This is a genomic window from Campylobacter curvus, from assembly GCF_013372125.1.
Classification (GTDB): Bacteria; Campylobacterota; Campylobacteria; order Campylobacterales; family Campylobacteraceae; genus Campylobacter_A; species Campylobacter_A curvus.
Genome location: NZ_CP053826.1, coordinates 1,379,639 through 1,436,084, shown reverse-complemented (window position 1 = coordinate 1,436,084; position 56,446 = coordinate 1,379,639). Strand labels below are relative to the sequence as shown.

Annotated in this window: 57 protein-coding genes, 6 tRNA genes and 1 pseudogene (2 of these 64 cut by a window edge); 49 read left to right on the top strand and 15 right to left on the bottom strand. The window is 43.5% G+C overall.

The window, feature by feature from the left end; all coding sequences use genetic code 11:
* The 3 genes in view from CCVT_RS07045 to CCVT_RS07035 are tightly spaced (each overlapping or abutting the next) and all read left to right on the top strand, a layout consistent with a single transcriptional unit that may run on beyond the window.
* Window positions 1–462 carry the 3' portion of a 4Fe-4S binding protein gene (locus CCVT_RS07045; RefSeq protein ID WP_018136180.1) on the top strand. 12 nt of this gene lie to the left of the window's left edge, so only the last 462 of its 474 coding nucleotides appear in the window; its start codon lies off the left edge, out of view; it ends in the stop codon at window positions 460–462.
* Window positions 459–1,394, top strand: a complete 936-nt coding sequence (locus tag CCVT_RS07040; RefSeq protein WP_018136181.1) for a WD40 repeat domain-containing protein — start codon at window positions 459–461, stop codon at window positions 1,392–1,394. The genes CCVT_RS07045 and CCVT_RS07040 overlap by 4 nt, the downstream gene beginning before the upstream one ends.
* The gene (locus tag CCVT_RS07035) at window positions 1,391–1,738 is read left to right on the top strand and encodes a chaperone NapD (RefSeq protein WP_018136182.1); all 348 of its coding nucleotides are present in this window, start codon (window positions 1,391–1,393) and stop codon (window positions 1,736–1,738) included. Before CCVT_RS07040 ends, CCVT_RS07035 begins: the two co-directional genes overlap by 4 nt.
* A 67-nt stretch (window positions 1,739–1,805) precedes the next feature.
* Here CCVT_RS07035 and CCVT_RS07030 read toward each other — a convergent pair whose 3' ends face one another.
* The 5 genes from CCVT_RS07030 to CCVT_RS07010 form a co-directional block, all read right to left on the bottom strand.
* Window positions 1,806–2,435, bottom strand: coding sequence for an NAD(P)H-dependent oxidoreductase (locus CCVT_RS07030; RefSeq protein WP_018136183.1), 630 nt, complete (start codon window positions 2,433–2,435; stop codon window positions 1,806–1,808).
* A gap of 292 nt (window positions 2,436–2,727) precedes the next feature.
* The gene (locus CCVT_RS07025; protein WP_018136185.1) at window positions 2,728–3,120 is read right to left on the bottom strand and encodes a rhodanese-like domain-containing protein; all 393 of its coding nucleotides are present in this window, start codon (window positions 3,118–3,120) and stop codon (window positions 2,728–2,730) included.
* A 38-nt stretch (window positions 3,121–3,158) separates the two neighbouring features.
* Window positions 3,159–3,701 carry an SCO family protein gene (locus CCVT_RS07020; protein WP_018136186.1) on the bottom strand — a complete coding sequence of 181 codons (543 nt, stop codon included), beginning with the start codon at window positions 3,699–3,701 and terminating at the stop codon, window positions 3,159–3,161.
* Window positions 3,702–3,711: 10 nt separating this feature from the next.
* A complete protein-coding gene (locus CCVT_RS07015; protein ID WP_018136187.1) occupies window positions 3,712–4,179 on the bottom strand; it encodes a hypothetical protein in 468 nt (155 codons plus the stop codon).
* A complete protein-coding gene (locus CCVT_RS07010) occupies window positions 4,179–4,610 on the bottom strand; it encodes a copper chaperone PCu(A)C (protein WP_018136188.1) in 432 nt (143 codons plus the stop codon). The genes CCVT_RS07015 and CCVT_RS07010 overlap by 1 nt, the downstream gene beginning before the upstream one ends.
* A 135-nt stretch (window positions 4,611–4,745) precedes the next feature.
* Here CCVT_RS07010 and pgp2 point away from each other — a divergent pair, with 135 nt between their 5' ends.
* From pgp2 to CCVT_RS06985, 5 genes are all read left to right on the top strand, one after another.
* Window positions 4,746–5,711, top strand: a complete 966-nt coding sequence (gene pgp2 / locus CCVT_RS07005; RefSeq protein WP_169765154.1) for a cell shape-determining L,D-carboxypeptidase Pgp2 — start codon at window positions 4,746–4,748, stop codon at window positions 5,709–5,711.
* A gap of 2 nt (window positions 5,712–5,713) precedes the next feature.
* Window positions 5,714–5,953 (top strand): CmeU family protein, encoded by a 240-nt coding sequence (gene cmeU / locus CCVT_RS07000; RefSeq protein ID WP_018136190.1) that lies wholly within the window; start codon window positions 5,714–5,716, stop codon window positions 5,951–5,953.
* Complete coding sequence (locus CCVT_RS06995; protein ID WP_018136191.1) at window positions 5,946–6,959, top strand: alanine racemase; 1,014 nt, start codon at window positions 5,946–5,948, stop codon at window positions 6,957–6,959. Before cmeU ends, CCVT_RS06995 begins: the two co-directional genes overlap by 8 nt.
* Window positions 6,960–7,020: 61 nt before the next feature.
* Window positions 7,021–7,452, top strand: a complete 432-nt coding sequence (locus CCVT_RS06990; RefSeq protein WP_018136192.1) for a hypothetical protein — start codon at window positions 7,021–7,023, stop codon at window positions 7,450–7,452.
* A gap of 8 nt (window positions 7,453–7,460) precedes the next feature.
* A complete protein-coding gene (locus CCVT_RS06985) occupies window positions 7,461–7,844 on the top strand; it encodes a hypothetical protein (RefSeq protein WP_009650571.1) in 384 nt (127 codons plus the stop codon).
* A gap of 298 nt (window positions 7,845–8,142) precedes the next feature.
* On the opposite strand, the pseudogene htpX reads toward CCVT_RS06985, so the two are convergent.
* The 5 genes and pseudogenes from htpX to ribA form a co-directional block, all read right to left on the bottom strand.
* A pseudogene (htpX, locus tag CCVT_RS06980) lies at window positions 8,143–9,008 on the bottom strand (zinc metalloprotease HtpX).
* Window positions 8,995–9,369 carry a hypothetical protein gene (locus CCVT_RS06975; protein WP_018136193.1) on the bottom strand — a complete coding sequence of 125 codons (375 nt, stop codon included), beginning with the start codon at window positions 9,367–9,369 and terminating at the stop codon, window positions 8,995–8,997. The pseudogene htpX and the gene CCVT_RS06975 overlap by 14 nt, the downstream one beginning before the upstream one ends.
* Window positions 9,360–9,560: a PP0621 family protein gene (locus CCVT_RS06970; RefSeq protein WP_018136194.1), complete on the bottom strand. Its 201-nt coding sequence runs from the start codon at window positions 9,558–9,560 to the stop codon at window positions 9,360–9,362. The genes CCVT_RS06975 and CCVT_RS06970 overlap by 10 nt, the downstream gene beginning before the upstream one ends.
* A complete protein-coding gene (gene rsmG, locus CCVT_RS06965; protein WP_018136195.1) occupies window positions 9,553–10,113 on the bottom strand; it encodes a 16S rRNA (guanine(527)-N(7))-methyltransferase RsmG in 561 nt (186 codons plus the stop codon). Before rsmG ends, CCVT_RS06970 begins: the two co-directional genes overlap by 8 nt.
* Entirely contained in the window at window positions 10,106–10,675 is a 570-nt protein-coding gene (gene ribA / locus CCVT_RS06960) for a GTP cyclohydrolase II (RefSeq protein WP_009650507.1), read from the bottom strand. Before ribA ends, rsmG begins: the two co-directional genes overlap by 8 nt.
* Before the next feature lie 61 nt (window positions 10,676–10,736).
* On the opposite strand from ribA, the gene hemB reads away from it, so the two are divergent.
* From hemB to CCVT_RS06900, 12 genes are all read left to right on the top strand, one after another.
* Complete coding sequence (gene hemB, locus CCVT_RS06955) at window positions 10,737–11,714, top strand: porphobilinogen synthase (RefSeq protein WP_018136196.1); 978 nt, start codon at window positions 10,737–10,739, stop codon at window positions 11,712–11,714.
* 25 nt (window positions 11,715–11,739) lie between these two features.
* Entirely contained in the window at window positions 11,740–12,654 is a 915-nt protein-coding gene (gene argF / locus CCVT_RS06950; protein WP_018136197.1) for an ornithine carbamoyltransferase, read from the top strand.
* A 19-nt stretch (window positions 12,655–12,673) separates the two neighbouring features.
* Complete coding sequence (locus CCVT_RS06945; RefSeq protein ID WP_026175428.1) at window positions 12,674–13,165, top strand: DUF2603 domain-containing protein; 492 nt, start codon at window positions 12,674–12,676, stop codon at window positions 13,163–13,165.
* Entirely contained in the window at window positions 13,158–14,519 is a 1,362-nt protein-coding gene (hemN, locus tag CCVT_RS06940) for an oxygen-independent coproporphyrinogen III oxidase (RefSeq protein ID WP_018136199.1), read from the top strand. Before CCVT_RS06945 ends, hemN begins: the two co-directional genes overlap by 8 nt.
* A gap of 107 nt (window positions 14,520–14,626) precedes the next feature.
* Entirely contained in the window at window positions 14,627–16,327 is a 1,701-nt protein-coding gene (locus CCVT_RS06935) for a TolC family protein (RefSeq protein WP_018136200.1), read from the top strand.
* A gap of 8 nt (window positions 16,328–16,335) precedes the next feature.
* Entirely contained in the window at window positions 16,336–17,001 is a 666-nt protein-coding gene (locus CCVT_RS06930) for a transglutaminase-like cysteine peptidase (protein WP_018136201.1), read from the top strand.
* On the top strand, window positions 16,998–18,947 hold the full coding sequence (locus CCVT_RS06925) for a bifunctional diguanylate cyclase/phosphodiesterase (protein WP_018136202.1): 1,950 nt from the start codon (window positions 16,998–17,000) through the stop codon (window positions 18,945–18,947). The genes CCVT_RS06930 and CCVT_RS06925 overlap by 4 nt, the downstream gene beginning before the upstream one ends.
* Before the next feature lie 3 nt (window positions 18,948–18,950).
* Complete coding sequence (locus CCVT_RS06920) at window positions 18,951–21,089, top strand: type I secretion system permease/ATPase (protein ID WP_018136203.1); 2,139 nt, start codon at window positions 18,951–18,953, stop codon at window positions 21,087–21,089.
* A 2-nt stretch (window positions 21,090–21,091) separates the two neighbouring features.
* Window positions 21,092–22,552, top strand: a complete 1,461-nt coding sequence (locus CCVT_RS06915; RefSeq protein ID WP_018136204.1) for an HlyD family type I secretion periplasmic adaptor subunit — start codon at window positions 21,092–21,094, stop codon at window positions 22,550–22,552.
* Window positions 22,552–23,067 carry a DUF5416 family protein gene (locus tag CCVT_RS06910; RefSeq protein WP_018136205.1) on the top strand — a complete coding sequence of 172 codons (516 nt, stop codon included), beginning with the start codon at window positions 22,552–22,554 and terminating at the stop codon, window positions 23,065–23,067. Before CCVT_RS06915 ends, CCVT_RS06910 begins: the two co-directional genes overlap by 1 nt.
* A gap of 15 nt (window positions 23,068–23,082) precedes the next feature.
* On the top strand, window positions 23,083–23,706 hold the full coding sequence (locus CCVT_RS06905) for a response regulator transcription factor (protein ID WP_018136206.1): 624 nt from the start codon (window positions 23,083–23,085) through the stop codon (window positions 23,704–23,706).
* On the top strand, window positions 23,699–24,355 hold the full coding sequence (locus CCVT_RS06900; RefSeq protein WP_018136207.1) for a transglutaminase-like cysteine peptidase: 657 nt from the start codon (window positions 23,699–23,701) through the stop codon (window positions 24,353–24,355). The genes CCVT_RS06905 and CCVT_RS06900 overlap by 8 nt, the downstream gene beginning before the upstream one ends.
* Here the strand turns inward: CCVT_RS06900 and CCVT_RS06895 are convergent.
* Window positions 24,323–24,571, bottom strand: coding sequence for a hypothetical protein (locus CCVT_RS06895; RefSeq protein WP_018136208.1), 249 nt, complete (start codon window positions 24,569–24,571; stop codon window positions 24,323–24,325). The genes CCVT_RS06900 and CCVT_RS06895 overlap by 33 nt on opposite strands.
* 156 nt (window positions 24,572–24,727) lie before the next feature.
* On the opposite strand from CCVT_RS06895, the gene CCVT_RS06890 reads away from it, so the two are divergent.
* From CCVT_RS06890 to CCVT_RS06750, 29 genes are all read left to right on the top strand, one after another.
* A tRNA-Thr gene (locus tag CCVT_RS06890) sits at window positions 24,728–24,803 on the top strand.
* Window positions 24,804–24,856: 53 nt separating this feature from the next.
* Window positions 24,857–24,941: transfer RNA gene (locus CCVT_RS06885), tRNA-Tyr, on the top strand.
* 7 nt (window positions 24,942–24,948) lie between these two features.
* Window positions 24,949–25,025: transfer RNA gene (locus CCVT_RS06880), tRNA-Gly, on the top strand.
* 127 nt (window positions 25,026–25,152) lie between these two features.
* Window positions 25,153–25,227, top strand: a tRNA-Thr gene (locus CCVT_RS06875).
* 73 nt (window positions 25,228–25,300) lie between these two features.
* A complete protein-coding gene (tuf, locus tag CCVT_RS06870; protein ID WP_009650564.1) occupies window positions 25,301–26,500 on the top strand; it encodes an elongation factor Tu in 1,200 nt (399 codons plus the stop codon).
* 51 nt (window positions 26,501–26,551) lie between these two features.
* The gene (gene rpmG / locus CCVT_RS06865; RefSeq protein WP_018136209.1) at window positions 26,552–26,710 is read left to right on the top strand and encodes a 50S ribosomal protein L33; all 159 of its coding nucleotides are present in this window, start codon (window positions 26,552–26,554) and stop codon (window positions 26,708–26,710) included.
* A 15-nt stretch (window positions 26,711–26,725) separates the two neighbouring features.
* Window positions 26,726–26,801, top strand: a tRNA-Trp gene (locus CCVT_RS06860).
* Window positions 26,768–26,995 carry a preprotein translocase subunit SecE gene (gene secE, locus CCVT_RS10130; protein ID WP_147522786.1) on the top strand — a complete coding sequence of 76 codons (228 nt, stop codon included), beginning with the start codon at window positions 26,768–26,770 and terminating at the stop codon, window positions 26,993–26,995. The genes CCVT_RS06860 and secE overlap by 34 nt, the downstream gene beginning before the upstream one ends.
* Before the next feature lie 11 nt (window positions 26,996–27,006).
* Window positions 27,007–27,537 (top strand): transcription termination/antitermination protein NusG, encoded by a 531-nt coding sequence (gene nusG, locus CCVT_RS06850; RefSeq protein WP_009650518.1) that lies wholly within the window; start codon window positions 27,007–27,009, stop codon window positions 27,535–27,537.
* Between the two features lie 11 nt (window positions 27,538–27,548).
* A complete protein-coding gene (gene rplK, locus CCVT_RS06845; protein ID WP_009650483.1) occupies window positions 27,549–27,974 on the top strand; it encodes a 50S ribosomal protein L11 in 426 nt (141 codons plus the stop codon).
* A 61-nt stretch (window positions 27,975–28,035) separates the two neighbouring features.
* On the top strand, window positions 28,036–28,737 hold the full coding sequence (gene rplA, locus CCVT_RS06840; RefSeq protein ID WP_009650539.1) for a 50S ribosomal protein L1: 702 nt from the start codon (window positions 28,036–28,038) through the stop codon (window positions 28,735–28,737).
* A 104-nt stretch (window positions 28,738–28,841) separates the two neighbouring features.
* Window positions 28,842–29,327 carry a 50S ribosomal protein L10 gene (rplJ, locus tag CCVT_RS06835; protein WP_018136210.1) on the top strand — a complete coding sequence of 162 codons (486 nt, stop codon included), beginning with the start codon at window positions 28,842–28,844 and terminating at the stop codon, window positions 29,325–29,327.
* 20 nt (window positions 29,328–29,347) lie between these two features.
* Window positions 29,348–29,725, top strand: a complete 378-nt coding sequence (gene rplL / locus CCVT_RS06830; RefSeq protein WP_018136211.1) for a 50S ribosomal protein L7/L12 — start codon at window positions 29,348–29,350, stop codon at window positions 29,723–29,725.
* Window positions 29,726–29,845: 120 nt separating this feature from the next.
* Window positions 29,846–33,991 (top strand): DNA-directed RNA polymerase subunit beta, encoded by a 4,146-nt coding sequence (gene rpoB, locus CCVT_RS06825; RefSeq protein ID WP_011992907.1) that lies wholly within the window; start codon window positions 29,846–29,848, stop codon window positions 33,989–33,991.
* The gene (rpoC, locus tag CCVT_RS06820; protein WP_026175429.1) at window positions 33,984–38,492 is read left to right on the top strand and encodes a DNA-directed RNA polymerase subunit beta'; all 4,509 of its coding nucleotides are present in this window, start codon (window positions 33,984–33,986) and stop codon (window positions 38,490–38,492) included. The genes rpoB and rpoC overlap by 8 nt, the downstream gene beginning before the upstream one ends.
* A gap of 84 nt (window positions 38,493–38,576) precedes the next feature.
* A complete protein-coding gene (locus CCVT_RS06815) occupies window positions 38,577–38,960 on the top strand; it encodes a DoxX family protein (protein WP_018136213.1) in 384 nt (127 codons plus the stop codon).
* Window positions 38,961–39,084: 124 nt separating this feature from the next.
* Entirely contained in the window at window positions 39,085–40,497 is a 1,413-nt protein-coding gene (nhaC, locus tag CCVT_RS06810) for a Na+/H+ antiporter NhaC (protein WP_018136214.1), read from the top strand.
* The gene (gene iadA / locus CCVT_RS06805) at window positions 40,497–41,630 is read left to right on the top strand and encodes a beta-aspartyl-peptidase (RefSeq protein WP_018136215.1); all 1,134 of its coding nucleotides are present in this window, start codon (window positions 40,497–40,499) and stop codon (window positions 41,628–41,630) included. Before nhaC ends, iadA begins: the two co-directional genes overlap by 1 nt.
* A 153-nt stretch (window positions 41,631–41,783) precedes the next feature.
* Window positions 41,784–42,182, top strand: a complete 399-nt coding sequence (gene rpsL, locus CCVT_RS06800) for a 30S ribosomal protein S12 (RefSeq protein ID WP_011992521.1) — start codon at window positions 41,784–41,786, stop codon at window positions 42,180–42,182.
* 75 nt (window positions 42,183–42,257) lie between these two features.
* Window positions 42,258–42,728 carry a 30S ribosomal protein S7 gene (gene rpsG, locus CCVT_RS06795; protein ID WP_009650489.1) on the top strand — a complete coding sequence of 157 codons (471 nt, stop codon included), beginning with the start codon at window positions 42,258–42,260 and terminating at the stop codon, window positions 42,726–42,728.
* A gap of 12 nt (window positions 42,729–42,740) precedes the next feature.
* Entirely contained in the window at window positions 42,741–44,819 is a 2,079-nt protein-coding gene (fusA, locus tag CCVT_RS06790) for an elongation factor G (protein ID WP_011992520.1), read from the top strand.
* Between the two features lie 59 nt (window positions 44,820–44,878).
* Window positions 44,879–44,955 (top strand) — tRNA-Arg (locus CCVT_RS06785).
* Between the two features lie 502 nt (window positions 44,956–45,457).
* Entirely contained in the window at window positions 45,458–45,892 is a 435-nt protein-coding gene (locus CCVT_RS06780; RefSeq protein WP_018136217.1) for a Dps family protein, read from the top strand.
* Between the two features lie 83 nt (window positions 45,893–45,975).
* The gene (locus tag CCVT_RS06775) at window positions 45,976–46,569 is read left to right on the top strand and encodes a hypothetical protein (protein WP_018136218.1); all 594 of its coding nucleotides are present in this window, start codon (window positions 45,976–45,978) and stop codon (window positions 46,567–46,569) included.
* Between the two features lie 144 nt (window positions 46,570–46,713).
* Window positions 46,714–47,148 (top strand): hypothetical protein, encoded by a 435-nt coding sequence (locus CCVT_RS06770; RefSeq protein ID WP_018136219.1) that lies wholly within the window; start codon window positions 46,714–46,716, stop codon window positions 47,146–47,148.
* A gap of 293 nt (window positions 47,149–47,441) precedes the next feature.
* Window positions 47,442–48,701 (top strand): major outer membrane protein, encoded by a 1,260-nt coding sequence (locus CCVT_RS06765; protein WP_018136220.1) that lies wholly within the window; start codon window positions 47,442–47,444, stop codon window positions 48,699–48,701.
* A 97-nt stretch (window positions 48,702–48,798) separates the two neighbouring features.
* Window positions 48,799–49,356 carry a c-type cytochrome gene (locus CCVT_RS06760; protein ID WP_018136221.1) on the top strand — a complete coding sequence of 186 codons (558 nt, stop codon included), beginning with the start codon at window positions 48,799–48,801 and terminating at the stop codon, window positions 49,354–49,356.
* 32 nt (window positions 49,357–49,388) lie between these two features.
* On the top strand, window positions 49,389–52,472 hold the full coding sequence (ccsA, locus tag CCVT_RS06755) for a cytochrome c biogenesis protein CcsA (protein WP_018136222.1): 3,084 nt from the start codon (window positions 49,389–49,391) through the stop codon (window positions 52,470–52,472).
* 6 nt (window positions 52,473–52,478) lie between these two features.
* The gene (locus CCVT_RS06750; RefSeq protein WP_018136223.1) at window positions 52,479–52,928 is read left to right on the top strand and encodes a hypothetical protein; all 450 of its coding nucleotides are present in this window, start codon (window positions 52,479–52,481) and stop codon (window positions 52,926–52,928) included.
* 253 nt (window positions 52,929–53,181) lie between these two features.
* On the opposite strand, the gene CCVT_RS06745 is transcribed toward CCVT_RS06750, so the two are convergent.
* The 4 genes in view from CCVT_RS06745 to CCVT_RS06730 are tightly spaced (at most 8 nt apart) and all read right to left on the bottom strand, a layout consistent with a single transcriptional unit that may run on beyond the window.
* Window positions 53,182–53,649: a phosphatidylglycerophosphatase A family protein gene (locus CCVT_RS06745; RefSeq protein WP_018136224.1), complete on the bottom strand. Its 468-nt coding sequence runs from the start codon at window positions 53,647–53,649 to the stop codon at window positions 53,182–53,184.
* Between the two features lie 8 nt (window positions 53,650–53,657).
* Window positions 53,658–54,839: a sulfate adenylyltransferase gene (locus tag CCVT_RS06740; protein ID WP_018136225.1), complete on the bottom strand. Its 1,182-nt coding sequence runs from the start codon at window positions 54,837–54,839 to the stop codon at window positions 53,658–53,660.
* Window positions 54,817–55,707, bottom strand: a complete 891-nt coding sequence (locus tag CCVT_RS06735) for a response regulator (RefSeq protein WP_018136226.1) — start codon at window positions 55,705–55,707, stop codon at window positions 54,817–54,819. The genes CCVT_RS06740 and CCVT_RS06735 overlap by 23 nt, the downstream gene beginning before the upstream one ends.
* A protein-coding gene (locus tag CCVT_RS06730) for a bifunctional 2-C-methyl-D-erythritol 4-phosphate cytidylyltransferase/2-C-methyl-D-erythritol 2,4-cyclodiphosphate synthase (protein WP_018136227.1) crosses the window boundary here: on the bottom strand, window positions 55,707–56,446 show its 3' portion. It continues 376 nt past the right edge of the window; only the last 740 of its 1,116 coding nucleotides appear in the window; its start codon lies off the right edge, out of view; it ends in the stop codon at window positions 55,707–55,709. Before CCVT_RS06730 ends, CCVT_RS06735 begins: the two co-directional genes overlap by 1 nt.

The window sequence follows — 56,446 nt, the reverse complement described above, 5'->3', positions numbered from 1 at the left end:
AGACGCGAGCTGTTCAATAAAATTTTGGGTGCGGGCAAAACCGCTCCCAAAGCGATCACTCCTCCGTATTTTAGCGGAGAATTTGACTGTACGCTTTGCAATGCGCCTTGCGTGGGCGCGTGCGAACGCGAGCTTCTTAGCTTTGAGGACGACAAGGTGGTCTTTAAAGTTAAAAAGCTTGGCTGCAATTTTTGCGAGGCGTGCGCTATCGCTTGCGAGCAGGCAGGTCGTAAGAGTCTTGGGCTAAATTTCGCAAAATCCGTAAACGCCAAGGTGAGCATAGAGGTAAATTCCTGCCTCGCGTGGAACGGCACGATCTGCTACAACTGCCAAGACGCGTGTAAATTTAAAGCGATCGATTTTTTAGGCGTATTTCGCCCGATGATAAACGAGCGCTGCACGGGATGTGGCGAGTGCCTTGACGTTTGTTTTAAAAATTCACTGAAAATGGAGGCGCTGTGAGGGCGATATTTTTGATTTTGTGGCTGCTAAATTTTGCCTTTGCTCAGGTCATAAGCGAGCCTTTTAAGGTAGTGAGCGCTAGCGCAAACGTACTTGGCACGACGCTGATCGGCGACAAGCTTTATATCGCTACTGACGGCGGCACGGTCGAGATTTATAGCATAAATGACGGGAATTTTAGCGAGATCATAAAATTTGACGATATCAAAAGCTACGTGAGCGGCCACGAGAGGCCTAAAATTTTAAGCGTCGATGAGATGAACGGCAAAATTTTGATGCTTAGCGAGGCCGATTTTGGCGCTAGGACGCTTTATCTAAAAGACGAGGGCGGACTAAGGCCATATAAACTAAAAAACCAAGCCATTAAAAAGGCTCTGTTTTTAGATGAAAATGTCGTAGTTTTAGGCTCTATCAGTAATGAAATTTATTTCATGCGGCTAAATGACGGTGAAATTTTTGAGAGCTTTAAAATTTCGACCGCGATGCTTTCAGATATGGAGCTTAGCGAGGATAGAAGCACGCTCGCCATCGGATGCGAGAGCGGCAAGGTCTATTTTTATGACATCGCAGCCAAAAAAATGAAACAAATGCTTGACATCCACACCGATAATATTTACGACATATCCTATAAAAACGGCGCGCTGATAACGGGTGGCACGGACAGGATAGTGGGCGTCTTTAGCGGCGGGATGCTAAAAAAGATAGACGCGGGATTTTTAGTGTATGGCGTAGGACTTAGCAAAGACGGCAAAATAGGCGCTTATATGAGCGACGAGATGAGCGATGTAAGCCTCGTAGATATGGCGACTCTTAAGAATTTAGCTATGCTAAAAACGGGACAAAGTACGATAAACAGCATCGTTTTTATCGGTGATGATGAGATCGTCACGAGCGCGTATGAGAAAAATTTGCTATTTTGGAGGATAAAATGAATATCTCAAGCCTTATAATATATCTGAAAGATAGCTCGAAAAATGCCGCTGTGCAGCAAAATTTGGGCGAATTTAAAGAGTGCGAGATAGCCGCTGCTCAAGATGACAAAATAGTCGTGGTCGTAAGCGCAAAAGATATCGACGACGAGATACGAATCTTTAAAAATATCGAGGCGATAGAGGGCGTAGTCGGCGTAGTGATGGTGTATAGCTATCAAGAGGACGCTTACGATAACAAGCAAAAGCTGCAAATGCAGGGCAGGATAAGCGAAATTTTGACAAACGACGATATAAAAGCCGAGGATATAACATACGGCGGCAGCGTGAAGCATAAGGTCAAATAGAGATCTTTAAAACGGAGATTTTAGTCGTTTATGGTAAAAACGCCTTGAAATTTCAAGGCGTTTTAATTTAGTAGATCCACTTCACAATATCATTTAGGTCGCGGCGGTATTTTTGCGGTTGTGGGTTGATACGGTAGCCAAAAGGTATCATTATCGCGGCGCGTTGCTTTTTAGTGTCAAGCCCCAAAAGCTTATCCAGCGCCTCCTCGTCAAAGCCCTCCATCGGGCAGCTATCGATGCCTAGGCTAGCCGCTGCGGTCATCATATTTGCCGCCGCGATGTAGCACTGCTTGGCTGACCACTCATACGTGAGCTCGTCGTCGTTTTTAAAGCGTCCTGTCAAAAAGTCGTGATAAAATTTCGTCCTATCGCCCACTATATCCGGTGCTTTGTTAGTGCGCTTGGCGATGATGTCGCTGATGTATTTGCTACCGGGCTTGACCTCGGCGATCTTTGCTGCGATCACGACCAGGTGCGAGCATGAGGTCACTTGCACTTGATTCCACGAAATTTCGCGGATCTTTTGGCGTAGCTCTTTGTTTTGCACGATGATGAAGTCCCACTGCTCAAGCCCGGTCGAGCTTGGGCTTAATCTGCCCGCCTCCAAGATAAAATCAAATTCGCCCGCGCTTATTTTTTTATTTTCGTCAAAAATTTTGCACGCATGGCGAAATTTCATCGCTTCTAAAAAATTCATTGTCTCTCCTTTATAAAATTTTTAGGATCTGTTAAAATATTTCATTGACTTTTAGCTTTCAAAGCGAAGTCAAACCTTGTGAAGCGACGCTATCGCCGCCGATTTTTACTTCGTGCTACGCACTCGTAACGAGACTTCGCTACGAGGACAGGGAAGCGGTAGCTGAGCGCGTAAATCGTGCTACATGTTCGGCGCTTTGCGGAGCGAACAGGGTTTGCGAAGCAAGTGTCAATTTTATAACAGAGCCAATTTTTTTTAAAATGATACAGCTTTTAGCGTAAATAAAACCCGTTTATTTACCGCTGTAAGGCTCGGTCTTGTAGCCTTTTGAGATGAGCCCGCTCATGCCGCCGTCCAGGTTTGTTATATTGGCATCCGCGCTATCTGCGAGGTTTGCTGCAGCTAGGCTTCTGCGTCCGCTCCTGCAGATAAAAGCTACCGGTTTACTAAGATCAACGCCCGAGTCTTTTAGCTTGGCTAGAAATTTGCCTTTGTCATTAACTAGCGTAACTAGCTTCGCGCCTTTGATGACGCCGGTTTCTTGCCATTCGCTAGGAGTCCTCACGTCGACGATCTGTTCGAATTTCTCTACATTTTGAGGAGAGGCCTCGAGAGTTTCTATTTTGGCAAATGCTGCGCTTACGCAAAGCACGAGGCATAGCGTAAATTTTGAAATTTTGTTCATGATTATCCTTTTTTGATCTCGCGACGCTTAAAGTAGGCTCAAGGTCGCTCTTTGATCATATTTTGTAGGTTTTCTTTGATGTTGTCTTTTGTCAGATTTGAAATCTCGCTGAAAAATTTCCCCTCTTTATCGAGCAGATAGATCGACGAGCTATGTGCGATAGAGTAGTCTAGCGCGGAGTCTTTGAGCTGGACTTTTTTAAATTTCACCCCATAATGTTTCGTGACTTGGGCTAAATTTTTCATCTTGAGGCCGATCGAGTTTTTGTAAAAATTTTGCGCCATCAAGGTCAAATTTTCCGGAGTGTCGCGCTCTGGATCGAGAGTGACGAAGATAAGCTCGAAGTCATCGCGTTTTAGCGCTTCTAGCTGCTCGCCCAAAAGCGAGAGCGTCGTCGGACAAACGTCAGGACAAAAGAGAAAGCCAAAATATATGGCTTTGTATTTGCCGTCAAAATTTTTAAGAGTCACCTGACCGTTTGCGGAGTCGGCGGTGAAGTCGTATTTGTTTGGCTTAATGAGCAAAAACAAAGCCCCACCGCAAATGAGCAAAAATACCAAAAATCCAAACACCCTTTTCATCCGCTGCCTCCTAAATTTTAAGGTCAAAGTCTATGTGAAGCCCTATCTTAGAGCCTTTATCCGTCACGTCAAATCTATAACGCATGATATCGACCACGCAGGCACTAAGCACGACCTGAGCGACTAGATCGTCGCCTTTTTGCTCTAGCTTCGCGCGTATGACGCCCATGTCCATGTTTAATCCGTAAATTTCAAGACCGGGCTCTTTAAGGGCTAGCTTTGCGCCGCCAGTGATCTTTAAAGTGACCGGCCTCATCGCGTAGATCGGCTTTGGATTGAGCTCGAATTTCAGCTGCTCGCCGTTAAAATCCACAGGGCACGCGGCTTTGTTCATATCGCACGCCAAAGGCTCTAGCGTAGTGCTGAAATTTGCAAATTCAGGCGGATCGTCGCTGCTTGTCATAAAAAATTTATAACAAACCCAAAATAGCCCCGCCGCTATGAATAAAAACGAAAAAAGGACTAGGAACTTTTTCATTATTTGAAATTTTTAGTCACATTGATGCTGTCAAATTTCATCGTCTCACCGTTGCTAAATTTTAGCTCAAGATCGACTTTGTCGCCGTCTTTTAGAGGTTTATTAAGATCGATGAGCATGACATGAAGGCCGCCTGGAGCCAGCATCACTTCGCCATTTTTAGGCACGTCGATATCTTTTACCTGCACCATCGCCATCATACCATCTGCCATTTTATGAGTGTGCATCTCGGTGCTTTTGCAGACGCTTGATTTGACGCTAACTAGCTTTACATCGGCATTTGAGCTATTTTTGATATTCATAAAGATAGCGCTGTTGTTAGTGCCCGGTTTAGTGTCCCTGGCTCTGATGTTGTCGATGCTGATGTCGCCCGCAAATAGGCTCATACCGCCAAAAGCCGCGAAAATAGCCGCTAAAACAAATTTTTTCATATTTTTTCCTTTAAAGAGATTTGATAATAATTTTTAAATTATACAATCTAATGACCTAAATTTATGTTTAAAGGCGTGAAAAATATAAATTTTAAGCTATAATTACGGATTAAATTTCACAATTCGGGGTTTTGATTGAAAAAAATAATTTTCCCTTTTTTCATACTGGCGGCGAGCCTTAGCGCTCAAAATTACGAGGATATCTATCTTAAAAGCGGTGCTGGCGCCGTCATAAAGGCGATAGAGAAAAATGTTTTAAGTAAAGAATACTGGGCTAAAAGACTTGATGGCAAAGACGTAAAATACGGCTACTACGACAACGAGGTGCTGCTTGCGGTAGTCGATAAAACGGGCAAAAAGCTGGAAGTGCTTTCTTATGATAACGGCAAACTGGAACGCGTTTTTGATACCGGCGTGATAGTGGGCAAAAGCGGAGACAAGCTCTTAGAGGGCGATCTAAAAACGCCTGTGGGAGTCTATCAGCTTACGCGCAGATTTACGCCAAGCGACCCGTATCTAGGGCCTCTTGCCTTTTCGCTTTCGTACCCTAATTTACTCGATAAACTCGCCAAAAGAAACGGCGGAGGCATCTGGATACACGGCTATCCGCTTGACGGACAAAGGACGGACGAGCTAAAAACCAAGGGCTGCGTCGCGATGGAAAATGACATTTTGATGAAATTTGACAAGGTTATCGACCACAAAAAGACGCTGGCACTCATATACGAGGACGTGAGGCCTCAGACCAATGCAAGTGAAATAGCCGCGATCATATCGGGACTTTTTACATGGAAAAAGACATGGATCGAAAACGATATAGACAGCTATTTGAAATTTTACGATAAAGATTTCGCGCGCTACGACGGTATGAGCTTAGAAAATTTCAAAAGTATGAAAAAATCGATATTTGCACGAAAAGAGAGCAAGAGCATAGCGTTTTCGAATTTTCTCATCACGCCTTATCCGAATCTCAAAAAAGATAAGCTTTTTCGCGTGAGCTTTTTTGAGGATTATGCGAGCGCTACGCATAAATTTGCGGGACAAAAGACACTTTATGTCAAGCTTTACGGCAATGATATGAAAATTTTTATCGAGGAGTGAAAATGCAAGATAAAAATGTAGTAAAACAAAAAATAGAGGCGATTTTAAAGGCAAGGGGCGAATTTTTCGCCGAGCTGGACAGGCAAGTGCCAAAGAAAAACGGCACTGATGTTTTTGACTTTGACGCCGTGAAAAAAGCGGATCTAAAAGAGATCTACGCGAGATTTTACGCTTATGATTACAGCCTAAGAAAGCTCTTGCCCGATGTTTATGACGCATTTGATGTGAATTTTAATGTCTGAGATACGTTTAAATAAAAAAGCCTATATCCACAACCTAACGCAAATTTCAAACAAAGCCGGCGGCAAAGAGCGCGTCATGCTCGTGCTAAAAGACAACGCCTACGGACACGGCGCAAAGCTGATAGCCGCTGCGGCGAGCGAATTCGGAATAAAATTTTGTGCTGTAAAAAGCCAGAGCGAAGCTCTTGAAATACAGCGAAATTTCGAGAAAATTTTGATCCTTTCGCATATCGCAAACGGCGATGAAGATCAAAATTTTATATACGCCATAAACGATATGAAGGCGCTTAGCCGCATAAAGCATGGCACGCGCATACATCTAGTCATAGATACGAATATGCACAGAAACGGGCTAAAATTTAGCGAGCTTGAAGCGGCGTTCGGGCTCATACAAGAGAGGGATTTGGCGCTTGAGGGCGCATATACGCATTTTCGCGCGAGCGATGAGATGAACGCTGATTATTTCGTGCAAAAGCAAAATTTCAAAGAGGCAAAGGCCGAAATTTTAAGGCTTTGCGAGAAATTCTCCATGCCTCATCCGATCTTTCACTCGCACAACTCCGCCGCGCTCGAGAGATTTAGCGAATTTGACGACGATATGGTCAGAGTCGGCATAGCTCAGCACGGATACGCGCAGTTTAATGAGAGTCTAAATTTAAAACCGGTGCTTAGCCTCTGGGCGCAAAAGGTGAGTGAACGCGTGCTAAAAGCGGGTCAATGCGTAGGCTACGGGGCTAAATTTTGCGCCGATAAAGATATAAATATCGCTACTTACGATCTAGGATACGGTGACGGGCTGCTTAGATACGCTGGAGATGGCGAGCTGCCGCTTGCAAACGGCAAGGCGATGCTTGGCAAGATGTCGATGGACAGCTTTAGCTGTGAGGACGCGGGCGAGTGGGTCTGCGTGTTTGACGATGCTAACGTTTGGGCGCGATATTTTGATACGATAAACTACGACATTTTGGTAAAACTCTCACCAAACATCAAACGAAAATTCGTCTAAATGCGATCTTTACTAAATTTTTAAAATTTACGGCTAGAATAACATCATTTAAAGGAAATCGATGAGAAAGATCATTCTGGCATTTTTGGCGTGCTTCGCCTTTGGCATAGACGAGAACGAGATAAAATTTTACGAGCAGATACTAGCAAGCCTAAAAACCGAGCAAATACCGCCCTTTATCGCGCAGTTAGCAAAGGAAAACCTGCCTCATAGAGTTGATGAGATGGTGACTTTGCAGTCGCTTAGCTACAAGGGGCTTGATATTGAGGCAAATTTCGCGCTAAACGATACCGAAAATAGAAAAATTTCGCGATATAGCGCAAACGAGATCAGATCCTTGAAAAAAGAATTTTACGAAAATGGCAAGGCCGCTTTATGTGCTACGGCGATATCTCACGCGGTGCTAAATCGCGGCATAACGCTAAAGGGTCGATACGCGCTTGATGGTAGGCATTTTTTTGATATCAAAATGGACAAAAGAAGTTGCGAATAGCCATTTTCTTGCTAATTTTGTGTGAAATTTCATTTGCCTCAAGCGCCGAGCAGGCAGCGGAAAGATACGCGAAATTTTATAAGAAAGCTTTACCTCATAGATGCAACTCAAACCTCGTGTTAAACGATATTTTAAACGTTTCTGATACTTTGATCTACAGATACGGGGTAAATGATACGAAAAAGACTTGGGTCACGAAATTTAACGAAAACGAACTGAAAAAATATGCGCAGGAGACTAAAAATTTAAACCTGCGCGAGGCCTGCAAAGATAAAGAGGTGCTTGCTTTGCTTGATGCAAATATCGCGTTGCAGCAGCTTTTTTACGATGAGAACGGCAAGCTTTTGTTTGAGTATGAGATCACGAGGCTTGATTGTCTAAATCAAAAATGAAATTTTATCCACTATAAAAGCTGTCCTTGTCGTATTTTGGCGGTCAGCTACCGCATCCATACCTCGAGCGAAGTTTTCTACTTCGTTCCACTCGTAGCCCAAGGGGACGCTTCGACTTCGTCTTATTCAAAACACTGCCCGTGTTCTTCCTGTAAGCATAGCGTTGCGAACGCATTAAGATTTGACTACGCCAGGGCGTCATAAAATTTTTAAATATCTACACTTTTTTTAAAACGGGGTCAAATTTTGATTTCCCTTAGGCGCTTTTGTTTGCTAAAAAGCTAAATTTAGCCGCAAATCATCGATTTTTAAGCTGCGCTTCTATCTTTCTTAGCTCGGCTATACGATCGTTCGTGCTAGGATAGGATGCGTGCGAAAGAGTGTGCTTAGTGTATTTTTGATGCCGCCAAAGGGATTAATGATAAACATATGCGCGCTTTGCGGCGAGGCGTTTTGCATCGTGTATGAATTCGAGTAGTTTTCGAGCTTATTTAGGGCGCTTTCTAGCTACTCGGGATGCCCTGTCAGTAGCGCTGCGCCTTTATCGGCTTTGTATTCTCGCTCTCTGGATATCGCCATTTGTATGATCGTGGCAGCTAGTGGCATTATGAGTGCGATTATCAGCATTATGGCCGCGTTGCCCTTTTGTGTGTTGCGGTTTGAGCCTGAAGCCGCGCCGAATTTTGCGAAATTTGCCAGCATCGCGATAGCTCCGGCCATCACCGCGGCTATCGAGCCCGTGAGGATGTCGTAGTGGCGCACGTGGCTTAGCTCATGAGCCAGCACACCCTCGATCTCGTTTTCGTTAAGCAGATTTAAAAGCCCCTCCGTGACGGCGACTGCGGCGTGGCTGGGGTTGCGACCCGTGGCAAAGGCGTTTGGTGCTCGCTCGGGGATTATGTATATTTTTGGCATCGGCAGACCCGCATTTTGGCTCAACCTACGCACTATCGCGTAAAGTCCTTTTGCATTTTTTTCGCTGACCTCTACGGCGTTGTAGCGTTTTAGCACGAGCTTGTCGGAGAAAAAATATGAGAAAAAATTCATTCCAAGTGCGACTAAAAAGGCAATAACCATACCCTGCTGACCGCCGACATAGCCACCTACAAAGATAAAAAGCAGCATCAAAACGACCATCAAAAAACAGGTCTTAAAAATTTCCACCGATGATGCCTTGTCTGAATATCGCGGCATCTACGCCAAATTTAGCCAAATTTTCAAGCTCGTCCTCGCTTTTTATCACGCAGGCTATTTTGCTGTCAAAGAGATAAAACTGCGCTAGATCCGCGATCTCTTTGGCTTCGTGGGTGCTGCAAACGATAAATTTCGCTCCTGCTGCGTTTGCGATGATGGCCTCGCTCACATAGTGGCAAATGACGCTAAATTCGGCGTTTAGCTCCTTTGCGCGTCCTATCGCGTCCTCGTCGTATTTAAATAAATTTTGCCTCTCGTTTGAAATTTCGTTTTTGGATTGCACCCAAAATAAGGGCTCGTAGGGCACTAGCCAGTGACCGATCAGCTGCATCGCTCATCCTTTATGCACTCTTTACAGATATATCTGCCGCTACTTAAAACGGTCTCTTTCATATCGACGAAAGTGCCGCACTTGGCGCATTCTACAAAATTTTGCGCCTCTTTATCGCCGCGCTTTTTCATTTTAAAAAACACGATATAAATGGCTAGCAAAATAGCCAAAAATATTAAAATTTTACTCATTTTCTTTCCAGCCTCGTTTTACATTTAAAAATACATAATTTCTATTTTTGACGCCGTAAATTTGCGCGTCAAGACCGCCTAGCTCGCTCTCTACGCTGCTTCCTTTGTAGAGTAAAATTTGCGTCTCATCGTCATAAAATCCGCGGCAAATTTTAAGCAGCTCTTTTGTCTTCATCAGCGCGCGACTGGTGATAAGCTGGGCTACAAAGGGCTTGCACGCCTCGATCTTGCAGCTTTTTATATTCACGTTTTGCAAATTTAGTTCGGCTTTTATGTAGCTTAAAAATGATGATTTTTTCGCATTTGGCTCAAAAAGCCACCACTGGCAATCCTTTAAAATCATCGCTAAAAATATCGCGGGAAATCCCGCCCCGCTGCCAACATCGATCGCCGTTTTTGGGTAAAATTTTAGCCAAACAAGCGGCTTAATGCTGTCGCTTATTTGCTCATCAAAATTTTTATAATTTGTCAGGCTATGCACGCGGTTAAATTTAGCCAAAATTTGCGTAAATTTCGCCGTTTGCTCGCTAAAATCGCTTGGGATCTCAATCATCGAGCATATGCCCCATTTGCTCTTTTTTGACTTTCAAGTAGCCCTCGTTAAATTTATTTGCATGTATCACGATAGGCACGCGAGAGACGATCTGCACGCATTTTAAGCCCATTAGCTTTTGCGGATTGTTCGTGAGTAAATTTATCTTCGTGATGCCAAAATGCTTTAAGATAAAATCCACGATCTCGTATGTGCGCTCGTCGGCTTTAAAGCCCAGCTGATGGTTCGCCTCGATCGTGTCAAGCCCGCTGTCTTGGAGATGATAGGCGTTTACTTTGTTTAAAAGTCCGATATTTCGCCCCTCTTGGCGCAGGTAGATGACCATGCCGCCGTGCTCCTCGATGTATTTTAGGCTGGCTTCGAGCTGGTCGCGGCAGTCGCATTTTAGGCTACCGATGGCATCGCCCGTGAGGCACTCGGAGTGGATGCGGACATTTACGACCTCGTCAAAGGGTCTTTTAAATATCGCCAAATGCTCCTTTTCGCCCTCTTTGAACGCCTTTATCTCAAACATCCCGAAACGCGAAGGCAGGTGCGCCTCGCTCGAAAGGTTTATATTCATAAATTTTTAACTCCTAATATGATACACTAAGGCAAAATTGTAGCAAAGTAAAGGCAAAAATATGTTTAAACGTTTTAGAAGACTTAGGATAAATCCGCTGTTTAGGGACTTGGTGCGAGAGACGAACCTTAGTGCGAACGACTTCATCTACCCGCTTTTTGTCGTGGAGGGCAAGGGTGTGAAAAAGGAGATCGCCTCGATGCCTGGCGTCTTTCAGATGAGCGTGGATAAAATTTTAAAAGAGTGCGCGACGGTCATAAATTTAGGCATAAAAGCGGTGATTTTATTTGGCATACCAAGCGTGAAAGATAGCGTCGGCAGTGATGCTTTGAGCGATGAGGGCATAATCGCCGTCACGCTTCGAGCGATAAAGGATAAATTTCCAAATTTGCTAGTCGTGACCGATCTGTGCTTTTGCGAATACACCGATCACGGACACTGCGGCATCCTAGATCACGTCCATCAGACGGTCGATAATGACGCGACACTGGAAATCTCCGCCGCACAGGCTCTCGTGCATGCTAAAAACGGCGCGGATATGATAGCGCCAAGCGGCATGATGGACGGTATCATCGCCACGCTTCGCGGTACGCTTGACGAGAACGGCTTTGAAAATTTGCCGATAATGGCGTATTCGACGAAATTTGCGTCGGCTTACTACGGGCCTTTTCGCGATGTGGCGGAGAGTGCGCCTAGCTTTGGCGACCGCAGGAGCTATCAGATGGATAGTGCAAACCGCCTGGAAGCCGTGAGCGAGAGCCTAGAAGACGAGGCACAGGGGGCGGATATTTTGATGGTAAAGCCCGCGTTAGCATACCTTGACATCATAAGAGAGCTGCGAGAGGCGACGAGGCTACCGATATGCGCGTATAACGTGAGCGGCGAATACGCACTTTTAAAAGCGGGCGCAAAAGCCGGCGTCATCGACTATGAGCGCGTGATGATGGAGACGCTCGTGGGCTTTAAACGCGCAGGAGCGGACATCATCATCAGCTATCACGCCAAAGAGGCGGCAGAAATTTTGAGGCGAAATTTTTAAATTTAGCCTAAATTTAAGGAATAAAATGAGACATTTTTTGACGCTTGATGATTTTAGCAAAGATGAAATTTTGCAGATGATAAATTTAGCGCGCGAGATAAAAAAAGAGGCGAAAGCGCGGGAATTTAAGCCGTATTTAAAGGATCAAACGCTGGCGATGATATTTGAGAAAAGCTCGACCAGGACGCGCGTGAGCTTTGAAGTAGGAATGTATCAGCTGGGCGGGCACGCGCTATTTCTAAGCGCAAACGACCTGCAAATCGGACGCGGTGAGCCGATAAAGGACACCGCACGCGTGATAAGCTCTATGTGCGACATGGCGATGCTGCGCGTCAATCGCCACGAGACGCTAGAAGAATTTGCAAAATTTAGCCAAAATCCCGTCATAAACGGGTTGAGCGATAAATTTCATCCCGTGCAGCTCATGGCGGACTATCTGACGATGAGGGAACGTGGAAGCGGCGAGAAGGTCGCTTACATCGGAGACGGTAACAACATGGCGCACTCATGGCTGATGTTAGCCAGCAAGCTTGGGCTCGAGCTTCGTATCGCCACGCCAAAGAGCTACGAACCGGACACTAAAATTTTAGAAAAAGCGCAACAAAACGCTAAAATTTCAGGAGCTAAAATTTACCTCTCAAACGAGCCAAAAGAGGCGGTAGCCGGCGCGGACGTGGTGACGACAGATACGTGGGTGTCGATGGGGCAAGAGGGTGAAAAAGAAAAACGCTTGCGCGAATTTGCGGGCTTTTGCGTCGATGAAAATTTGATGAGCTTAGCCGCTAAAAACGCGCTATTTTTGCACTGCTTGCCAGCGTATCGCGGATATGAAGTGAGCGAAGCGGTGCTTGAAGCGCATGCGGATGAGATTTTTGCAGAGGCGCAGAACCGCCTGCACGCACAAAAGGGCGTGATGGTCTGGCTAAATGACAAAAGATAAATTTAAAAACGAGATGAAAATGAGTGAAGAAAAAAATGAAAAAGCCTATGAAAAAATAGACGAGATCAGCAGTAGTTTGGGGCTAAAGGACGATGAGAGGACGATATTTGAGATCGTTCCTACGCAAAATCCAAACGAGCACGTCCTGAGCCTAAAAAGTGGCTCGTGGGACGGCATGGAGCCTTGGTTTGGCATAGATGAGCATCAAAATTTACACACGATGGTTTCGATAAAGTCGCTCTCGGCGCTTATAGAGGCTTATCGCGCGGCACAAAAGGAAAATTTCGACCTGCGGCTGGAAAAGACGATCTGGCAAAACGTTCCGGTCGATTTTAGCGATGTTTGGGTCGTTGCGATGGACGAGATAAAAAAGATCGCCGCCGAGCAGAAAAATAAAAATTTCAACATCGACCTCGACCAGCTCGTCAAAAATATAAAAAAAGAGCATCCGAATTTGTTTGTAAATATCAAAGAGATGATGCAGTTTGCAAGGAGCAGGGCAAATGATTGATTTTAGCGCTTATGTGAAGTATTCGCGTCCGGGACCGCGCTACACGAGCTATCCTACTGCGCCAGAGTTTAGCGATAAATTTAGCTACGAGGACTACGTAAACGAGCTTAAAAATCGCGATAAAAGCCGCCCTCTCTCGCTTTATCTGCACTTGCCATTTTGCAGGAGTGCGTGCTATTTTTGCGGCTGTAACGTGATCTACACGAGCAAAGACGACCGCAAAGAGCGATATATCGGTTACCTTGAAAAGGAGCTTGAAATTTTAAGCGCACATCTGGATACTAGCGTGCCCGTGCTGCAAATGCACTTTGGTGGCGGCACTCCGACATTTTACGATGCCACTCAGCTTGACAGGATCATTCGCCTTATAAAGGCGAAATTTCAAAATTTCTTGCCAAACGCCGAAGTAAGCTGTGAGATCGATCCCAGGTTTTTAAACGAAGCGCAGCTTGACGTGCTGGTCTCTCACGGCTTTAACCGCGTGAGCTACGGCGTGCAGGACTTTGATGAGAAGGTTCAAAAAGAGATCCACCGTATCCAGCCATACGAGATCACGCAAAATGCGGTGAATTTAGCGCGTAAAAAGGGCATAAACTCGGTAAATATGGACCTCATTTACGGCTTGCCTTATCAGAGTTTGGATAGCTTCAAGCACACATTAGAGCTTGCCCTCACGCTCGATCCGGACCGTCTTGCGATCTTTAACTACGCTCACGTGCCGTGGATAAAAAAATCTATGCGTAAATTTGACGAAACGACGCTACCAAGCCCGCAGGTAAAGCTTGAAATTTTAAAATATACGGCGGAATTTTTGACGAAAAACGGCTACAAGATGATAGGGATGGATCACTTCGCAAAGCCAAACGACGAGCTTTTTGCCGCACTTGCAAATGGCACGCTGCATAGGAATTTCCAAGGCTACACGACAAAGGGTGGAGCCGATCTGATAGGTATCGGCGTGACTAGTATCGGCGAGTGCAAACGCCATTACGCGCAAAATTTCAAAGATATGGATCAGTATGAAGCCGCGCTTGATAGCGGGATTTTGCCTTATGCAAAAGGTATTTATCTAAGCGATGAGGACTTGCTCAGAAAGACCGTGATAATGAGTCTGATGAGTAACTTTGCACTCGATATAAAGGCGGTCGAGGCCGAATTTGGCGTGAAATTTTTCGAACATTTTAAAAGCGAGCTAAAACAGCTTGAAGAGCTGAAGGATTTTGTAAAGATTACTCCTGAAAAGATCAGTGTAAATGAGACGGGAACGCTCATCATACGCAATATCGCGATGTGCTTTGACGAGTATTTGCAAAAAATTCCTGAAAATTTGAGGCGCTACTCAAAAACGATTTAAATTTTAGGTTACAGATTATTTAAAAAACGTTTAATTCTCTTTTATGTATAATAAACGGCTCATAGAAACGACGTGTTTTATCGAGCCAAAATAAAAAGGATTTTACGATGAAAAAAATGTTTGCAATCAGCGCTCTTACGGCCGCTATGGTGTTGTCCGCACAGGATATGTCTTATAGGATCTTCGTCGCTACGTTTAGCCAAAACGGCGATCAAAACAGAGTAAACAACGTAGTAAAAGAGATAAGCGATAAAATTTCGCAAGACTCCAGGCTAAGTGTGGGAAGCTACGATCTAAACGGACGAAAATTCGTCTATGTCGATACTACGCCAGTCTCCGCCGCGCAGGCTAACGAGCTACTAGGCAAGGTAAGAGACGCGTCGGGATATAAAGATGCGTTCATGAAACGCAAAGATAATCAAACTACAAATGAAAATTCTATTGCAAATAGCACCGGCGATACCAAAGTCGGCATCGAGCAAGCGATGGCAAAGCCGGATCAAGCGCCTGCACAAAAGAGTGACGATAGTATTTTGGCCCTAAACGATGTCGTAAGGTCCGTTTTGAACGAAAATCCAAATTTAAAAGCGGTCGAATTTAACTATCTACAAGTGGGCAAAGACCTAAATATGGCTAAAAACGCTTACTATCCGACACTAGACGCTTCAGGTCGCGTGGGATACGAGAGAAAACGCCTTGATAACGGCATAACGACACAAAAAGGCGACGGCAGGGTGTCTGGCGCTACTTTGACTTTAGTCGAAAATTTATATAACGGCGGCGCAGATAAAAACAGGATAAATTCTCAAAGCGCTCGCATGGACTCGGCTGCTTACAGCGTGGCTCAGGCTGCCGATAGGCTGTCTTTAAGCATGACTAATGCGTATCTGGAAGTCATAAAAACCAAGAAAATTTTAGAGGTAGAAGAGCAAAACGTCAAAAATCATCAAGAAATTTTCGATCAGATCAAAGACAGGGCGCAGTCAGGATACGGTATAGTCTCCGAGCAGCGTCAGGCCGGCTCTCGCTACACCTTGGCTCAGTCAAACTATGTGGCTGCAAAAAATAATTACGAGGATGCGCTCTCTACGTTTGAAAAGCTATATGGCAAAAAGGTAGAGGCTAAAAATTTGATAATGCCTGATTTCACGCTTCCTTTACCTGCGACAAAACAAGCCGTTTATGATAAAGCGATGCTTTGTAACCCGTCTTTATTGGTGCAGCGATCAAACATCGCAATGGCCGAGTCGGTGGTAAAAGAGAAAAATGCGCCGTTTTTACCAAAGGTCGATTTGGTAGTATCTGGCGGATACGATCACACGAACGTGCTTTATGATAATTACGAGGAGCAGACTTTCGATGCGCTCGTGAGGCTAAACTACAACCTTTATAACAAAGGAAACGACAAGCTAGATAAAGAAAAAAGCAGACTGGCAGTGCAACAAGAGCAGCAAACTTTGGACAATCTCTTAAGAGAGCTTAGAGAGTCTTTGGAATTTTCGTGGCAAAACTACACTTTAGAACAGGAAAAAATGAGCTACTTAAATCAGCACGTCGAATACGCTAAAGCGACGCTGGACGCATATCAGGACGAATTTAGGATAGGCCGCCGCGACCTTATAAATTTGCTCGATGCAGAGAGCGAATACAATACCGCGCTAAAAGAGATAATAAATACCGAAACGGCGCTGCTTTATGCGAAATTTAGGCTGCTTGACAACATGGGTATGATCTCTGACAGCTTCGAGCCTGGTTTTGCAAAGAGATATATCCAGGGTGCTTGCAGTATTCAAAACGATCTAAGGTAGCCTAGGATATGACCAAAAAGGTCGTAAAAGCCTTAAGAGCGCTTAGTTTTGGCGCTCTTTTATCTATTTTCGCATGCGGGTTGGTAGCTGATTTCATAAAATCCTCCACGATAGCGAAAATGGGTCAAATTTACGGAGAGGACGCCAGACGAAGGGCGAGTGCTTTAAATGCGCTGATGTCCTCTTTACAAAATGCGAGCGTTCAAGAGAAGCTCGTTAAGGTCAATGATTTTTTCAATGCGCTAAGATGGACTACCGATATGGAAGTTTGGGGTAAAAAGGATTATTGGGCTACAAGGATGGAATTTTTAGGTAAGGGTGCGGGCGATTGCGAGGATTACGTGATAGCGAAGTATTTTACGCTAAAGCAGCTTGGAGTCCCGACGGATAAATTATATTTTACCTACGTCAAGGCTCTAAAATACAATCAAGCTCACATGGTACTTTCGTATTATGAGACGCCAAAATCGATCCCGCTCATACTAGACAACATAAACGGCAAGATCAAGATCGCGACACAAAGGACTGATCTTTTGCCGGTTTATAGCTTTAACGGCGACTCGCTTTATCTCGCAAAGCAAGAGGGGCTGGGGCAGGTCGTTCCGGGCGGCAATAAAAAACAAAACCCGAAATGGTTAGAACTGATAGATAAAATGCAAAAAGAGGATTTATGACACTATTTAAACAGATCATGTTGGCTGTGATAGCTTTTGGTATCGTGATATTCATGGCGGTAGGATATTTGAATTTTAAAAGCTTGAATAACTACATCAACGACCAGCTTGGTGAAAACGCCAGGCATACGGCAAATTCTTTAGGCCTAGCGCTAAAGCCTATCATAGATCCCGACGATATGTCGATGGCTGAGACGATGATAAATTCGATGTTTGACAGCGGTCGCTATCAGCTCATAAAGCTAGAGGACGTAGACGGTAAAATTTTGATAGAAAGCTCTCAACCTACCCAAGCTATGGGCGTGCCGGAGTGGTTTTTCAAATTCGCAAAATTTGAAGCTCCGATAGCTCAAAGCGAGATAATGACCGGCTGGGCGAAATTTGGCACTCTTTACGTTCAAGGTAGCACTGCACTTGCTTATAACGAGCTTTACTCCAATATAAAAAATATATTCGAATTTTTGCTTGCGATGATAGCCGTCTCGCTCGTGGTGAGCTATTTTGGGCTAAAGGCGATATTCAAGCCTTTGCTAAAGGTGCAAAATCAAGCCGAAGCGATACTTGATAATAAATTCTTGATCCAAGAAAAGATCCCTTTCACGACCGATCTTAGGCAGATGGTGCTTGCGATGAACTCGATGGTCAAAAAGGTCGAGGATATATTTGAAAGAGAGGCCGCTACGCTCAATAAATACCAAGAATTGCTTTATAAAGACGGCATGAGCGGAGCTTACAACAGGAGATTTTTCCAGACTAAATTTAGCGAATACCTTGCAAGTGAGGAGTATTCTCGCGGTGCGATCGTGCTTATAAGCTTTAAAGAGCTTGTAAATTTAAAGAAAATTTTAGGCTTTGAGAAATGGCAAAGCTTCATCATAAAAATCGCTCAAATTTTAAAAAGCTGCGTGGACGAGAGCAAATTTAACGCCGTGATAGCCAGGCTAAATGACAACGACTTTGCGCTCTTGATGCCGAGTGTAGATCCTCAAAGCGTTACCGGCCTTACGGAAAAGATAATGGACGAGATGAAAAAAACGTATCAGCATTTTGCCATCAACGAAAACGAGTATCCGGCAAACGCCGCGATAGTGGATTACGAGCCAAAAAGCCAAATAGGCACTTTGCTGACGACAGCTGATGTGACACTGGCAAATGCGCGTTTAGAGGGAAATTTCACATATAAAATTTTTAAAGACAGCACGAATGCGCTCATCATGGGTAAGGAAAAATACCGAGACCTCATATCAAAATCCATGCAAAACGATATGTTTAAATTCGCCTCTCAAAAGGTCGCCAGCAGCGATGATAAATTCGAGCAATACGAGCTTTACTTGCGTCTTGTGGACGATGAGGGTAAGTGGCAGATGGCTTCTTATTTCATGCCGATGGTAAACGAACTCGACCTTGGTGCGGCACTTGATCTGCATATTTTAAACAGGATAGCTCAAATTTTACCTAGCAAAATTTTACCTGACGGCTCTTTGGCGATAAATTTAGGCAAGGAAATTTTAAATTCCGACGAGAATTTTTACAAGCTCGAGACTGTGCTTAAGAAAATAAGCGCTTCGTCTAAATTTAAAAACTATATAGAAATTCCAAACAAAGACGATATTAGCTTGCAAAGCGTGATAAAGCTTACGAACAAGCTCAAGGAATTTGGCTTTGGCTTTGGCTTTGATCACTTCGGGCTTGACGCTAAAAGCATCGAGAGGCTAAAGGAGCTAAATCCTGATTATGTTAAAATTCAAGCCGCAAACATCATAGACTTTTTTAGTGAAAACGGCAGTGCGCAGACTAGGCAGTCGCTTGAGGTTATCATGAATTCTAAAGACATCAAGCTCGTAGCCATCGGTGTTGAAAACGAGGAGCAAAAGAAAAAGCTGCTCGAGCTTGGCATTATGAATATGCAAGGAATTTATATCGATGAGATCAAAAATATTGGATGATAAATGCACAATGAAAATATAAAAGACGAACTGCTTGAGTGTTTGGTCATCTTCACTAAGCTTCACAACAACCCTTACAGCGCCGACGCTCTCACGATAGGGCTGCCTGTCGAGGACGGCGAGGAGATAGAGCTCTTTTCGCTAAACGGCTCGAAGTCGCTCTTTTCACGTGCGGCGTCTCGTGCTGGGTTTGCCTCTACTCTTGTCAGAAAAGAGCTCGAGGAAATTTCGCCGCTCGTTTTGCCCTGCATTTTGATGCTTCGAGGTAAAAAGGCGTGCATCTTACAGTCCATAAGCCACGATAAAAATACGGCAAACGTGATAACCCCCGAGCTAGCCTCCGGTAGCAGCACTATCGAGATAGATAAGCTCAAAGAGGAGTATTTGGGCTACGCTTATTATCTAAAGCGTGAATTCGTCCCGGAGGATACGAACTCCACGAGGCTCATCGACACAGGCAAGGAGCATTGGTTTTGGGGGACGCTAAAGCGCTCTAAGAAAATTTACATAGACGTGATCCTTGCTAGCTTGATCATAAATTTATTCGTGCTTGCAAGTCCGCTTTTTACGATGAACGTCTATGACCGCGTTGTCCCAAACAACGCCGTAGAGACGCTTTGGGTGCTTGCTCTTGGCGTGAGCGTGGTTTATGGTATCGATCTTTTTTTGAAATTCGTGCGAGCGTATTTCCTTGAGATAGCAGGCAAAAAGAGCGACATCATAATGAGCTCAATGCTCTTTGAGCGCGTCATGGATATGAAATTTAGCAACAAACCAAAGTCGGTCGGCTCTTTTGCCAGCAATATGAAAGAATTCGACACCGTTAGGAATTTCTTCTCCTCCGCCTCGATCACGGCGATCGTGGATCTGCCTTTCGCGCTTATATTTTTGATAGTCACATATTTCATAGGCAGCTACCTAGTCATCGTGCCTATCGTCATAATGCTATCTATCTTGTGCTACACGTTTTTTATAAAAGATCCTTTGCAAAATGCGATAAAAAGCACATTTGAGGCCTCGGCAGCAAAGAACGGGATATTGATAGAGAGCCTGAGCGGGCTTGAGACCATAAAGACGCTGGGAGCTAGCGGCCATGTGCAGTGGAACTGGGAAGAGGCCACCGGCGAGATAGCAAACAGAAGCATAAAGTCAAAAATGATAACGACCTCGATAACGACGGTCACATCGTTTTTGGTGCAGCTAAACACGATCGCTATCATTGTTCTTGGCGTGTATATGATACAAGGCACGCAGCTTACGATGGGCGGGCTCATCGCAGCAGTGATGCTCAGCTCGCGCGCTATCGCTCCAATGGGCCAAGTCGCGTCGCTGGCGGCAAATTTCGAGCAGACAAAGACTGCTTACGCCAGCCTTAGCAAGATCATGCAAATGCCAGTGGAGCGCCCCGAGGGCAAGAAATTCGTAAGACGAAATTCCTTCGCCGGAAGGATAGAATTTAAAAATGTCAGCTTCACATACCCAGAGACTACGAAAGGCTCGCTAGACAGGATAAATTTCGTGATATCAGCAGGTGAAAAAGTAGGCATAATCGGCAAAAACGGCTCTGGCAAAACGACTTTGCAAAAGCTCATTTTAGGGCTTTATTCGCCGACTGAAGGAGCGGTGTTGATAGATGGCATAGACATAAATCAAATCGATCCCGCCGATCTTCGCAGAAATATAGGCTATGTGCCGCAAGACGTCGTGCTCTTTAAAGGCACGGTCAGGGAAAATATCGTGCAAAAAGCGCCTTACGTCGATGATATGCAGATCATCAAAGCCGCCAAGATAAGCGGAGTGGATGAATATGTGAACGCCCATCCTTTGGGCTTTGACATGCCGGTTTTCGAGCGAGGCGACGGTATCAGTGGCGGACAGCGCCAAAGTATCGCCGTGGCAAGAGCATTTTTGCTTGATAGTCCTATCATTTTGCTGGACGAGCCTACAAATTCGCTCGACAGCACCGTCGAGAGTAAGCTGAAGGCAAATTTAAAGATAAATATGAAAAATAAAACGATGCTACTCATAACGCACAGGACATCGATGCTCGATCTGGTAGATAGGCTCATAGTCATGGATAACGGTAAAATTCTTTTAGACGGTCCAAGAGATGAAGTTTTGGCACGACTTAGCGGGAAGTAAACATGCAAGAAGAAAAAAATACTCAATCAATCCCTACCGAGGATCAAGAAGCAAAGCAACCAAGCACTCTTGAAGAGCAAGAGCGCGCGAGCACCGATATCTTTGATGGAGTTAAAGATATCAAGGCCGGCATCCAGGCCAAAGACTATGACGCATACGATCTAAAATTTATGTCCAGCCTCTCTGAAGCCGTGCTCGCGAAAGCACCCTCAACGTCTAAAAAGATATTATACGCTCTTAGCTTTACGATCTTTTGGCTCATCGTTTGGGCTTCGTGGGCGCAGATAGACGAGATAACAAGAGGAAGCGGCAAGATAATCCCGTCAGGGAAAAATCAAGCCATACAAAACCTCGAAGGCGGCATCGTAGATGCGATTTTCGTAAAAGAGGGTGACGAGGTCAAAAAAGATCAGATCATTTTAAGGATAGACAACAAAAATTTCTCTAGTAGCTACGGAGAGTCTAAGCTCAGGCTTGACGAACTGGAGGCGAAATTTATGCGACTTGATGCCGAGGCAAACGATAAAGAATTCGTCTATGACGAAAAGCGCGACGCAAATAACACCAAAGCCATAAAATATGAGATCAGCCTACATAATTCAAATTTAGAGCATCTTGACGAGCAGATAAGAATTCTAACCGAGCAGATAACCCAACGCCAAAGCGAACTGACCGAGCTTAAAAATAAAATTTCACAAACGCAAAACAGCTACAACCTCATGCTAAAAGAAAAGGCTATCATGGAGCCGATATTTAAAAAAGGGCTCGTAAGCGAGGTCGAGTATATCCAGCTTCAAAGGCGAGTAAATGACCTAAAAGGCGAGCTGGACGCCTCTGTTTTAGCTCTGCCTCGTGTGGAGTCTACCATAAAAGAGGCGCAAAATAAGATAGCCGAGGCGAAGCTCGCGTTTAAAAATAACGCCAAAAAGGAGCTAAACGAAGTCTCCGCCGAGATCGCTCGTATCAGCGAGTCGCAGATCAGTCTTAGCGACAGGGTCGAAAGGACCTATGTGCGCTCTCCTGTAAACGGCATAGTCAGTAAAATGATGGTGCATACGATTTCTGGTGTCATAAAGCCCGGAGAAAATATTGCTGAGATCGTGCCGCTAGAGGACAAGCTCGTAGCTGAGGTAAAGGTCAAGCCGGCCGATGTCGCGTTTTTGAGACCGGGACTTGATACGATAGTGAAATTCACAGCTTATGATTTTAGCATTTACGGTGGGCTTAAAGGAAAGGTGACACAAATCAGCGCTGACACCGAGACGAACGAGAAGACTGGCGAGAGCTACTATCTAGTGCGTATCGAGACTGATAAAAACTATCTTGGAAGCGAGGAAAAGCCGCTTCGCATAAAGGTAGGCATGATCGTTTCTGCCGATATCATTACGGGCAAAAAGACGATACTTGATTATCTTCTTAAGCCGATATTAAAAGCTAAAAACAACGCTTTGACGGAGAGATGATGTCTGATAAAGCCGTAAAAAACGCCTATTACGATAAAAATTTTAAAGATTATGAAATTTTAAAGCCAAGATCGATAGAAGATCACGTTATCATTAAAGGCAAAGAGGAGTGTGACCTGATAGGGCGCGAGATAAAAGATCTGGTCTTTGCAGACTGCATTAAAAGCTTTGATGAAATTTTGGCGCAAGGGCCACAGGAGGGTGAAATTTTTAAGTTTGATGACATCAAGATCAAAGACGAGGTCATAAAAAATTTAAAAATCGTCATAAAAGGCTACGACGAGAGCAACGATAATCTAAAATTTGACCTGGATAAGCTATCCTTGAGCGCTCCGTATAGATACGCTTTATCAAACGAGGGCTTTGAGATGAATATATTTTTAAACGAAGAGTCAAAGCGCGTGCTCGAGTTTTTATCGACCTTTGAGTATGGCTATAAAAAAGAAGAGGACAGGGCGCGTCATATTTTTGTTTTTATAAATGAAAATATGATTTATGAAAAAATATGCAAATAAGATGAGGGGACGGACATGAACGTAGTTTTATTTACGCAAAACGGGTCGCTGAATAACCTATGGAGGGGCTATTCGTTTGGCAAAAATGTAAAATTTGCGCACAATAAAAAAGACTTTATGAGCGTTTTAAACGACAAGACCGATATCGTCGGCATCGATAAAGACGCTATCAAGGGTGATGTCCGAAAATTTATCGGCGAAATTTTGCAAAATTTCCCGAATTTAAAAATTTTGATCCTTACTAACGAGCCTAAATTCAGCGAAGGCAAGTCGCTACTTACGACCGGGATAAAAGGCTACGCTAACTCGCATATGCAAAAGATCCACTTTAGCGATGCCTTTGAGGCGATACATAAAGGTAGTGTCTGGCTTTATCCGGAATTTATCCAAGAGATGATAGGCGAGCTGACCGGCTCTTACGCCAAAGCCGACATCAAAAAAGACAGCCTTAGTGAGCTTAGTAGCCGTGAGAAAGAGATATCGCAGCTGATATATCAAGGCCTAACCAATAGTGAAATTTCACATGTTGCAAATATAACATTAAGGACTGTAAAGGCGCATACTACGGCTATTTATAACAAGCTAGGCGTAAAAGACAGGATAGGGCTCGTACTTTTGATGCAGCAAAGAGATGTTTAGGAATTTAGTCTTTTTGCTGATCGCTGCCGTTTCATATGGGCAAAATTTCGAGCTCTTGGCTGAAAATATCGGGTCGTGCAAAGACGAACGCTGCAAAAACATACTAAATCACTACGCTAAATTTATGAAAAAAATCAAAGATGAAAATTTCATGAGAAAGCTTGAACTCGTAAATTCTTATATAAATTCACTTATACCAAGATATGATGATTTTTATAATACAAACATCGATATATGGAGCACTAGAGGCGAATTTCTGCGCCGTGGAGGTGGAGACTGCGAGGAGTATGCGATCACGAAAGAGGCTAGCTTAAAAGATCTTGGCGCAGATAATCAAAGCTGTCTTTTGATCGTCAAGGAGAAATTTTCGGGTGGATATCATATGGTCCTAGCGGTTTGGAAAGATACAAAGCAAGAGCCTTTGATCCTGGACAACCTTAGTTTTCGCGTTTTGCCGCTATCTAAGCGCTATGATTTAGAGCCAAAGTATTGTTTGACGGGCGGAAAATATTACCGACTCAAAAAAGACGACATAAATTTAGAGCCCGTGAATATAAAAATGCAAGCCTATGAAAATTTATTACAAAAAGAGAAAAATGAAAAATTTTTGGAAACCTTAATCGTCCAAATCTATATCGATCTTCTCTAAATTTGTGGTTATATTTTTAGCGTTTTTTTCGATATCGTGTTTGTTTTTTTCGATCAAAGATCTGTTTTGTCCTATCATATCTCTATTTTCTTTTATGCCGTCGCTGTTTTGCTCTATCATCTTGCTGAGCGATGCGATCCTCTTTTCATAGCGTATCATTAGAAAATATATGACGTAAATCAACATCAAGATCACGGCCCAAGGTAAAAACTCCATATTCATCCTTTTAAAATTAAAATTTTCGCATATTATAAGAATATAGTTTTTAAAATTAATTAAATTTGCAGTTTTATTTTATAAAATTAGATTATTTTATGTAGTCTTGACTTTTGGTTTGATTTGAGATATAATTCACACTTCACAAACTAGGGTGCTGGTGTAGCTCAGTTGGTAGAGCTACTGCCTTGTAAGCAGTGGGTCGGCGGTTCAAGTCCGTTCACCAGCTCCATTTTTTGTAACAGTGTTTGACCAGAAATACCAAGCATTTTTTAATGTTAAAAGGGTGAGATACTCAAGCGGCCAACGAGGGCAGACTGTAAATCTGCTGACTATGTCTTCCGTGGTTCGAATCCACGTCTCACCACCATGCTATTGCGGGAGTAGCTCAGTTGGCTAGAGCATCAGCCTTCCAAGCTGAGGGTCGCGGGTTCGAGCCCCGTTTCCCGCTCCAAGAATTTGGACACTAAACTGGGAGCTGTATAGATATTTTTACCTAAACGCAGTCATTCAGTCTATAGTTTCCATAGTAGTTGTTTGCATTGTTAAATTAAGATCGTCTCGGCCAAGCGTCTTAAAGCGCTCATATGGCTCAGAGGTAGAGCACTTCCTTGGTAAGGAAGAGGTCGCGGGTTCAAGTCCCGCTATGAGCTCCACTGGTTTATACGATTTTGGTTGCATAACAATGCAAATTTTAGAATTAAGTCACATATCACAACGGAGGAAAAGATGGCTAAAGAAAAATTTTCACGCAACAAGCCACACGTAAACATTGGTACTATCGGTCACGTCGACCATGGTAAAACTACTTTGACAGCTGCTATTTCTGCTGTTCTTTCAAGAAAAGGTCTTGCAGAGATGAAAGACTATGATAATATCGATAACGCTCCAGAGGAAAAAGAGCGCGGTATTACCATCGCTACTTCACACATCGAGTATGAAACAGAAAAACGCCACTATGCTCACGTTGACTGCCCGGGCCACGCCGACTATGTTAAAAACATGATCACCGGTGCTGCTCAAATGGACGGTGCGATCCTAGTCGTTTCTGCTGCTGACGGCCCTATGCCTCAAACTAGAGAGCATATCTTGCTATCTCGCCAAGTAGGCGTTCCATATATCGTTGTATTTATGAACAAAGCCGATATGGTCGATGACGCTGAGCTTCTTGAGCTAGTCGAGATGGAAATTCGCGAGCTTCTTAACGAGTACAACTTCCCTGGCGATGATACTCCTATCATATCAGGTTCTGCTCTTAAAGCCCTCGAAGAGGCTAAAGCAGGCGTTGATGGCGAGTGGTCAGCAAAAGTTCTTGAGCTTATGGATAAAGTCGATGAGTATATCCCAACTCCAGTTCGTGCTACCGATAAAGACTTCCTGATGCCTATCGAAGACGTTTTCTCTATCTCAGGTCGTGGAACGGTCGTTACTGGTAGGATCGAAAAAGGTGTCGTAAAAGTTGGCGATACTATCGAGATCGTTGGTATCAAACCTACTCAAACTACGACAGTTACTGGCGTTGAGATGTTTAGGAAAGAGATGGAACAAGGCGAGGCCGGTGATAACGTAGGTGTTCTTTTAAGAGGTACTAAAAAAGAAGACGTCGAGCGCGGCATGGTTCTTTGTAAGCCAAAATCAATCACTCCTCATACAAAATTTGAGGGTGAGGTTTATATCCTAACAAAAGAGGAAGGCGGACGCCACACTCCATTCTTTAACAACTATAGACCACAATTTTATGTAAGAACAACAGACGTTACAGGTTCTATCACACTTCCAGAAGGAACTGAGATGGTTATGCCTGGAGATAATGTCAGAATTTCCGTTGAACTCATCGCTCCTGTTGCCCTTGAAGAGGGTACACGTTTTGCGATCCGTGAGGGTGGTAGAACTGTTGGTTCAGGTGTCGTTTCTAAGATACTTGCATAATTTAAAATTTAGCAAAAGAGCGATTTTGCTCTTTTGCCTTAAGGAAATTTAATGAGAATCAAAGTTGGTTTAAAATGCTCCGAAAGTGGTGATATAAACTACACTACTACAAAAAATAGTAAAACTATGACAGAAAAGTTGGAGCTTAAAAAATATTGTCCAAGGCTTAAAAAACATACTCTCCATAAAGAAGTAAAGCTAAAAAGTTAATGGGCTGATACCATTAGGGCAATAGCTCCAACGGTAGAGCGCTGGATTCCAAATCCAATGGTTGGGGGTTCGAATCCCTCTTGCCCTGCCATAATAAGGTTAAAGATGGAAAAATTAATAAACTATATAAAGCTATCAAAACTTGAAATATTGAAGGTCATATTTCCTACAAAAGAGCAAGTTAGAAACGCTTTTATTACCGTTTTTATTGTAGTTACGGTAGTGTCGCTCTTTTTGGCTTTGGTCGATGCCATCATGTCATTTAGTCTTTCAAAAATTATCTAAGGAAATATGACATGGCACATAAATGGTATGCTATTCAAACATATGCTGGTAGCGAGATGGCCGTAAAAAGAGGTATCGAAAATTTAGTCAAGGATCATGGTATCGAAGAGCAACTAAAAGAAGTCATCGTTCCTACCGAAGACGTTATCGAGATCAAAAATGGAAAACAAAAAATAAACGAAAGAACGCTTTATCCCGGATATGCTTTTGCACATCTTGATTTAGATACCGCTCTTTGGCATAAAATTCAATCCTTGCCAAAAGTCGGAAGATTTATAGGCGAGTCCAAAAAGCCTACTCCGTTAAGCGATAAAGACATAAATACTATTTTAGAAAAAGTACAAAAACGTGCTGCGCCTAAACCTAAAATTTTCTTTGATGAGGGCGAAAGCGTTCGTATCACAGAAGGTCCTTTTGCGAACTTTACCGGTATCGTGGAGGAGTATGACATGGTTCATGGCAAGCTTCGCTTGAATGTTTCTATATTTGGCAGAAGTACGCCGGTTGATATTTTATATTCACAAGTTGAAAAGATAATTTAAGGAGTAAGTTTATGGCTAAAAAAGTTATAGGCGAAATAAAATTACAGATTGCCGCTACGAAGGCAAATCCAAGCCCGCCAGTTGGTCCAGCTCTTGGTCAAAAGGGCGTAAATATCATGGAATTTTGCAAAGCTTTTAATGAGAAAACAAAGGATATGGTAGGATTTAATATACCTGTCGTTATAACCGTTTATGCAGATAAAAGCTTTACATTCATCACGAAGCAACCGCCTGCAACAGACCTTATAAAGAAGGCTGCCGGCATAGCAAAAGGGACGGACAATCCTTTGAAAAACAAGGTTGGTAAATTAACTAAAGCTCAAGTTTTAGAGATCGTTGAGAAAAAACTTGTAGATTTGAATACGAACGATAAAGAGCAAGCGGCTAAAATCATTGCCGGTTCAGCTCGTTCTATGGGTGTCGAGATAGTAGACTAAACGCCTTTACCGTCAGGCTGAGTATCAAAAGACGGAAGCACTTTAAAATGCGGAGAATTTAATGGGAAAAACTACTAAAAGATTTCAAGAACTACTTAAAAAAGTAGAAGAAAATAAAATTTATAATCTTGATGAAGCGATCACTACGATCAAAACTTTAGCATCTGCTAAATTTGATGAAACCGTGGAAATAGCGCTTAAGCTCAATGTTGATCCAAGACATGCCGATCAGATGGTTCGTGGTTCTGTAGTATTACCGGCCGGAACAGGTAAAACCGTTCGTGTCGCCGTCATAGCAAAAGATGCCAAAGCCGACGAGGCAAAAGCTGCAGGTGCAGATATCGTGGGCTCTGATGAGCTTGTTGAGGATATCCAAAAAGGTATCATGAATTTCGATGTTCTTATCGCTACTCCAAATTTAATGGGTCTAGTAGGTAAAGTTGGTCGTATCCTTGGACCAAAAGGCTTAATGCCAAATCCAAAAACAGGAACAGTTACTATGGACGTAGCTCAAGCTGTAAATAATGCAAAGAGCGGTCAAGTAAATTTCCGTGTCGATAAACAAGGAAATATCCATGCAGGGCTCGGAAAAGTCAGCTTTAGTAAAGAACAGCTTAATGAGAATATCTCAACTTTTATAAAAGCCATAAATAAGCATAAACCGTCTGCTTCAAAAGGCAGATATGTCAAAAACGCTTCATTGTCGTTGACGATGAGCCCGTCTATCGCTCTTGATACTCAAGAAGTGATGGATCTAAAATAATTTATCGAATTAAATTTATATCTTAGATTGGAGATAGCCGAGGCCTTCGGGCTTAATCGATTCGACCCGCTCTGCTTGAAATCACCGGTCGGAAAGGAGAAAAAGTGACACGTAATGAAAAATCTGAAGTTATAGCTAAACTTGAGAGCGAATTTAAAGATGCTCAAGCGATCGTTGTTTGCGATTATCACGGGCTTAACGTTAAAAAACTTGAAGCGTTGAGAAATGCTGCTAGAGAACAAAACGTTAAGGTTCAAGTCATCAAGAACACGCTTGCTAACATAGCTCTTAAAAATTCCGCTAAAGACGGAATGAGCCTAAAAGATACGAATATCTATCTTTGGAGCGAAGATCAGCTAGCTGTGACAAAGGTTGTTGTTAAATTTGAAGAAGCCAATTCCGAGCTTTTCAAAATCAAAACAGCATATATTGACGGAGAAGTTGCAAGCGTTGATAAAGTCAAGGCTCTATCGAAGATGCCAAGTCGCGACGAGCTTATCGCTATGCTACTTCAAGTTTGGAATGCGCCTATCCAAAATTTCACTATTGGACTAAATGCGCTTAAAGAGAAAAAAGAACAATCAGCATAAAAATTTAGAAGGATAATAAAATGGCAATCACTAAAGAAGACGTATTAGAATTTATTTCTAATCTTTCAGTACTCGAGCTTAGCGAGCTCGTAAAAGAGTTTGAAGAGAAATTCGGCGTAAGCGCCGCTCCTGTTATGGTGGCTGGCGGTGCAGTAGCTGGCGGTGCTGCTGAAGCGGCTGAAGAGAAAACAGAATTTAACGTAGTATTGGTTGATTCTGGCGATAAGAAGATCAATGTAATCAAAGTCGTTAGGGCTCTTACTGGTCTTGGACTTAAAGAGGCTAAAGACGCAGTTGAAGGAACTCCATCCGTTCTTAAAGAGGGCATTAGCAAAGATGAGGCCGAGGCAGCTAAAAAAGAGCTTGAAGAAGCAGGCGCTAAAGTCGAACTTAAGTAATTTCATTTTTTTGAAATTATCAAAAATTTCAGAGAGGGCTAGTGCTCTCTCTTTTTTAAATTTAGATGCCTTGCAAAAGAGGCTATACTTTTCTTTCAAAATTACCACGAGGTAGATGCAATGTTAAATAGCTTATACTCAGGAAATCGTCTTAGAGTTGATTTCTCTAATGTCGTCAAAGAGATAGATGTTCCTAACCTACTACAATTACAAAAAAAGAGCTTCGATAATTTCTTAAATTTAGACAATACCCAGTCTGAAAGCGGGATTGAAAAAGTTTTTAAATCGATTTTTCCTATACACGATCCGCAAAATCGCCTAAGTTTGGAATATGTGAGCTCAGAGATCGGAAAACCAAAATATACGATAAGAGAATGTATCGAAAGAGGCCTTACGTATTCTGTGAATTTAAAGATGAAAATTCGCCTCATCGTGCATGAAAAAGATGAAAAGACCGGCGAAAAAGTCGGCGTAAAAGATATAAAAGAGCAAGAGATTTTTATACGTGAAATTCCTCTAATGACCGATAGAATTTCATTTATCATAAACGGTGTAGAGCGTGTGGTGGTAAATCAGCTTCACAGAAGTCCGGGCGTTATTTTCAAACAAGAGGAGAGCGCAACAGTCGCAAACAAGCTCATCTACACCGCTCAGATCATACCCGATAGAGGAAGCTGGTTATATTTTGAATACGACACGAAAGATGTATTATATGTCAGGATAAATAAGCGCAGGAAAGTGCCAGTAACTATACTCTTTAGGGCGCTCGGATATAAAAAACAAGATATTATAAAGCTATTTTATCCTATCCAAACACTAAGTATAAAAAACAATAAATTTTTAACCCCTTTTAGCCCGGATGATTATCTTGGCAGGATAGACTACGATATAAAAGACGAAGAAGGCAACGTCCTTCATCAAGCAGGAAAGCGCCTTACGAAGAAAAAGGCAGACAAGCTCATAGAAGACGGCGTTAAATGGGTCGAATACCCTACCGAGGTTTTGGTAAGCCGTTATTTGGCTAGCCCGGTCATCAACAAAGAAAGCGGTGAGGTATTATACGATACCCTTTCTCAGCTTGATGAAAATAAACTCGTCAAAATTCTAAGCGAGCAAGATAGTATCGAGATAATAAACAACTCCGCTTCAGGCGTTGATGACGCGATCATAAATTCATTCATAGCCGATAACGAGATGCTTAAAATTTTAAGGCAAACAGAGGGTGTAGACGATGAGAACGATCTTTCTGCGATCAGAATTTACAAGGTAATGAGGCCGGGCGAACCTGTCGTCAAAGAGGCTGCTAAGACCTTTGTAAACGACATATTCTTTAATCCTGAAAGATACGACCTTACGAAAGTCGGTCGTATGAAGATGAATCACAAGCTAGCCCTTGACGTGCCTGAGTATGTCACCGTTTTAACTAGCGAAGACATCATAAAGACTGCGAAATATCTCATAAAGGTCAAAAACGGACAGGGTCATATAGACGACAGGGATCACTTGGGCAACAGGCGTATCCGCTCTATAGGCGAGCTTTTAGCGAACGAGCTTCATCTTGGCTTCGTCAAAATGCAAAAAGCGATCCGTGATAAATTTACAAGCCTAAGCAACAACACAGAGGAGATCATGCCTTATGACCTCATAAATCCAAAAATGATCACCGCAACGATAATGGAATTTTTCACCAGCGGCCAGCTCAGTCAGTTTATGGATCAGACCAACCCTCTTAGCGAGGTCACACATAAACGTCGTTTGTCAGCTCTTGGAGAGGGCGGCTTGGTAAAAGAGCGTGCGGGCTTTGAGGTGCGTGACGTTCACCCGACTCACTACGGTAGAATTTGCCCTGTCGAGACACCGGAAGGTCAAAACATCGGCCTTATAAACACACTTTCTACATACGCGAAGGTAAATGACCTTGGTTTCGTCGAAGCTCCTTATAAAAAAGTCGTCGATGGCAAAGTGATCGACGAGATCGTTTATCTGACGGCTACTCAAGAGGAGGGCAACGTTATCGCTCCAGCCTCTACCAAGCTTGATGAAAACGGCTACATCGTAGAGGATCTCATCGAGGTCAGACGCGAGGGCGAGATGATGCTTGCGCGCCGAGAGGATGTCACTTTGATAGATTTGTGCTCTGGTATGATAGCCGGTGTCGCAGCTTCGCTTATCCCATTTTTGGAGCATGATGATGCGAACCGTGCATTGATGGGCTCAAACATGCAGCGCCAAGCAGTGCCGCTTCTTCGCTCTACCGCCCCTATCGTGGGAACGGGTATGGAAAGCGTCATAGCTCGTGATGCGTGGGAGAGTATAAAAGCACGCCGCGGCGGTATAGTCGAAAAAGTGGATAACAAAAATATCTTTATCTTGGGTGAGGACGAAGCCGGTCCTTATATCGATCACTACTCTCTTGAGAAAAATTTAAGGACCAATCAAAATACTACATTTTCTCAACACCCTATCGTCAAAAAGGGTGACGAGATAAAAGAGGATCAGATAATAGCTGACGGTCCTAGCATGGAAAAGGGCGAGCTTGCTATCGGTAAGAACGCCCTTATCGCGTTTATGCCATGGAACGGCTATAACTACGAGGACGCGATCGTCATCAGTGAAAAGATGATCCGCGAGGATGCATTCACTAGCGTTCATATTTATGAAAAAGAGATCGAGGCTCGCGAACTAAAAGACGGTGTAGAGGAGATCACTAAAGACATCCCTAATATCAAAGAAGAAGATCTGCTTCATCTTGATGAAAGCGGTATCGTAAAGATAGGCACGCAGATAAAGCCCGGTATGATATTAGTCGGTAAAGTCTCTCCAAAAGGCGAAGTGAAGCCGACCCCAGAGGAGCGCTTGCTACGCGCGATATTTGGTGAGAAAGCCGGTCATGTGGTAAATAAATCGCTTTACGCTTCGGCCTCTATGGAAGGTGTCGTCGTAGATGTCAAAATTTTTACCAAAAAGGGCCACGAAAAAGACAGCAGAACGCATAAAGCCTACGAGGAAGAGAAGGCTCTTTTGGAAAAAGAACACCACGACAGGCTATTGATGCTAGATAGAGAGGAGATGCTAAAGGTCACTTCGCTACTATCTAAGAGCCAGCTTACCAGCGAGCAGTCTATCAACAAAAAGACATATAAGAAGGGCTCGAAAATCAACAAAGCCGATCTTGAAAACATCAACCGCTTCACGCTAAATTCCATCGTAAAGGGCTTTTCAAAAGAGGTTCAGAAAAAATATGACGAGCTTAAAAATTATTTCCAAAACGAGAAGAAAAAGCTAAAAGAGGAGCATGACTCCAAGATTGAAATTTTAGAAAAAGACGATATCTTGCCAAGTGGCGTGGTCAAACTGGTCAAGGTCTATATCGCCACTAAGCGCAAGCTAAAAGTAGGCGATAAGATGGCCGGTCGCCACGGCAACAAAGGTATCGTCTCAAATATCGTGCCAGAAGTCGATATGCCATATCTTCCAAGCGGTCAGATCGTTGATATCGTGCTAAACCCTCTTGGCGTTCCTAGTCGTATGAATATCGGTCAAATTTTGGAGTCTCACCTAGGCCTTGTGGGATATCGCTTGGGCGAGCAGATAAATGAAATTTTTGAAACCAAAAAAGGCGAGTGGCTAAAAGAGCTAAGGGCCAAGATGATAGAGATCGCAAGCGTTTCAAAGCTTATGAACGCTAAAAATGCACTTGGCAAGATGAGCGATGAGAAGCTGCTTGAATACGCAAAGGATTGGAGCAACGGCGTTAGATTTGCCACTCCTATTTTTGAGGGCGTCAAAGCCGATGAATTCGTCAAATTATTTGAGATGGCAAAGATCGATAGTGACGGCAAGACCGAGCTTTACGACGGACGAACGGGCTCGAAAATTCGCGAACGCGTCAATGTGGGCTGCATGTATATGCTAAAACTCCACCACTTAGTCGATGAGAAAGTCCACGCAAGAAGTACGGGACCATACAGCCTAGTTACTCAGCAACCAGTCGGCGGCAAGGCACTATTTGGCGGTCAAAGATTTGGAGAGATGGAGGTTTGGGCGCTTGAGGCTTATGGCGCAGCGCATACGCTTAGAGAGATGCTGACTGTCAAATCAGACGATGTAGACGGCCGCTTGTCCGCCTATAAGGCGTTGACACGTGGAGAAAACGTGCCGGAGACTGGCATCCCTGAGACTTTCTTTGTTCTGACCAACGAGCTAAAGTCGCTAGCTCTTGATGTAGAAGTATATGATGAGGACGAGACAAATGAAAATGAATAATTTAAAACCAGTTGAGATAAAAGAGGAGCATAGACCGCGCGATTTTGAGGCTTTTCAGCTTCGTTTGGCAAGTCCTGAAAAGATAAAATCATGGAGCTATGGCGAGGTCAAAAAGCCTGAGACTATCAACTATCGCACGTTAAAGCCTGAGCGTGACGGCCTGTTTTGCGCTAAAATTTTCGGACCTATCCGCGACTACGAGTGCCTTTGCGGAAAATATAAAAAGATGCGCTACAAAGGTATCAAATGCGAAAAATGCGGCGTCGAGGTGACAAGCTCGAAAGTCCGCCGCTCACGCATGGGGCACATCGAGCTAGTGACTCCGGTCGCGCACATCTGGTATGTAAATTCACTCCCAAGCCGCATCGGAACACTACTTGGCATAAAGATGAAAGATCTTGAGCGCGTGCTTTACTACGAGGCGTATATCGTCGAAAACCCTGGCGAAGCCTTTTATGATAATGAAAATTCTAAGAAAGTCGAAAAATACGATGTTTTAAACGAGGAGCAGTATCAATCCTTGGCCGCTCGTTATGAGGACAGCGGTTTTGCGGCTAGAATGGGTGGCGAAGTCATCCATGATATGCTAGCAGAGCTTGATCTGACTGAAATTTTAGAGCAGCTAAAGCTTGAAGTCGAGTCTACAAATTCCGATGCAAAGAAAAAAGTGATAGTAAAACGCTTGAAAGTTATCGAGAGCTTTTTAAATTCAGGCAACCGTCCGGAGTGGATGATGATCACGAATTTGCCTGTTTTACCACCTGATCTTAGGCCGTTAGTCAGCCTTGACGGCGGTAAATTCGCAGTTTCAGACGTGAACGATCTTTATCGCCGTGTCATAAACAGAAACAGCCGTCTAAAGCGCCTACTGGAGCTTGATGCGCCGGAGATCATCATAAGAAACGAAAAAAGGATGCTTCAAGAGGCGGTCGATGCGCTATTTGACAACGGTCGTCGTGCAAATGCCGTAAAGGGCGCAAACAAACGCCCTCTTAAATCCCTAAGCGAGATCATCAAAGGAAAACAAGGTCGCTTCCGTCAGAATTTGCTAGGAAAGCGCGTGGACTTCTCTGGACGTTCTGTCATAGTCGTCGGACCAAAGCTAAGAATGGATCAATGCGGTCTGCCTAAGAAAATGGCGCTAGAGCTGTTTAAGCCGCATTTGCTGGCTCGCCTTGAGGAAAAAGGCTATGCAACGACAGTAAAACAAGCTAAAAAAATGATAGAAGATAAGACCAATGAGGTCTGGGAGTGCCTGGAGGAGGTCGTTAAAGATCATCCTGTCATGCTAAACCGCGCTCCGACACTTCACAAGCTCTCTATCCAGGCGTTTCACCCGGTGCTTGTCGAGGGCAAGGCTATCCAGCTTCACCCGCTAGTTTGTGCCGCTTTCAATGCCGACTTTGACGGCGATCAAATGGCGGTGCATGTCCCGTTAAGCCAAGAGGCGATCGCAGAGTGCAAAATTTTGATGCTAAGCTCGATGAATATCTTGCTTCCTGCAAGCGGCAAAGCGATAACCGTTCCTAGCCAAGATATGGTCCTTGGAATTTATTATCTAAGTCTTGAGCGAAACGACGAGAAGGGCGCAAATAAAATTTTCTCTAGCGTCGATGAGGTCATGATAGCCGAGGAGGCCAATACCCTTGGTCTGCACGCAAAGATCAAGACGATGGTCGATGGCAAGACTATGTTCACCACGGCAGGTCGCTTGATACTTCGCGCGATATTGCCTGATTTTGTTCCGGATAACATGTGGAACAAGATAATGAAGAAAAAAGATATCGCGAATTTAGTCGATTATGTCTATCGCAACGGCGGACTGGAGGTCACGGCTGATTTTCTTGATAAGCTTAAGAATTTAGGCTTTAGATACGCTACAAAGGCTGGAATTTCAATATCTATCGCAGACATCATCGTGCCGGAGAGCAAGCAAAAGCACATCGACGAGGCAAAGAAAAAGGTCCGCGAAATTCAGCGCCAATACGGAGCCGGTTTACTGACCGACTCTGAGAGATATAATAAGATCGTCGATATTTGGACCGATACGAACAACACCGTCGCAGGCGAGATGATGAAGCTTATCCAAAACGATAAGGGAGGTTTCAACTCTATTTACATGATGGCGGACTCGGGAGCGAGAGGCTCTGCGGCACAGATCCGCCAGCTTGCCGGTATGCGCGGACTGATGGCAAAACCTGACGGCTCTATCATCGAAACGCCTATCACTTCAAATTTCCGCGAGGGTCTAAATATGATGGAGTACTTCATCTCGACCCATGGCGCTAGAAAAGGTCTAGCTGATACCGCTCTTAAAACGGCAAATGCCGGTTATTTAACAAGAAAGCTCATCGACGTGGCGCAAAATGTGAAGGTCACTATGCATGACTGCGGTACTCACGAGGGCGTCGAGATAACCGACATCACCGAAAACGGCGAGCTAATCGAGAGCCTGGAAGAGCGCGTTTTAGGACGTGTTTTGGCAGATGATGTCATCGATCCGATAACAAATGAAATTTTATTCTCCGAAGGCACACTGCTTGACGAGGAAAAGGCAAAGACCATCAGCGAAGCGGGCATAAAATCAGTAAGCATAAGAACGCCTATCACATGCAAAGCGCCAAAAGGCGTCTGCGCTAAATGCTACGGTATAAATTTGGGCGAAGGTAAGCTCGTAAAACCCGGCGAGGCTGTGGGCATCATTTCGGCTCAATCTATCGGCGAGCCTGGAACTCAGCTAACGCTTAGGACTTTCCACATCGGAGGAACGGCCTCTACCGAGCAGCAAGACCGTCAAGTCATAGCCCAAAAAGAGGGCTTCATAAGGTATTATAACCTTAACACTTACGAAAATAACGGCAAAAGGATCGTTGCAAACAGGCGAAGCGCTGCCGTATTGCTGGTCGAGCCAAAGATAAAATCTACGATCGACGGTAAAATAGAGATAGAATTTGCCCACGAAGACGTAAATATCACGATCAAAGGCAAAAAAGAAGAGGACAAATATACGATAAGAAGAAACGATCTGGCTAAGCCAAACGAGCTTGCGGGCGTAAGCGGCAAGATCGAAGGAAAGATGTATATACCATACTCAAGCGGCGATAAAGTAGCTGCGAACGAGAGTATCGTAGAGATCATCAAAGAGGGCTGGAACGTGCCTAATCGTATCCCGTTTGCCAGCGAGCTTAAGATCGCCGACGGCGAGCCTGTGACGCAGAAAATTTTGGCTGATGCGAGCGGAGTGATAAAATTCTTTATCTTAAACGGTGATTATTTGGATCGTTTAAAAGATATCAAAAAGGGACACAAGGTCACAGAAAAAGGCCTATTTGTCGTAGTTTCCGACAAAGACGGTCGTGAGGCGGTCCGCCACTATATACCAAGAAATTCTATCATCCAGCTTTCCGATAATGAAAACGTGGAGGCAAAAAGCGTCATCGCGCTTCCTGAAAATAGCGATAAACTCGTTATTGCAGAGTGGGACCCTTATTCTACTCCGACTATCGCCGAGGAGGCGGGCGTGGTCTCTTACGAGGATATCGAGCCTGGATATTCCGCCGCCGAGCAGTTTGACGAGGCGACAGGACAAAGTCGTCTTGTCATCAACGAGTACTTGCCAAGCGGAGTCAAGCCAACCATAGTCGTTGCGACTAAAAATGGCGGTATGATAAAATATCAACTCGATCCAAAGACTGCGATATTCGTAGCTGACGGTGCCGAGGTCGCTCAGGCCGATGTGCTGGCCAGGACGCCAAAGGCGGTCGCAAAATCAAAAGATATCACCGGCGGTCTTCCGCGTGTTAGTGAGCTATTTGAGGCTAGACGTCCGAAAAATACGGCTATCGTTGCCGAGATCGACGGCGTAGTTAGATTTGACAAACCGCTTCGCTCTAAAGAGCGCATCATCATCGAGGCCGAAGACGGCGCTACTGCCGAATACTTGATCGATAAGACGCGTCAAATTCAAGTCAGAAACGGCGAATTCGTCCATGCGGGCGAAAAGCTTACCGATGGCTTGATATCAAGCCACGATATCTTGAGGATCTTGGGCGAAAAGGCGCTACATTACTATCTGATAAGCGAAATTCAGCAAGTTTATCGCCGACAAGGTGTCGCGATCGCAGATAAGCACATCGAGATCATCGTCTCTCAAATGCTTCGACAAGTCAAGATCGTGGATAGCGGAAATACAAATTTCATCGTCGGCGATATGGTCTCAAGAAATAAATTTAAAGAGGAAAACGAGCGCATAATGAAAATGGGCGGAGAGCCGGCGATAGCCGAGCCGATCCTCCTTGGCGTCACGCGTGCGGCTATCGGAAGCGATAGTGTCATCTCGGCCGCATCTTTCCAAGAGACGACAAAGGTCCTCACGGAGGCATCGATCGCAGCGAAATTTGACTATCTTGAAGATCTAAAAGAAAACGTCATCTTGGGTCGCATGATACCAGTGGGCACCGGTCTTTATAAAGATAAAAAGATAAAAATCAAACAAATTTGACGCAAGAGCCTCGTTTTGAGGCTCTTTATTATTTACTTTCTTCTTATACAATCCTATTAAATTTAATATCCAAAAGGAATATCGATGAAAAATCAAGATTTAGGACTGCTTTTCGTGAGGCTTGGCCTTGGAATTTGCCTATTCATGCACGGCTTTGCAAAGCTTACAGGTGGTATCAGCTTTATAAAATCGATGGTAGCTTCAGCCGGGATGCCGGAATTTTTCGCTTATGGCGTTTATATCACCGAGGTTTTAGCTCCGCTTATGCTGATTATCGGGTTTTATTCGAGAGTCGCCGCAGCTATAATCGCTGCAAATGCACTGTTTATAGTTTATCTTGCGCATCCAAATTTTTTAGCCCTTACCGGACACGGAGGCTTTGAGGCTGAAATTTTATATCTTTATATGGCTATGGCTCTTTGCACGATCTTTTGTGGAAGCGGCAAATATGCCATCAAGGCGGACTGAAATTTAGCTTTTGTTACATTTTTCTAATCAAACATAAAAATTTTATTTTTAATATTAAATTTTTATAATATTTTAAGCCTTTAGAATATAGATTTTTAATAAATCTAAATTTAAGGAGGCTGTCATGTCTGGCGAAAAGTTGAAACCGACGTTCTTGCAAAGCGTTACGCCGGTTTTGGTCATGATTTTCGGACTTGCTTTGGGAGTGGGCTACTACAAGCTCAAAGTCGAACCTATCATTTTGACCTCGGCGCTCGTTGCCGGGCTCATCGCTTGGCGGCTTGGCTACTCCTACAAAGAGCTTGAAGCGGGTATAATCGATAAAATTTCAAGCTCGCTTCCGGCACTCATGATACTTTGGGTCGTGGGTCTACTTATCGGCTCGTGGATGTTTTCCGGTACTATACCGATGATCATCTACTACGGCGTCGGGATCATCAGCCCAAAATACCTCGTCGTTACCGCCTTTTTGATATGCGCCATCCTCTCGACCGTCACCGGTACGTCCTGGGGGTCGGCCGGCACGGTGGGCGTGGCCGTAATGGGTATCGCTCAAGGCCTTAATGTGGATCTGGCCGCGACTGCAGGAGCTGTCGTAGCAGGAGCTTATTTTGGTGACAAACTCTCTCCACTTTCAGACACTACAAATTTAGCCCCGATAGCCGCAGGCTCGGAGCTTTATGAGCATATCAGGCATATGCTTTACACGACCGTGCCGGCTACTATCGTAGCGATCGTTGTTTATCTTTTTATAGGCTCGGGCGCAGCGAGCGGTAGTGATGTCTCGGCATCGATACTGTCGCTTCAGACCGAGCTTGATAGAGTTTTTGACTTTCACGTTATCCTTTTGCTGCCGGCGATTTTAGTCCTAGCGGGCTCTTTTTTAAAATGGCCGACCATACCAGTGATGCTCATATCGTCTTTTATGGCTGTATTGTTTGGCGTATTTTTACAGGGCTTTAGCCTCAAAAACGGTCTGATATCCGTGATGAGCGGCTTTAATCTAAACATGAGCGGGCTTGATGGTGAATTTTCAAAAGATATGATGAAGCTTTTAAACAGAGGCGGTGTGAGCTCGGTAAATGCCACGACCATCCTCGTCATCTGTGCTATGGGCTTTGCCGGGATTTTGTCCGTTACCGGTATGCTAAGCGTCGTGCTTCACACGATAATGTCAAAGGTCAGATCGCAAGCTGGCGTCATCATCTCGACCATATCGTCTTGTTTGACGGTCGCATTTGTGACCGGTAGCTCGTATCTGTCGATCTTGGTGCCTGGCGAGATGTTTAAGGACTTTTATAAAGAAAAGGGACTGGCGGCTAAGAATTTATCCAGAACTCTCGAGGACTCCGGTACCGTCGTCGTTCCGCTCATACCATGGTCGGCGGCCGGAGCTTATATGACGGCTACGCTTGGTGTCGCAACGGTGGAATATCTGCCTTGGGCGGTCATGAACTATATGGGTATAGTTTTTGCCGTGATCCTAGCTATCACGGGCATCGGCATAGCGCCGCTAAAAGATAAAAAGGAGGAGTGATGTTGCTCATAAAAAACGCTCAAATTTTCTCTCCTAAATTTATAGGACGTAAAGATATTTTCATCTGTAACGGCAAGATCGTCTGCATAGATGAAAATTTAAACCCGAATTTGCCAAATTTAAAAGTGATCGAGGCTTCAAAATTTATAGCTACGCCGGGGCTCATCGACAAGCACGTTCATATCACGGGCGGTGGCGGTGAAGGCGGCTTTAAAACCAGGGTGCCCGAGATAATGCTCTCAAAATTTATAGAGGCTGGCATCACGACTGCGGTGGGGCTTTTGGGCACCGATAGTGCGACTAGAAGCGTAGAAAATTTAGTCGCAAAGGCGAATGCACTAAATGACGAAGGCATCACCTGCTACGCTCACACCGGCGCATATAACGTGCAAACCCCGACTATCACGGGCGATATACAAAAAGACATCGTATTTGTAGATAAGATCATAGGCATAAAGCTAGCCATCAGCGATCACCGCTCCTCGTCCGTCAGCAAAAACGAGCTGGCCCGCATCGTCTCGGCCGGTAGGGTCGCTGGGATGATCAGCTCCAAATCAGGCCACACTACGCTTCATATGGGTGACGGTAAAAAGGGGCTCGGGCTAGTTTATGAGGCGTTAGAAGAATTTGACATCCCTATTACGTTTTTTCAGCCTACGCATGTAAATAGAAATGAAAATTTATTTAATGAGGCCGTTAAATTTCTAAAGGACGGCGGATATATCGATCTTACCTGCAAAAATCATCTAAGCCCGCTGGAAGCGATCAAGCGTATAAAATCCCAGGGCTTAAGCACCGATAGAATAACCGTCAGCTCCGATGGATACGGTAGCTTTTCCAGCTATGACGCTGATGGGAAGCTACTTGAGATTGGCGTTGCCAGCGTGAGAGCTTTGTTTGAAGAATTTTTAAGCTTAGTAAATGACGGTTTTAGCTTGGAGGAGGCTTTGGCGTTTTTTACTACAAATGTTGCAAATTCTATCGCTATCGCCGATAAAAAGGGCAAAATTTCAAGCGGATATGATGCTGATTTGCTACTTTTTGACGAAAATTTAGGGCTTAAATATGTCATCGCGAAAGGCGAAATTTTAAAAGATGAGAACGGCTTTATCAAAAAAGGAACGTATGAGTAGGTAGTTTTAATAAATACGAGTAAAATTTGCAAAGCGCTTGGTAAAGCGAAACGGCCTTTGTGTTTTACTATTTTAAAATTTGATTAATCATTATTTAAGCCGTTTTTAAATATTATTAGGTCTTTTTAATAAATTTAGTCGAAAGGAATTACTGTGCCAACCATAAATCAATTGGTCAGAAAAGAGCGCAAGAAAGTGACCGTGAAGTCCAAATCTCCAGCGCTAAAAGAGTGCCCTCAAAGAAGAGGAGTTTGCACTAGGGTCTATACTACGACTCCTAAAAAACCAAACTCAGCTTTGAGGAAAGTTGCCAAAGTCAGGCTAACGAGCGGTTTTGAAGTCATCAGCTACATCGGCGGTGAGGGTCACAACCTGCAAGAACATAGCATCGTGCTAGTACGTGGCGGTCGTGTCAAGGACTTGCCGGGTGTTAAATACCACATAGTTCGCGGTGCGTTAGATACTGCAGGTGTCGCAAAAAGAACTGTCGCGCGTTCAAAATACGGCGCAAAACGCCCTAAAGCAGGCGCTGCTGCAGCTGCTAAAAAGTAAAATTTAGGTTCGCAGACGTTGCGTAGATTTGCAAACGTTTGAGTAAAATTTATAAAATTTGAAGGAAAAATCAAAATGAGAAGAAGAAAAGCCCCTGTAAGGGAAGTCTTACCTGATCCGATTTACGGAAACAAAGTAATCACTAAATTTATTAACTCTTTGATGTATGACGGCAAAAAAAGCGTCGCTACGGAGATCATGTATGGAGCGCTTAAAGCTATCGAGAAAAAAGGCGGCGATGTTAAAGGCATAGATGTTTTTAACGATGCTATCGAAAACGTAAAACCTATCCTAGAGGTAAAATCACGCCGTGTAGGCGGTGCGACGTATCAAGTCCCTGTGGAGGTTCGTCCTGTCCGCCAACAAGCGCTTGCGATCCGCTGGCTGATCACTTACGCTAGAAAAAGAAGTGAAAGAACCATGATAGACAAGCTGGCAAACGAGCTTCTTGATGCCGCAAATTCAAAAGGCGCATCTTTCAAGAAAAAAGAGGATACCTACAAAATGGCAGAGGCTAATAAAGCGTTTGCTCATTACCGCTGGTAAGAAAGGCACAATATGGCAGATAGAAAAACACCATTACATATGGTCAGAAACATCGGTATCGCAGCTCATATCGATGCAGGAAAAACTACCACGAGCGAGAGAATTTTATTTTTTACCGGTATGAGCCATAAGATCGGCGAGGTGCATGACGGTGCAGCCACGATGGACTGGATGGAACAAGAAAAAGAGCGTGGCATCACGATAACTTCGGCTGCGACGACTTGTTTTTGGAAACAGCATCAAATAAACCTGATCGATACTCCGGGCCACGTCGACTTCACTATCGAAGTTGAGCGTTCTATGCGTGTTCTTGACGGCGCAGTCGCGGTATTTTGCTCGGTCGGCGGCGTCCAACCTCAAAGTGAGACCGTTTGGAGGCAAGCGAACAAATATCACGTTCCAAGGATCGTTTTTGTAAATAAAATGGACAGGATCGGTGCAAATTTTTATAATGTCGAAAGCCAAATCAGAAACCGTTTAAAAGCAAATCCTGTGCCTATTCAAATTCCGATCGGTGCAGAGGATGATTTTAAGGGTGTTATCGACCTTGTGAGGATGAAAGCTTATGTTTGGGAAGATGATAAAAAACCGACTGACTATGTAGAAAAAGAAATCCCGGCCGAGCTTTTGGAAAAGGCGCAAGAGTATCGTGCGAAGCTCATAGAGGCCGTATCTGAAACAGACGATAGCTTGATGGAGAAATTTTTCAGCGGCGAAGAGCTAAGCGAAGAAGAGATCAAAAAAGGCATAAAAGCCGGTTGCTTAAGAATGAGCATAATACCTATGCTTTGCGGAACAGCTTTTAAAAATAAAGGCATCCAACCGCTTTTAAATGCCGTTGTGGACTATCTACCGGCTCCGGACGAGATCGAGGCTATAAAAGGCGTTTATGAGGACGGCACGGAAGTTACCGTCGAGTCTACCGATGATGGCGAATTTGCTGCGCTTGCATTTAAGATCATGACCGACCCGTTTGTGGGACAGCTGACATTTATCCGTGTTTATCGCGGAAGTCTTGAAAGCGGTAGCTACGCTTACAATACCGTTCAAGATAGCAAAGAAAGGATCGGACGACTCCTTAAAATGCACTCAAACAAACGTGAGGAAATTTCAGTCCTTCATGCCGGTGAGATCGGCGCTGTCGTAGGCCTAAAAAATACCTTGACCGGCGATACTCTCGCAAGCGAGAAAGATAAAGTCATCCTTGAAAAAATGGACTTCCCTGAGCCTGTCATCTCAGTCGCCGTTGAGCCAAAGACAAAAGCTGATCAAGAGAAAATGGCGATAGCACTTCAAAAGCTAGCTCAAGAGGATCCAAGCTTTAGAGTAAATACCGATGAAGAGAGCGGTCAGACTATTATTTCGGGCATGGGAGAGCTTCACTTGGAGATCATCGTCGATCGTATGCTTCGTGAATTTAAAGTCGACGCAGAAGTAGGTCAGCCGCAAGTTGCCTACCGCGAGACTATCCGCAAACCAGTCGAACAAGAGTATAAATATGCTAAGCAATCAGGTGGTCGCGGTCAATACGGGCACGTATTCTTACGTATCGAGCCGCTTGAGCCAGCTAGCGGATTTGAATTCGTCAATGATATCAAAGGTGGCGTCGTTCCAAAAGAATACATACCTGCCGTTGAGAAAGGTTGCCGCGAAGCGCTTCAAAATGGTGTGTTGGCCGGCTATCCGGTAGAAGATGTAAAAGTCACTCTATACGACGGAAGTTACCACGAGGTGGATAGCTCTGAAATGGCGTTCAAGCTTGCCGCTTCTATGGGCTTTAAAGAGGGTGCCAGAAAGGCAAATCCGGTCATCCTTGAGCCTATGATGAAGGTCGAGGTCGAAACTCCTGAAGAGTATATGGGCGATGTCATCGGCGATCTTAATAAACGCCGCGGTCAAGTTAGCTCGATGGATGAGCGCAACGGTAGCAAGATCATCACGGCTTTCTGCCCTCTAGCTCAGATGTTTGGCTACTCGACAGATCTTCGCTCAGGCACTCAAGGTCGTGCGACTTACTCTATGGAATTTGATCATTATGAAGAAGTTCCAAAGAATGTAAGCGAAGAGATCATTAAAAAGAGAAACGGCTAAAAGCTAAATTTATGCAGGTTTGTCTTTGGGCAAACCTGCATAAAATTCTAAATTAATTTGTCCTCATAGCTCAGCTGGATAGAGCGCAAAATTCCTAATTTTGAGGCCGTGAGTTCGAATCTCGCTGGGGACACCACTTATAAAAACTACTATCTTATTATGATTCCTATGATTACATAAAATTAAATTAGCTCTGTTTAGACAAAAGAATTCTCATGAACATTTAAGCTGATCAGCTAAGTAAAATTTCATCTTTTAGCCTATTTGACTATACTAAAAAATAACAGATCGATACTCATTAAAAAGCTAAAATTTTTATATTTTTCATAGGCTCTGTTAAAATATTTCATTGATTTTCAGCTTTCAAAGCATGAGAATGCGAACAGCATTCGAGCAAAAACCTTGTGAAGCGACGCTATCGCCGCCGATTTACAGGGAAGCGGTAGCTGACCGCGCAAATCGTGCTATACGTTCGGCGTCTTGCGGAGCGAGCAGGGTTTGCGAAGTAAGCGTCAATAATTTATTGTAATAGAGTCTTTTCATAATTTTAACTAGATAATAAAAAATATTATTTAGTTAAAATTATTTTAAGTAAAATATGCTATAATTTCATCACAAATAAACCACAAGGAGACAAAATGTCAAAAGTTATTTCACAGTTGAATATAATCCAGGCCGATGCAAATGCTCTTTATATCAAATTCCACGATCTTCACTGGAATGTAAAGGGCATTCAGTTTTTCAGCGTGCATGAATATACCGAAAAAGCTTACGAAGATATGAGCGAAATTTTCGATGACACAGCCGAGAGAGCTATCATGCTTGGTGGCAAGCCTGTCATCAAAGCTGAGGAGCTAAACAAACTAACTCACATAAAACACGAACCAAAGGACAGCTACACTCCGAGCGAAGTTTTAGAGATCGTCTTGGCTGATTACAAACACCTATTGGACGAGTTTAAAAAGCTTGATAAGATCGCAGAGGGCGATACTACTACTCAAATGTATGCACAAGATCAGATAGGAAAATATGAAAAAGCTATCTGGATGCTTAGCGCTACACTTGCCAAATGATAACTAGGCGGGCCTCGGCTCGCCCCTTTATAAAATTTGTATTTTGACGATATTCAAGCTAGAAAATTTATAAAGGAGCTATCATGCAGGTAAATACAAACATCAACGCGTATGCTAATCCAAACTCTAAAGAAAATCCGCAAATTTCACAATACAAAAATGCTAAATCCTTGGAGCAAACCGCCTCTAAAATAAGCACAAAAGAGATATCAAATAGTTATTTTTTGCAGTTTCAAGCCCAGTCTCTCTCAGTATCTAGTTCAAATTTCAGCGCTCAAAGCGCGGTCAGCTCACTTTTTGGCGACAGAAGTCAAAATTTTCCGCAAAATTTAGCTGAAATTTTAAAAGGCATCAACTATGACGCCATAGGATATAGCGGCAAATCCATCGACTCGCTTAGTCCGAAAGAGGCTGGCGAGCTAGTCGGAGAGGATAGATTTTTTGGTATCAAGAATACCGCCGACAGGATAGCAAATTTCGTCATCTCGGCAGCAGGTGACGACGCACAAAAGCTTCAGGCCGGGCGAGAGGGGATACTAAAAGGCTTCAAAGATGCCGCAAAGCTTTGGGGTGGCGATCTACCTGAAATTTCACAACGCACTATCGATAGGGCGCTAGAAAGTGTCGATAAAAGGATCGCGGAGCTCGGCGGTAACGTTCTAAACGTATCGGCATAAATTTATTTGGCTACTATGAATGGTAGCCAAATTCTAAAATTCCTCTTTTAATCTTTCGCTTAGGTAGTAAATTCTATTTAACTTAAATTTTAAAGCATTTAAATTTATGAGCTATACTTTTTTAAAAATTTTTTAGGAAAACAAATGTCAAAATTTCATATTTTTACTATGACTTTAGCCGTGTTTGCTCTTACGGGCTGCTCATTTTTTGAGAACCAAGCACCCAAGAAGCAAGCTCCTCGCACGCAACAAAAGCCTGTTAAAAGCGCTATCAAGGGCTTTATAAAAGAGCTTCATTATGAGGATTCGAAGTATTGCTACACTATCATCGCGAGCGATACCAAAAACGCCAAATTGCCTAGTGCTAATTTTTGCTCCACCAGATATTACTACGACAAGGGCGATCTAGTGTATGCGACTTTTATCGGTAAGCAGCTTGAGAGCATGCTTCTTATCCGCGAGGGAAGCTCCAGGGGTTCATTTTCCGGGATCAAAAAACCACAAAATGACGTCGTCATAAAAAAGAAAAATATCAAAACGAATATAGAAATTCCAAAAGAAGAGAAAATAACGTTTTGATTATCCGTTGATTTACTTAGGCCTATTATAATTTCACCAAGCAATCAAAACTAGAACTCCTTTTAAGGGGCTGATGTGTTTCGCCCCTTTCTTTTTATTTCCCCACTTTTAAAACTTGATTTTTCGTCGGTGCTACTTTCTGATTTGATATATGATTTTAGTAAAATTTTGAATTTTTAGCGTTTTTCGGTAAACGATCGGTAACAAATTCGCTAGAATTTAGGATTTTTTAAGCTTAAAATTAAATTTTATGTATTATAATGCCCTTACACAATTTCTTAAAAGGAGAACAAATGAAACTAACAAAGATTAGTTTAGCGGCTTTGGTTGCTTTAGGTGCATTTTCAAGCGTAGCTTCAGCTACTCCACTTGAAGAAGCTATAAAAAATGTAGATCTTTCAGGATTTGCAAGATATAGGTATACAAATACAACAGAAAAAGCTTCTAAGAGCGATAGAAATACAGAGGCAAAACATAACTTTAAAATCGTAACAAATTTTAAAGCTGCGATCGACGATAATTTCTTTGGTGTATTGGGCTTGAGATATAATGCAAGCGATGGTTCTGGCAATCTTGGCACTAGCAATAACACTCCTACAACAGATAAAACAAATACAGACGGAACCTTTGGTGTTCATCAGTTCTATTTAGGATACACTATCGGTGGCACTACTATAACAGCTGGTAAACAAGAGATCGGCTCATTCTTTACAGATGATGAGATAGGTACTGGCGTTAAGGTAGTAAATCAAGATATCGAAGGTTTAACTCTTACAGCTTTTGCATTTGACGCTCTTGAAAATGGTAGTGAAACAGATGGAACGCTTTTTGATAATATAAGAGCTAAAAACCCTTCTACTTATCCTCTTAACGGATATAATGCAGGAAACCTTTATGCTGCAGCAGTTGCAGGCTCTTATGATCCTATAAGTTTTCAACTATGGTATGCCAGCTTGACAGAAGTAGTCGATTTACTAGCTGTTGAAGTAGCTGGAAATTTTGCCGTGACAAATGATGTTTCTATCGGTGCCAAAGCTCAATATGTAAATAGTAATGCGGACTCTGGTTTTAAAGACGCTGCAGCAGCGACTGTTCCATATGATGACGGTAACTTCTATGCAGGTGAGCTTTCTACGTCACTATTTGGTGTAGATTTGGCTGCTGGTTATATCGGATGGAAAGCCAAAGATCATGGTGTAACATCATTTGCCCTAGAGGATAAAGGTCAGTTGATAGCTCCAGGTGAACTATTATTTGGAGATGATGCAGAGCCAACAGATTATACTTTTGCTCAAGGCAAAGGTGATTTCTGGTATGGAACTGCAGGCTATACTTATGACAAATACTTTGCAGGCGTTGATTATATAAATGGTAAAGTTAAATATAAAGACGGCTCAAAAGACAAATATCAAGAGATCGTTCCAAGACTTGCTTATCAATACAACAAAAAGCTTAAATTCAGCTCATTTTACTCTTTCCTAGAGACAAAACATGAAAATGGAAATAAGGATAAAAAAGATAAGTTAAGATTTGAGGCTAAATACTCATTCTAATTTACCCAGCTTAGTTTAATCAACTTATGCTATAATCCCAAGTTGGTATCCCCAGCTTGGGATTTTTAAATTTAGAGCAAAATTTTTAAGGAAACTTATGAAAATTTTTAAAATTTCTTTTTTGGCGTGTCTTTTTGCGGCAAGTGCATTCAGCGCTTCACAAGTGTATTATATAGAGGCCCACGGCGATTTTGGTAAAGAGCTTGCAGAGATGGCGACAAAACAGGCCAATGAAAGAAATGAAAAAATTCAAGTATTTATCGATGAAGATCCGAGAAGATATAAAGACAATAGAATTTTAAAATTTGGTGTCGATAGAAAAGGTAGATATAGTGTCTCACTCGGTAAAGAGCTTTACGAAAAGCAATGTCAAAGCTGTCATGGAGAAAACGCCGAGAAAAGACCTTACGGTTCAGTAGCGCTAAAAGACATGAATGCTAAAGATATCGAAGATAGCATCATTTCATATAGAAGTGACACATCTTTTGGGGGCGATGGCAAACTAATAATGCAAAATCAAGCCAAAATAACTACGAATAACGATCTTGGAGCGATTTTAGCCTATCTAAAAGGCAAAGATGCACTTGCCGATCAAGATGACCAAGCAAATAAGCCTGTTTCCACAGAGAAAAAACAGGGTAGCTATCTAAGATAAATTTTTACATACGCACAAAAAGGAAGCAAGTAATGTTTGGCATAAAATCACTATTTTTTAGCATGACTTCGGCTATCGTTTTGATGATCATATTTGCCGTGGCAAGCGGTGCGGCAACGATAATCGAAAGTAAGACCAACACAGAGCTAGCGTGGGTTTATGTATATGGTGCCGGCTGGTTCGCACTCGTTCAAGTGCTACTTGGTATAAATTTGGCTTACAATATTTTCCATTACAGACTTTTAAACATAAAAAAGCTTCCGTCTTTGCTTTTTCATTTAGGATTTTTGGTTATTTTGGTAGGTGCTGGCATCACGAGGTATTTTGGCTTTGAAGGAAACGTGCATATAAGGGAAAATACCGAAACCAACATAGTAACGACTAAGGGCTCGTATGTAAATTTTGCTGCAGATGTGGACGGTAAGGAAATTTCGGCTTCAGTGCCTAGAGGCGTTGAAAATATAAACAAAGAGGGATTTGACATCGCACTAAAGCTCGCAGATGCGGACGCGAGGCTTAAATTTATCGAGTATATCCCCAAGGCTTCTTATAAATTCGTAGACGATCCGAGTGGCAAACCGGTGATCGAGCTCGTTATATCCGACGAGACAAACAGAGAAGAGTTGTATTTACTAGATGGCGAGGAGGCTTTGGCGGGTGAGATCAGCTTTATTTTCAATGCCAAGCCTCGAGAAGGGCAAAAATATGTATTGTTTGAGCTAAAAGATGGCAAATTCAGCGTGACTTCAAATCAAAAAATCTCAAAATTCTCGATGAGCGATAGCGCAAAAATAGAGCTTGACGCGGGTAGTGTGAATGAGTTTGCCCCTATGAATCTATATAGCGTAAACGGTATAAATTTCACACCGCAGTTTATATCTGCCAGTGCCGCAAGGAAGCTAGTCACGACCCAAGATAGCGAATTTGACGCGATAGTAGCCCAGCTAAGCTATAAAGGCGAAAATAAGGAGATGACATTGTTTTACAACCTCATAGAGCCTGCTCGCGCGACTATCGGTGGGCAAAATTTCATAGCTTCTTGGGGGCCACAGCAGATCAAACTGCCTTTTAGCTTATTTTTAAAAGACTTCGAGCTCAAGCGCTATCCTGGCTCAAATTCTCCTATGAGCTATGCCAGTGATGTCGTCGTAAAAGATAGTGTCAGTCCTAGTTTTGATTATAGGATTTACATGAATCACGTGCTTGACTACGATGGGTATAGGTTTTTCCAAAGCTCATACGACAGAGACGAGAGAGGAACAATACTCTCCGTAAACAAAGACCCAGGCAAAATTCCTACATATATCGGTTATTTTTTACTCGGCCTTGGCTTTTTATTAAACGTCATAAATCCTGGCAGTCGTTTTAGAAAGCTCGCAAATCTCATAGACAACGAAGCGGCTAAAAAGGTAGCGGCATGTATCGCGGCATGTCTTATCGTGTTTGGAGCTAACGAGGCGAAAGCAAGCGACTTTTTGCCTCAGATAAGCCCCGAACACGCCCAAAAGCTCTCAAGACTCCTCGTGCAGAGCCCAGATGGTAGGATAAAGCCTTTTGATACTTTAAGCAAAGAAGTTTTAAACAAAATTCACAGGCAAGATAGCATTGGCTCGCTAAATTCCAACCAGGCCATGCTCTCTATAATGGTGACGCCTGAATTTTGGCGAAGCGAGCCTATCATCGCTCTTGGCTTTAGCAAGGAGCTAAAAAAAGATATAGGCGTAGATGAGAATGCAAAATATGCAAGCTTTAATGACTTTTTCAAGGTCGGCAAAGACGGCGGCAGCGAGTATAAGCTCACGAAATTTGCAGAGATCGCAAATCGCAAACACCCTGGCTCGCGCGGTACTTTTGATAAAGATGTCATCAAGGTCGATGAGCGTTTAAACGTCTTTTATATGATTTTTATAGGTGAAATTTTCAAAATTTTCCCTAAGCAAGACGACCCTTCTAACTCTTGGTATTCGCCAGCGTCTGCGATGATGTATTTCTCACCGGAGGAGGCAAATCTCGTAGTTACCATGATGAAGGATTATTTTACCGCCGTAGACGAGGCTACTAGGACGCAGGACTGGAGTAAGGCCGACGCATCGCTTGATAAAATTTTCGAGTATCAGAAAAAATACGGCTCTGCGATAATGCCTAGTGAGAAAAAGGTAGAGATCGAAATTTTGTTCAATAAATTTAAGATATTTGACCGTTTGATCCCGGTTTATCTGCTCGCAGGTTTGGTGCTTTTGCTATTCGTTTTCGTAAAAATGCTCGCGCCAAAGGTCAAGATAAGCGGCATAGTGAGAGTGGTCTATGGTGTCAATATACTAGCCTTTATCGCCCATACCATAGGGCTTGGGCTAAGATGGTATATAGCCGAGCACGCACCTTGGAGCAACGCATACGAGTCGATGGTCTATATCGCTTGGGCTCTTGGGCTTTCTGGCATAATATTCTCAAAGCGCAGCCCTATCGCGATCGCGCTGACATCGATACTAGCAGGCGTTACGTTATTTGTCGCGCATCTTAGCTGGATGGATCCGCAGATAACCACTCTCGTGCCCGTGCTTCAGAGCTATTGGCTGACGATACATGTATCTGTCATCACGGCGAGCTATGGATTCTTAGGACTTTGTGCGCTTCTTGGAGGATTTACACTCATCCTTATCATAATGCAAAACAAACGCAAGCCAAACCCCGAGATCACGCGTAATATCTTGGAAGCCACGAGAATAAACGAGATGGCGATGATACTTGGACTAAGCCTTCTAACACTTGGAAATTTCCTGGGTGGCGTTTGGGCTAATGAGAGCTGGGGCAGATATTGGGGCTGGGACAGCAAAGAGACTTGGGCTCTTGTTTCGATACTAGTTTATGCGGCGGTGCTTCACATGAGATTTATACCAAAGCTAAACAACCAATACGCATTTGCAGTCGCATCGTTTTTTGCTTATTGGGCGATCTTGATGACATATTTTGGCGTAAATTTCTATCTTGCCGGTATGCACTCTTATGCCGCCGGAGACCCGTTGCCGATACCAGACTTTGTTTGGATAGGTATAGGCATTATGTTTGCGATGACCTTTTTGGCCTTTCCAAAGCGTAAAATTTGCACGAAGCTTTAAAATTTAATGACTCCTATCAAAAGCATCGCCTTAATTTGTATCGTAATTTTACTCATAGCTGTCGGCGGGCTTTTTTATCTATTTTTAAAGATTATTAAAAATCGGGCAGAGCCTGCCTTTAAAGAGGTTTTACCCGATCTGCCAAAAGATAAAAAGATCGAGATAGACGATCTTATAAAATTTGCCTCAGACAGCACTATCAACAAGAACGAGCTTTTTACGTTAGTGAGAATTTTTACCGAGCAGATGAGCATACCGTCTAAAAATGGTGATAAAGCCCCAAAAGAAGCCGGTAACTATCTAAATTTCATAACGCTTGTTTGCAGGCATAAAAATGTCGATGCAAAGCTCATAAGCTATCTGAATAACGAGACTAAAAAGAAAAATCCGACCTATGTTTTAGAGATCGAGGAGTATGAGAAGCGAGGTCTGGATACCAGGAAAGTTCGTAAATAACTTCATTAAGCCTTGCTTTAGGAACGATCAATTAAACGTGGCACGAACATTGCGCGTTTGCAATGCTCTGCTTGCAGGGAAGCTGATTTTTTCTTCGCTTAGTTTGCAACTGCAAAGCACAGAAGCGAAGCGAGTATCAATACTTTGCTATAACAGAGCTTTAAAATTTTTTAAAACAGAGCCAAATTTAAAAACAACACTTACATGGCTTTATTGATTTATCAGCAGGAGCGAGTGGCTACGAATTCAAAATTTAAGGCAAATTTATCCCGAGTTTTAGGCAGGCGCCATAAACTATCGCACTCATCAACCCCGCGAAAAATCCCGCTATCATATCATCGCCCATGACGCCAAGTCCGCCTTTTACATTTTTATCCACGCGGCCGATGACGGATGGTTTTTTGATGTCTAGGAGCCTAAAAAAGGCGAACGATAGTAAAATTTGCGAGATCGTACCGCCGCTTATGGCTACTGCGAGCCAGACGCCGGCTACTTCGTCGATCACGATGTGCGAGCTGTCGTGGATACCGATTTGCGCTTCATATCTATCTATGATGCTTATACTGATCAAAAAAAGTAAAATACTTGCTAGAAAAAGTGTAGTCGGCGAGAATGCCCAAAGTATCGCCGCCGCTACTACTGTGCCGGCGATAGAGCCCCAAGTACCGGGGGCTTTTGGCAGTAGTCCGAAGCCAAAAAATGTCAAAAATAGCTTTTGCATAAATTTCCTTATGTCATCGACGAGGTTTGATAAAGCTTCATCAGCTCTTCGTAAAAATCGCGGTCGGTGCGTTTTTCTAATAGCCCCGAATTCACGAACAGATCGTCGCAGAGCTTTTGCACGTCCTTGAAGCGGTTTGGAAAGAGCTCGCTTAAGACGAATGCCGAAATTTCAGGCCGCACGAGGATAGCTGGCGGCATGATACCCTTAAAAAGCAGCTCTTTGATGATGTCCGGATGATATTTGATGTGGTGATGTTGTCCGTGAGGGCAAGTCTTCGTGCTTACGAGTGTGCGGCACTGGTTGCAATAAACTAGCTCGGGTAAGACTATGATCTCTATCTCCAGCTCGTTTTTGTATCGATCAAGGATCGTGTGCGCCTCGTTGTGGTCGTAAAACATACCGATGCCGGCATGATTTTGTCCGATGACTAGCTTGTTTGCACCAAATGAGCGCGCAGCGATGCACTCGAGCGTAGGATTTGTATGCGAGCTAAAAAGCGTCGTATTTTCAAGGGGAAAGACGAATACGCGCTTTTCTGGTAGGTAGTTTTGGTTGAAAAATTCCAGCACCCGCTTTCTGATGGCGTAGTCTATATGGTTTTCTTGCAGCGTCCTCACTAGAAATACGATTACGAGGTCAGCTTTATCGACCGTCATGCGAATGAGCCTCTCGTGCGCGCGGTTAAACGGGTCGGCGGTCAAAAACACCGACGTTATCTTTTTGGCGTTTATCTCTTTTATGACGTTTTTTAGCCTGAATTTTGCGTCTTTTATGCTCTCGTCATAAATTTCAAACTCACCGCTGATCGCGTATTCACCTAGCTGCAGTTGTCGCCCGTTGGCTGATTCATTGGCTAAAAATATATTTTTCTCACGTGTAAATTTATCAAGCTTGAAAATTTTATCCACGTCGATGTGTCCGACGTCTCTGCCCTCAAGCACTAAATTTACGCGTTCGCCCGCACTTAGCTGCTTTATCGTGTGCTGATTTATCTCGCTTGGCGGTGCGAAGCCAAAGGAGTAGGGCATCGGCTCGCCCTCGAAATAGCCGCTTTCGTTGGCCAGTCTTATCTGCTCGTCGTCCATAAGGGCGCTGAAATTTGAGATGACTTGATTTTTTATGAGTTCCAGCGTGCCAAATACTTCGGTGTTTATGATGATGGATTTATTTTTTCTTGAGGATGTCATATTTTTTTCTCTTTTCCCAAAGTGATTTGCGTGAAATTCCTAGTTTTTTGGATAGCTCGGTATCGGGAAATCTATCTTGGTAGTTCATGATGACGTATTTTATATAATCATCGATCGTGACGATCTCGTCGATGCTAAAAAGATTTTCGCCGTTTGAGATATCAAGCGTTTCAAATGACACCTTTTGCTCGAAGTCGCTAGTCGAGATTATCACCTTGCGCTTATACACGAGCGATAAAATTTTATCCCTTTCGTCTTGTTTTAGCAGCTGAAAGCTCGAGATATATACATAGTCATCGTGATTTTGTCTTAAAATTTTTTCTATTTGAGCCAGCTTGGTCGCGGGCAAAAATATAAACGGAATTTTTGTCATTTTCATGTAATTATGAACGAATTTATCGGCGTAGGCGATCTTTGAGGTGCGTATTAAAAGCGGGAATTTCACCTTTTTTGGCTCGAATTCGTCTATCTTTAAATTCCTCAAACTATAATCAACATAGCTCTCGTAGTTTCGCAGCATACCTTGCAAGCGTCTGTGCTCCTCGAAATGATTCATCTTACGCACGAGCTCTTCTATCATGAACGGCTTTTGTATGTAGTCGTCAGCACCCGCTTGGATGGGTTTTAGCACGGTGTCGTTGCTAATGTATGCGATCAGCAAGATGATGATCGAGCTTTTAAATTTTTCTATTATCGGGTAAAAATCCTGTCCGGGGAGTGTGGTAGAAAGTAACACTACATCAAACTCTTCGTCCTTCAAGGCCTCCTTCGCACTCTTTGCTATCTCGCACTCATGCCCCAGATCAGCGAGCTTCGTAGCCATCGAGCCCGCCAAATATATCTCGTTTTCAACTATTAAAATTTTCATCATTTTGTCCAATCATAGTATTTCAAATTTGCACTTGCTATCACGGCTATGCCCTCGCCGCGTCCTACAAAGCCAAGCTTTTCTGTCGTGGTAGCTTTTACGTTTATGCGGTTTGGCGTCAAATTTAGCGCACCCGCGATATTTGCCTCCATTTTACGCTTGAATTTTGAAATTTTAGGGCGCTCAGCCATGATCGTGATATCGGCATTTACCAGCTCAAAGCCCACGCTTTGCACCTTTTTATAGGCCTCTTGCAGTAAAAGCAGCGAGCTTATGCCCTTAAATTCGGCATCTGTATCAGGAAAGAGCTCGCCTATATCGCCAAGCCCGGCAGCTCCTAATATCGCGTCCGTTAGCGCATGAAGCGCTACATCGCCATCGCTGTGAGCCTTGAGGCCAAATTCATATTCGATCTTTTCTCCGCAAAGCCACAGCTCGCGTCCACGCTCAAATTCATGCACGTCAAAGCCGGTGCCCGTGAAATGCTCGTTTGAAGGAGGGATCAGACAGGGGATCTTGGCGAGGTCGCTTTTAGTCGTGATCTTGTGCGCTCTCTCATCGCCAAGCACGTGCCATACGCTAGCACCCACAGCTCTCATCGCGGAGCTGTCGTCGGTGTAAAGAGTATCGGTCTCAAGCGCTTGTTTTAGCAAATTCGTCTTTGAAAGCTGCGGCGTTTGGATGAGCTTTATCTTTTCTCTATCTATCGCTTCGTCGTCAAAATACGCGGTATCTGCGA

What these genes read in the sequence shown, in the direction of transcription:
- CCVT_RS07035 (WP_018136182.1), top strand. Translation starts at nt 1,391, where the DNA reads ATGAATATCTCAAGCCTTATAATATATCTGAAAGATAGCTCGAAAAAT.
- CCVT_RS07030 (WP_018136183.1), bottom strand. Translation starts at nt 2,435, where the DNA reads ATGAATTTTTTAGAAGCGATGAAATTTCGCCATGCGTGCAAAATTTTT.
- CCVT_RS07025 (WP_018136185.1), bottom strand. Translation starts at nt 3,120, where the DNA reads ATGAACAAAATTTCAAAATTTACGCTATGCCTCGTGCTTTGCGTAAGC.
- CCVT_RS07020 (WP_018136186.1), bottom strand. Translation starts at nt 3,701, where the DNA reads ATGAAAAGGGTGTTTGGATTTTTGGTATTTTTGCTCATTTGCGGTGGG.
- CCVT_RS07015 (WP_018136187.1), bottom strand. Translation starts at nt 4,179, where the DNA reads ATGAAAAAGTTCCTAGTCCTTTTTTCGTTTTTATTCATAGCGGCGGGG.
- CCVT_RS07010 (WP_018136188.1), bottom strand. Translation starts at nt 4,610, where the DNA reads ATGAAAAAATTTGTTTTAGCGGCTATTTTCGCGGCTTTTGGCGGTATG.
- cmeU (WP_018136190.1), top strand. Translation starts at nt 5,714, where the DNA reads ATGCAAGATAAAAATGTAGTAAAACAAAAAATAGAGGCGATTTTAAAG.
- CCVT_RS06995 (WP_018136191.1), top strand. Translation starts at nt 5,946, where the DNA reads ATGTCTGAGATACGTTTAAATAAAAAAGCCTATATCCACAACCTAACG.
- CCVT_RS06990 (WP_018136192.1), top strand. Translation starts at nt 7,021, where the DNA reads ATGAGAAAGATCATTCTGGCATTTTTGGCGTGCTTCGCCTTTGGCATA.
- CCVT_RS06975 (WP_018136193.1), bottom strand. Translation starts at nt 9,369, where the DNA reads ATGCAGCTGATCGGTCACTGGCTAGTGCCCTACGAGCCCTTATTTTGG.
- CCVT_RS06970 (WP_018136194.1), bottom strand. Translation starts at nt 9,560, where the DNA reads ATGAGTAAAATTTTAATATTTTTGGCTATTTTGCTAGCCATTTATATC.
- rsmG (WP_018136195.1), bottom strand. Translation starts at nt 10,113, where the DNA reads ATGATTGAGATCCCAAGCGATTTTAGCGAGCAAACGGCGAAATTTACG.
- ribA (WP_009650507.1), bottom strand. Translation starts at nt 10,675, where the DNA reads ATGAATATAAACCTTTCGAGCGAGGCGCACCTGCCTTCGCGTTTCGGG.
- hemB (WP_018136196.1), top strand. Translation starts at nt 10,737, where the DNA reads ATGTTTAAACGTTTTAGAAGACTTAGGATAAATCCGCTGTTTAGGGAC.
- argF (WP_018136197.1), top strand. Translation starts at nt 11,740, where the DNA reads ATGAGACATTTTTTGACGCTTGATGATTTTAGCAAAGATGAAATTTTG.
- CCVT_RS06945 (WP_026175428.1), top strand. Translation starts at nt 12,674, where the DNA reads ATGAGTGAAGAAAAAAATGAAAAAGCCTATGAAAAAATAGACGAGATC.
- hemN (WP_018136199.1), top strand. Translation starts at nt 13,158, where the DNA reads ATGATTGATTTTAGCGCTTATGTGAAGTATTCGCGTCCGGGACCGCGC.
- CCVT_RS06935 (WP_018136200.1), top strand. Translation starts at nt 14,627, where the DNA reads ATGAAAAAAATGTTTGCAATCAGCGCTCTTACGGCCGCTATGGTGTTG.
- CCVT_RS06930 (WP_018136201.1), top strand. Translation starts at nt 16,336, where the DNA reads ATGACCAAAAAGGTCGTAAAAGCCTTAAGAGCGCTTAGTTTTGGCGCT.
- CCVT_RS06925 (WP_018136202.1), top strand. Translation starts at nt 16,998, where the DNA reads ATGACACTATTTAAACAGATCATGTTGGCTGTGATAGCTTTTGGTATC.
- CCVT_RS06920 (WP_018136203.1), top strand. Translation starts at nt 18,951, where the DNA reads ATGCACAATGAAAATATAAAAGACGAACTGCTTGAGTGTTTGGTCATC.
- CCVT_RS06915 (WP_018136204.1), top strand. Translation starts at nt 21,092, where the DNA reads ATGCAAGAAGAAAAAAATACTCAATCAATCCCTACCGAGGATCAAGAA.
- CCVT_RS06910 (WP_018136205.1), top strand. Translation starts at nt 22,552, where the DNA reads ATGTCTGATAAAGCCGTAAAAAACGCCTATTACGATAAAAATTTTAAA.
- CCVT_RS06905 (WP_018136206.1), top strand. Translation starts at nt 23,083, where the DNA reads ATGAACGTAGTTTTATTTACGCAAAACGGGTCGCTGAATAACCTATGG.
- CCVT_RS06900 (WP_018136207.1), top strand. Translation starts at nt 23,699, where the DNA reads ATGTTTAGGAATTTAGTCTTTTTGCTGATCGCTGCCGTTTCATATGGG.
- CCVT_RS06895 (WP_018136208.1), bottom strand. Translation starts at nt 24,571, where the DNA reads ATGGAGTTTTTACCTTGGGCCGTGATCTTGATGTTGATTTACGTCATA.
- tuf (WP_009650564.1), top strand. Translation starts at nt 25,301, where the DNA reads ATGGCTAAAGAAAAATTTTCACGCAACAAGCCACACGTAAACATTGGT.
- rpmG (WP_018136209.1), top strand. Translation starts at nt 26,552, where the DNA reads ATGAGAATCAAAGTTGGTTTAAAATGCTCCGAAAGTGGTGATATAAAC.
- secE (WP_147522786.1), top strand. Translation starts at nt 26,768, where the DNA reads ATGGTTGGGGGTTCGAATCCCTCTTGCCCTGCCATAATAAGGTTAAAG.
- nusG (WP_009650518.1), top strand. Translation starts at nt 27,007, where the DNA reads ATGGCACATAAATGGTATGCTATTCAAACATATGCTGGTAGCGAGATG.
- rplK (WP_009650483.1), top strand. Translation starts at nt 27,549, where the DNA reads ATGGCTAAAAAAGTTATAGGCGAAATAAAATTACAGATTGCCGCTACG.
- rplA (WP_009650539.1), top strand. Translation starts at nt 28,036, where the DNA reads ATGGGAAAAACTACTAAAAGATTTCAAGAACTACTTAAAAAAGTAGAA.
- rplL (WP_018136211.1), top strand. Translation starts at nt 29,348, where the DNA reads ATGGCAATCACTAAAGAAGACGTATTAGAATTTATTTCTAATCTTTCA.
- rpoB (WP_011992907.1), top strand. Translation starts at nt 29,846, where the DNA reads ATGTTAAATAGCTTATACTCAGGAAATCGTCTTAGAGTTGATTTCTCT.
- rpoC (WP_026175429.1), top strand. Translation starts at nt 33,984, where the DNA reads ATGAATAATTTAAAACCAGTTGAGATAAAAGAGGAGCATAGACCGCGC.
- CCVT_RS06815 (WP_018136213.1), top strand. Translation starts at nt 38,577, where the DNA reads ATGAAAAATCAAGATTTAGGACTGCTTTTCGTGAGGCTTGGCCTTGGA.
- nhaC (WP_018136214.1), top strand. Translation starts at nt 39,085, where the DNA reads ATGTCTGGCGAAAAGTTGAAACCGACGTTCTTGCAAAGCGTTACGCCG.
- iadA (WP_018136215.1), top strand. Translation starts at nt 40,497, where the DNA reads ATGTTGCTCATAAAAAACGCTCAAATTTTCTCTCCTAAATTTATAGGA.
- rpsG (WP_009650489.1), top strand. Translation starts at nt 42,258, where the DNA reads ATGAGAAGAAGAAAAGCCCCTGTAAGGGAAGTCTTACCTGATCCGATT.
- fusA (WP_011992520.1), top strand. Translation starts at nt 42,741, where the DNA reads ATGGCAGATAGAAAAACACCATTACATATGGTCAGAAACATCGGTATC.
- CCVT_RS06780 (WP_018136217.1), top strand. Translation starts at nt 45,458, where the DNA reads ATGTCAAAAGTTATTTCACAGTTGAATATAATCCAGGCCGATGCAAAT.
- CCVT_RS06775 (WP_018136218.1), top strand. Translation starts at nt 45,976, where the DNA reads ATGCAGGTAAATACAAACATCAACGCGTATGCTAATCCAAACTCTAAA.
- CCVT_RS06770 (WP_018136219.1), top strand. Translation starts at nt 46,714, where the DNA reads ATGTCAAAATTTCATATTTTTACTATGACTTTAGCCGTGTTTGCTCTT.
- CCVT_RS06765 (WP_018136220.1), top strand. Translation starts at nt 47,442, where the DNA reads ATGAAACTAACAAAGATTAGTTTAGCGGCTTTGGTTGCTTTAGGTGCA.
- CCVT_RS06760 (WP_018136221.1), top strand. Translation starts at nt 48,799, where the DNA reads ATGAAAATTTTTAAAATTTCTTTTTTGGCGTGTCTTTTTGCGGCAAGT.
- ccsA (WP_018136222.1), top strand. Translation starts at nt 49,389, where the DNA reads ATGTTTGGCATAAAATCACTATTTTTTAGCATGACTTCGGCTATCGTT.
- CCVT_RS06750 (WP_018136223.1), top strand. Translation starts at nt 52,479, where the DNA reads ATGACTCCTATCAAAAGCATCGCCTTAATTTGTATCGTAATTTTACTC.
- CCVT_RS06745 (WP_018136224.1), bottom strand. Translation starts at nt 53,649, where the DNA reads ATGCAAAAGCTATTTTTGACATTTTTTGGCTTCGGACTACTGCCAAAA.
- CCVT_RS06740 (WP_018136225.1), bottom strand. Translation starts at nt 54,839, where the DNA reads ATGACATCCTCAAGAAAAAATAAATCCATCATCATAAACACCGAAGTA.
- CCVT_RS06735 (WP_018136226.1), bottom strand. Translation starts at nt 55,707, where the DNA reads ATGAAAATTTTAATAGTTGAAAACGAGATATATTTGGCGGGCTCGATG.